The sequence below is a fragment of the Micromonospora sp. CNZ303 genome (assembly GCF_004345505.1).
In genome coordinates, this window is the sequence record NZ_SLVT01000004.1 from 338,471 (window position 1) to 396,141 (window position 57,671).

47 protein-coding genes (1 of these 47 cut by a window edge) are annotated in these 57,671 nt (G+C 72.9%); 31 read left to right on the forward strand and 16 right to left on the reverse strand.

Translation table 11 applies throughout. The features are described 5' to 3' along the window. Positions 1-250 precede the first annotated feature (250 nt). Complete coding sequence (locus EV374_RS09900) at positions 251-1,039, reverse strand: M15 family metallopeptidase (RefSeq protein WP_132233788.1); 789 nt, start codon at positions 1,037-1,039, stop codon at positions 251-253. A gap of 303 nt (positions 1,040-1,342) precedes the next feature. Between EV374_RS09900 and EV374_RS09905 the strand changes: the two genes are divergently transcribed. Together EV374_RS09905 and EV374_RS09910 are read left to right on the forward strand one after the other, a co-directional pair. Continuing rightward, positions 1,343-1,984 carry a DUF6642 family protein gene (locus EV374_RS09905; protein ID WP_132233790.1) on the forward strand — a complete coding sequence of 214 codons (642 nt, stop codon included), beginning with the start codon at positions 1,343-1,345 and terminating at the stop codon, positions 1,982-1,984. A 91-nt stretch (positions 1,985-2,075) separates the two neighbouring features. Continuing rightward, a complete protein-coding gene (locus EV374_RS09910) occupies positions 2,076-2,540 on the forward strand; it encodes a PPOX class F420-dependent oxidoreductase (RefSeq protein WP_132233792.1) in 465 nt (154 codons plus the stop codon). 37 nt (positions 2,541-2,577) lie between these two features. Here EV374_RS09910 and EV374_RS09915 read toward each other — a convergent pair whose 3' ends face one another. Both EV374_RS09915 and EV374_RS09920 read right to left on the reverse strand, forming a co-directional pair. Then, positions 2,578-3,219, reverse strand: a complete 642-nt coding sequence (locus EV374_RS09915) for an NAD(P)-dependent oxidoreductase (RefSeq protein ID WP_132233794.1) — start codon at positions 3,217-3,219, stop codon at positions 2,578-2,580. Positions 3,220-3,332: 113 nt separating this feature from the next. Beyond that, positions 3,333-4,565, reverse strand: a complete 1,233-nt coding sequence (locus tag EV374_RS09920; protein ID WP_132233796.1) for a serine hydrolase domain-containing protein — start codon at positions 4,563-4,565, stop codon at positions 3,333-3,335. A gap of 79 nt (positions 4,566-4,644) precedes the next feature. On the opposite strand from EV374_RS09920, the gene EV374_RS09925 reads away from it, so the two are divergent. From EV374_RS09925 to EV374_RS09945, 5 genes are all read left to right on the forward strand, one after another. Beyond that, a complete protein-coding gene (locus tag EV374_RS09925; RefSeq protein WP_132233798.1) occupies positions 4,645-5,238 on the forward strand; it encodes a pentapeptide repeat-containing protein in 594 nt (197 codons plus the stop codon). A gap of 200 nt (positions 5,239-5,438) precedes the next feature. Further along, positions 5,439-6,407: a hypothetical protein gene (locus tag EV374_RS09930; RefSeq protein ID WP_132233800.1), complete on the forward strand. Its 969-nt coding sequence runs from the start codon at positions 5,439-5,441 to the stop codon at positions 6,405-6,407. Between the two features lie 98 nt (positions 6,408-6,505). Then, complete coding sequence (locus tag EV374_RS09935) at positions 6,506-6,937, forward strand: nitroreductase family deazaflavin-dependent oxidoreductase (RefSeq protein WP_132233802.1); 432 nt, start codon at positions 6,506-6,508, stop codon at positions 6,935-6,937. Positions 6,938-7,056: 119 nt separating this feature from the next. Continuing rightward, positions 7,057-7,401 (forward strand): DUF1330 domain-containing protein, encoded by a 345-nt coding sequence (locus EV374_RS09940; protein ID WP_132233804.1) that lies wholly within the window; start codon positions 7,057-7,059, stop codon positions 7,399-7,401. Between the two features lie 161 nt (positions 7,402-7,562). Next, the gene (locus tag EV374_RS09945; RefSeq protein ID WP_207913974.1) at positions 7,563-7,889 is read left to right on the forward strand and encodes a hypothetical protein; all 327 of its coding nucleotides are present in this window, start codon (positions 7,563-7,565) and stop codon (positions 7,887-7,889) included. 38 nt (positions 7,890-7,927) lie between these two features. Here EV374_RS09945 and dacB read toward each other — a convergent pair whose 3' ends face one another. Further along, positions 7,928-9,511 carry a D-alanyl-D-alanine carboxypeptidase/D-alanyl-D-alanine endopeptidase gene (dacB, locus tag EV374_RS09950; RefSeq protein WP_132233806.1) on the reverse strand — a complete coding sequence of 528 codons (1,584 nt, stop codon included), beginning with the start codon at positions 9,509-9,511 and terminating at the stop codon, positions 7,928-7,930. A gap of 134 nt (positions 9,512-9,645) precedes the next feature. Between dacB and EV374_RS09955 the strand changes: the two genes are divergently transcribed. After that, positions 9,646-10,719, forward strand: a complete 1,074-nt coding sequence (locus EV374_RS09955) for a flavin-containing monooxygenase (protein WP_132233808.1) — start codon at positions 9,646-9,648, stop codon at positions 10,717-10,719. 180 nt (positions 10,720-10,899) lie between these two features. Next, complete coding sequence (locus EV374_RS09960; RefSeq protein ID WP_132233810.1) at positions 10,900-11,181, forward strand: adhesin; 282 nt, start codon at positions 10,900-10,902, stop codon at positions 11,179-11,181. Between the two features lie 43 nt (positions 11,182-11,224). Here EV374_RS09960 and EV374_RS09965 read toward each other — a convergent pair whose 3' ends face one another. From EV374_RS09965 to EV374_RS09980, 4 genes are all read right to left on the reverse strand, one after another. After that, positions 11,225-12,328, reverse strand: coding sequence for a beta family protein (locus EV374_RS09965; protein ID WP_207913976.1), 1,104 nt, complete (start codon positions 12,326-12,328; stop codon positions 11,225-11,227). 246 nt (positions 12,329-12,574) lie between these two features. Next, positions 12,575-13,117, reverse strand: coding sequence for a PepSY domain-containing protein (locus EV374_RS09970; protein ID WP_132233812.1), 543 nt, complete (start codon positions 13,115-13,117; stop codon positions 12,575-12,577). Positions 13,118-13,232: 115 nt separating this feature from the next. After that, positions 13,233-14,510, reverse strand: a complete 1,278-nt coding sequence (locus tag EV374_RS09975) for a sensor histidine kinase (protein WP_132233814.1) — start codon at positions 14,508-14,510, stop codon at positions 13,233-13,235. Then, positions 14,507-15,202: a response regulator transcription factor gene (locus EV374_RS09980; RefSeq protein ID WP_132233816.1), complete on the reverse strand. Its 696-nt coding sequence runs from the start codon at positions 15,200-15,202 to the stop codon at positions 14,507-14,509. The genes EV374_RS09975 and EV374_RS09980 overlap by 4 nt, the downstream gene beginning before the upstream one ends. A gap of 102 nt (positions 15,203-15,304) precedes the next feature. Between EV374_RS09980 and EV374_RS09985 the strand changes: the two genes are divergently transcribed. From EV374_RS09985 to EV374_RS09995, 3 genes are all read left to right on the forward strand, one after another. After that, entirely contained in the window at positions 15,305-15,790 is a 486-nt protein-coding gene (locus tag EV374_RS09985) for a septum formation initiator (RefSeq protein ID WP_132233818.1), read from the forward strand. A gap of 243 nt (positions 15,791-16,033) precedes the next feature. Then, positions 16,034-16,426 (forward strand): cupin domain-containing protein, encoded by a 393-nt coding sequence (locus EV374_RS09990; RefSeq protein ID WP_132233820.1) that lies wholly within the window; start codon positions 16,034-16,036, stop codon positions 16,424-16,426. A gap of 45 nt (positions 16,427-16,471) precedes the next feature. Further along, positions 16,472-18,268 (forward strand): glycoside hydrolase family 15 protein, encoded by a 1,797-nt coding sequence (locus tag EV374_RS09995; RefSeq protein WP_132233822.1) that lies wholly within the window; start codon positions 16,472-16,474, stop codon positions 18,266-18,268. A gap of 33 nt (positions 18,269-18,301) precedes the next feature. Here the strand turns inward: EV374_RS09995 and EV374_RS10000 are convergent, their stop codons facing one another. Both EV374_RS10000 and EV374_RS10005 read right to left on the reverse strand, forming a co-directional pair. Beyond that, entirely contained in the window at positions 18,302-19,495 is a 1,194-nt protein-coding gene (locus EV374_RS10000) for a threonine synthase (protein ID WP_132233824.1), read from the reverse strand. Between the two features lie 16 nt (positions 19,496-19,511). Beyond that, positions 19,512-20,573: a DNA polymerase ligase N-terminal domain-containing protein gene (locus EV374_RS10005; protein ID WP_132233826.1), complete on the reverse strand. Its 1,062-nt coding sequence runs from the start codon at positions 20,571-20,573 to the stop codon at positions 19,512-19,514. Positions 20,574-20,690: 117 nt separating this feature from the next. Here EV374_RS10005 and EV374_RS10010 point away from each other — a divergent pair, with 117 nt between their 5' ends. The 7 genes from EV374_RS10010 (at position 20,691) to EV374_RS10035 (ending at position 38,357) form a co-directional block, all read left to right on the forward strand. After that, on the forward strand, positions 20,691-21,479 hold the full coding sequence (locus tag EV374_RS10010; RefSeq protein ID WP_132233828.1) for an aldo/keto reductase family protein: 789 nt from the start codon (positions 20,691-20,693) through the stop codon (positions 21,477-21,479). Positions 21,480-21,655: 176 nt separating this feature from the next. Next, on the forward strand, positions 21,656-21,820 hold the full coding sequence (locus EV374_RS32465; RefSeq protein WP_165947736.1) for a hypothetical protein: 165 nt from the start codon (positions 21,656-21,658) through the stop codon (positions 21,818-21,820). Then, on the forward strand, positions 21,820-22,785 hold the full coding sequence (locus EV374_RS10015) for a golvesin C-terminal-like domain-containing protein (RefSeq protein WP_132233830.1): 966 nt from the start codon (positions 21,820-21,822) through the stop codon (positions 22,783-22,785). Before EV374_RS32465 ends, EV374_RS10015 begins: the two co-directional genes overlap by 1 nt. 1,014 nt (positions 22,786-23,799) lie before the next feature. Next, a complete protein-coding gene (locus tag EV374_RS10020) occupies positions 23,800-26,925 on the forward strand; it encodes a DNRLRE domain-containing protein (protein WP_486485663.1) in 3,126 nt (1,041 codons plus the stop codon). Between the two features lie 113 nt (positions 26,926-27,038). Further along, entirely contained in the window at positions 27,039-30,506 is a 3,468-nt protein-coding gene (locus EV374_RS10025) for a LamG domain-containing protein (RefSeq protein WP_486485683.1), read from the forward strand. An 89-nt stretch (positions 30,507-30,595) separates the two neighbouring features. Next, positions 30,596-37,387: a polymorphic toxin-type HINT domain-containing protein gene (locus EV374_RS10030; RefSeq protein WP_486485664.1), complete on the forward strand. Its 6,792-nt coding sequence runs from the start codon at positions 30,596-30,598 to the stop codon at positions 37,385-37,387. Between the two features lie 649 nt (positions 37,388-38,036). Beyond that, on the forward strand, positions 38,037-38,357 hold the full coding sequence (locus EV374_RS10035; RefSeq protein WP_132233834.1) for a hypothetical protein: 321 nt from the start codon (positions 38,037-38,039) through the stop codon (positions 38,355-38,357). A 33-nt stretch (positions 38,358-38,390) separates the two neighbouring features. Here EV374_RS10035 and EV374_RS10040 read toward each other — a convergent pair whose 3' ends face one another. Next, positions 38,391-39,533, reverse strand: coding sequence for a glycoside hydrolase family 12 protein (locus EV374_RS10040; protein ID WP_132233836.1), 1,143 nt, complete (start codon positions 39,531-39,533; stop codon positions 38,391-38,393). 302 nt (positions 39,534-39,835) lie between these two features. On the opposite strand from EV374_RS10040, the gene EV374_RS10045 reads away from it, so the two are divergent. After that, complete coding sequence (locus EV374_RS10045) at positions 39,836-40,945, forward strand: FAD-dependent monooxygenase (protein ID WP_132233838.1); 1,110 nt, start codon at positions 39,836-39,838, stop codon at positions 40,943-40,945. Positions 40,946-41,102: 157 nt separating this feature from the next. Then, entirely contained in the window at positions 41,103-42,863 is a 1,761-nt protein-coding gene (ctaD, locus tag EV374_RS10050) for an aa3-type cytochrome oxidase subunit I (RefSeq protein WP_132233840.1), read from the forward strand. 343 nt (positions 42,864-43,206) lie between these two features. On the opposite strand, the gene EV374_RS10055 is transcribed toward ctaD, so the two are convergent. From EV374_RS10055 to EV374_RS10070, 4 genes are all read right to left on the reverse strand, one after another. Continuing rightward, positions 43,207-44,424: an MFS transporter gene (locus EV374_RS10055; protein ID WP_132233842.1), complete on the reverse strand. Its 1,218-nt coding sequence runs from the start codon at positions 44,422-44,424 to the stop codon at positions 43,207-43,209. Between the two features lie 65 nt (positions 44,425-44,489). Next, positions 44,490-45,071, reverse strand: coding sequence for an isochorismatase family protein (locus EV374_RS10060; RefSeq protein ID WP_132233844.1), 582 nt, complete (start codon positions 45,069-45,071; stop codon positions 44,490-44,492). Positions 45,072-45,085: 14 nt separating this feature from the next. Beyond that, positions 45,086-46,372, reverse strand: coding sequence for a nicotinate phosphoribosyltransferase (locus EV374_RS10065; protein ID WP_132233846.1), 1,287 nt, complete (start codon positions 46,370-46,372; stop codon positions 45,086-45,088). Between the two features lie 16 nt (positions 46,373-46,388). After that, positions 46,389-49,064: a helix-turn-helix transcriptional regulator gene (locus EV374_RS10070; RefSeq protein WP_132233848.1), complete on the reverse strand. Its 2,676-nt coding sequence runs from the start codon at positions 49,062-49,064 to the stop codon at positions 46,389-46,391. A 202-nt stretch (positions 49,065-49,266) separates the two neighbouring features. On the opposite strand from EV374_RS10070, the gene EV374_RS10075 reads away from it, so the two are divergent. The 10 genes from EV374_RS10075 to EV374_RS10120 all read left to right on the forward strand — a co-directional run bounded on the left by EV374_RS10075 (position 49,267) and on the right by EV374_RS10120 (position 57,129). Beyond that, positions 49,267-50,808 (forward strand): P-loop NTPase family protein, encoded by a 1,542-nt coding sequence (locus tag EV374_RS10075; protein WP_132233850.1) that lies wholly within the window; start codon positions 49,267-49,269, stop codon positions 50,806-50,808. Between the two features lie 145 nt (positions 50,809-50,953). Next, entirely contained in the window at positions 50,954-51,244 is a 291-nt protein-coding gene (gene clpS / locus EV374_RS10080) for an ATP-dependent Clp protease adapter ClpS (RefSeq protein WP_089001780.1), read from the forward strand. A gap of 2 nt (positions 51,245-51,246) precedes the next feature. After that, complete coding sequence (locus EV374_RS10085; protein ID WP_192581321.1) at positions 51,247-51,741, forward strand: DUF2017 domain-containing protein; 495 nt, start codon at positions 51,247-51,249, stop codon at positions 51,739-51,741. A 53-nt stretch (positions 51,742-51,794) separates the two neighbouring features. Further along, on the forward strand, positions 51,795-52,283 hold the full coding sequence (locus EV374_RS10090; protein ID WP_132233852.1) for a M67 family metallopeptidase: 489 nt from the start codon (positions 51,795-51,797) through the stop codon (positions 52,281-52,283). Between the two features lie 73 nt (positions 52,284-52,356). Further along, on the forward strand, positions 52,357-52,710 hold the full coding sequence (locus EV374_RS10095) for a MoaD family protein (RefSeq protein WP_132233854.1): 354 nt from the start codon (positions 52,357-52,359) through the stop codon (positions 52,708-52,710). Positions 52,711-52,724: 14 nt separating this feature from the next. Continuing rightward, positions 52,725-53,690 carry a PLP-dependent cysteine synthase family protein gene (locus tag EV374_RS10100; RefSeq protein ID WP_132233856.1) on the forward strand — a complete coding sequence of 322 codons (966 nt, stop codon included), beginning with the start codon at positions 52,725-52,727 and terminating at the stop codon, positions 53,688-53,690. Between the two features lie 287 nt (positions 53,691-53,977). Further along, positions 53,978-54,724, forward strand: a complete 747-nt coding sequence (locus tag EV374_RS10105) for an MBL fold metallo-hydrolase (RefSeq protein ID WP_132233858.1) — start codon at positions 53,978-53,980, stop codon at positions 54,722-54,724. 66 nt (positions 54,725-54,790) lie between these two features. Continuing rightward, entirely contained in the window at positions 54,791-55,522 is a 732-nt protein-coding gene (rph, locus tag EV374_RS10110) for a ribonuclease PH (protein WP_132233860.1), read from the forward strand. A 52-nt stretch (positions 55,523-55,574) separates the two neighbouring features. Beyond that, positions 55,575-56,192, forward strand: coding sequence for an RdgB/HAM1 family non-canonical purine NTP pyrophosphatase (rdgB, locus tag EV374_RS10115; protein WP_132233862.1), 618 nt, complete (start codon positions 55,575-55,577; stop codon positions 56,190-56,192). Positions 56,193-56,214: 22 nt separating this feature from the next. Next, complete coding sequence (locus tag EV374_RS10120) at positions 56,215-57,129, forward strand: AEC family transporter (protein ID WP_132233864.1); 915 nt, start codon at positions 56,215-56,217, stop codon at positions 57,127-57,129. 51 nt (positions 57,130-57,180) lie between these two features. Here the strand turns inward: EV374_RS10120 and hutH are convergent, their stop codons facing one another. Then, positions 57,181-57,671 carry the final stretch of a histidine ammonia-lyase gene (hutH, locus tag EV374_RS10125; RefSeq protein ID WP_132233866.1) on the reverse strand. 1,045 nt of this gene lie beyond the right edge of the window, so 491 of the gene's 1,536 nt are visible here — the last part of the coding sequence; the start codon falls outside the window, past its right edge — the gene reads right to left on this strand; the stop codon is at positions 57,181-57,183.

Consider the following 57,671-nt stretch of genomic DNA (forward strand, 5'->3'; position numbering starts at 1 on the left):
CCGCTCGGCGGGACCGCCGGTCCCCGGCACGCCGGGCGGAGGTACGCCCGCTCGGCGGGACCGCCGGTCCCCGGCACGCCGGGCGGAGGTACGCCCGCTCGGCGGGACCGCCGGTCCCCGGCACGCCGGGCGGAGGTACGCCCGGTCGGCGGCACCCGGGGACACGACGCCGGCCCGGTGCGCGGGGTGGCACCCGCGCACCGGACCGGCGTCGTCGTTCGCCCGGTTCGGCGTGGCCTGTCCGCGCGGCTCAGTCGCGGCCGGCGCCGATGCCGCAGTCCGGCGCGGACCAGCTGGTGGTGTTCGGGGTGTCGTCGCTGTTGTTCTCCCGCCGCGAGTCCACGTGCACGTGGTCGTCGTGATCCGGGTAACCGGGGCCGTAGATCCCGCTGAAGCCCCGGTTGCGGGCGTCGCGGGCGATCTGGCACAGCGAGCTGGTGCGCGACACCACGTCGGCGGCGTTGCCGTAGAGGTGCTGGCTGTCGGACGCCCCGCCGACCCGGTCGTTGCAGGTGCGACTGCGGAAACCGCTGCTGACGAGGAGGGGCTTGTCGCCGAGGCTGCGCCGCAACGCCTCCAGCTTCCACATCGTGCGCAGCGCGTTCTGCCGGGTCTGCGCGGCGGAGAGCGGACCGCCGCTCCAGCCCCCGCGACCGCAGCCGTCGTCCATCTCGCTGTAGCTGAAGTGCCGCGGCGTGCAGTCGTTGTCCTGGAGGTCGTAGAGCTTGCCGTACGTCTGCGGTCCGGCGATGCCGTCGGCGCGCAGCCCGTACGCGGCCTGGAACCGCTTGACCGCGGCGGCGGTCTTCGGTCCGTAGCGGCCGTCGTTCTCCACGATGTCCCGGTTGCCGGCCCATCCGGCGACCCGGATCTGCAACTGGCGGACGTCGTCGCCGGAGCGCCCCTGGTAGAGGTTGCGCTTCCACGTGTAGCAGCCGTCGGCGTGGGCCGCTGGCGCGGCGGCCACCGTGGCGACAGCGGCTGCCGGCAACGCCAGGGCGAATGCGACAGCGGCCCGTTTCAGGGTGTTAACGCGCACAGAAGTCCTCCCGATAGGAGTGGGAATGGGGTGGCATCCGGGACATCGGCCTGCCCGTCCCGCATTTCCACCCTGGCAGGCCGACGGGTGGTTCGCGGCGATTAACAAGAATTGTCCTCACGATTCGCCGTTCCTGAGCGTTGCCTGGGCATTACGCGAATTGCGAACCGCCCATTGACCGGCAACAGGCCACAGGAAAGCGCGAACGGCGCGCAAAACCGCAGGTCGGCACGCGCCGGGTGATGCTCTCCCGTCGGACCGACCCGGTAACGTCAGCGCCGGCGGTACCGGGGAGGGGGCGGCATGGCACGCGGTGGCGTCTTCTGCATCGAGGGCCAGTGGCACCGCGACCTCAACGAGCGCGGCTCCGTCCTGCCCACCCTGGAACTGCTCGAACGGCTCGGAAAGATCCGGTTCATCCACAAGGACGCCGCCACCCGCGACGAACTCTTCTACTTCGTCGACCGCTGGCTGCTCAAGCAGTACGCCGACCACCGGGTCGGCTTCTTCGCCATGCACGGCGAGCCGAGTCGGCTCTGCCTCACCGACTGGGAATCGGTGGCGCTCGCCGACGTCGCCGAGCTGATGGCGGGCCGCTGCGAGGGCCGGCGGCTCTATTTCGGCAGCTGTTCGGTGCTGCGCGCCTCCGACGCGGTGCTGCGGGACTTCCTCGAGGCCACCGGAGCGGCCCTGATCTGCGGATACACCCGGGAGGTGGACTGGGTCGAGTCGGCCGCCTTCGAGACCGTCCTGCTCGACGTGCTGGCCAACGGGCAGCGCCACAACGCCGCCGAGCTGCGGATGGGCTCCGCGCACTGGGCGCCCCTCGCCTCGTACCTCGGCTTCCGGGTGATCTACGCCAACGGCCGCGCCTGGCGGCCCTCGGTCCGCCCCCGGGTGCCGGCCCAGCCCGCCGCCGGCCGCGCCGCCCCGCGACCCCGCTGAGGCCGCCGCGCCGCCGCACCATCCCGGTGTGCGCCGGGCCTGTTCGTCCGGTGCGGTCGCCGGGCGACGGGCGCCCTGGTAGGAACGAACGATGGCACGCAGCATCGCGACGAACACCCAGGTCGACCGGGCCGGGCTGACCGAGTTCCTCCGGCCGAGGCACCGGGTGGTGCTCATGACCACCCGCGCCGACGGTCGGCCGCAGTCGTCCCCGGTGTCCGCCGGGGTGGACGGCGAGGGCCGGTTGGTGATCTCCACCTATCCCGAGCGGGCCAAGGTCGCCAACATCCGTCGTGACCCACGGGTGTCGGCGTGCGTGCTCTCCGACGACTGGAACGGCCCGTGGGTGCAGCTCGACGGCACCGCCGAGGTGCTGGACCTGCCGGCGGCGCTGGAGCCGCTCGTGGAGTACTTCCGCTGCATCTCGGGCGAGCACCCGGACTGGGACGAGTACCGGGCGGCGATGGTCCGCCAGGGCAAGTCGCTGATCCGGGTCACCATCGACGCCTGGGGCCCGGTCGCCACCGGCGGCTTCCCCGCCCGCCTCGCCGACTGATCCAGCGCCCACGGCACCGCCGGCCGCCCCGCGCCGCTCAGTACGCGGCGGTGAAGCGGGCGTTCTCGTGGCGCGGCTGTTCGATCTCGTCCACGATCGCCACCGCCAGGTCCTCGTAGCTGAGCACCGAGCGGCCCTCGTGATCGGTCACCGGCTGGTCGCCGCCGGTGCGGTAGTGCCCGGTGCGCTCGCCCGGGTGGAACTCCAACGGCGGCGGCGAGACGTACGTCCAGGTCACCCCGTCGGCCGAGGAGCGGTAGAAGTCGAGGGCCTCGGCCTGCCCGCGCGCCGCCTCGCGGTACTCCTCGGGGAAGTCCGGCTCGTCGAGGTAGCGGGTGCCCTTCGGGGTGAGCAGGGTCGACCCGCCGCCCACGTGGATGATCCGGGGCGCGGCCGGCATGCCGCGCAGCGCGCCGACCAGGTTGCGCGCCGCGTCGAGCCAGAGGGCGTGCTCGCCGCCGCCGATCGCCACCACCATGGCGTCCGTGTCGGGCGCCAGTTCGCGTACGCTCCGCTCGCTGGTGGCGTCCCCGGTTACCACCGTGACCGCCGGCGGCAGGTACGAGGTGGCCTCCGGCCGGCGCACCGCCGCGGTGACCCGGTGCCCCCGGCCGACCGCCTCGGCGGCGATCCGCGACCCCGCGGTGCCACCCGCGCCGAACACGACGATGTTGCTCATGGCCGACCGCCTCCCGTCCTGCCCGACCTGGTCCGCCTCCAGGCTATTGACCTCCCCGACCGGCCGGTGCCGTTACCGCGATCCCGGCCGTCGCGGGCAAGCCGCGCCCGGGCTCAGTCGACCAGGGCGGAGTAGACGAGCTGCCGCAGCTGCGGTCGGATCGGGTAGGTGCTCGACGGCATGAGCTGGGTGAAGAACAGGGCCGTGACCTCCTCGGCCGGGTCGACCCAGAAGGCCGTGCTCGCCACGCCGCCCCAGTAGTACTCGCCGGGGCTGCTCGGCACCCGGCTCGGCACGGGGTCGTCGACGACGGCGAAACCGAGCCCGAAGCCGATCCCGTCGAGGGTGGTCTCGGCGAAGCCACCGGCGGAGAGGGTCTCCAGGTCCTGCCCGCCGGGCAGGTGGTTGCGGGTCATGAAGCGCACCGTGCGCGGCCCCAACAGGCGTGCCCCGTCCAGTTCGCCGCCGCGCAGCAGCATCTGGGTGAACCGGTGGTAGTCGGCGGCGCTGGAGATCAGGCCGCCGCCGCCGGAGAGCAGCAGCGGCTTCTCGTACGCCAGGGCGCCCAGCTTGTCGTAGCGGAACGCGCGGCCGGTGCGCGGGTCGGGCGCGTAGAGGGCGGCGAGCCGGTCGGCGGTGTCGCCCTCGGCCCACCAGTGCGTGTCGGTCATGCCGAGCGGGCGGAAGATCCGGTCGGCGAAGAAGGCGTCGAGGCTCTGCCCGGAGACCACCTCCACGAGCCGGCCGAGCACGTCGGTGGCGACCGAGTAGCCCCACGCCGTGCCGGGCTGGAACAGCAGCGGCAGCTCGCCGAACGCCTTACAGGCCGTCGCCAGGTCGACGTCCGCCGGCGGGTACAGGTCGTAGCCGGCGGCCCGGTAGATGCCGTCGACCACCGAGGTTTGCATGAAGCCGTACGTCAGGCCGGCGGTGTGGGTGAGCAGGTGCCACACCCGGATCGGCTCGACCGCCGGCACCGTGAAGGGCTTGAGCGCCGAGCCCTTGGAGTAGACCCGCAGGTCGGCGAACTCGGGCAGCCACCGGCTGATCTCGTCGGTCAGCTCGAAGCGGCCCTCCTCCCACAGGATCATGGCGGCGACGGAGGTGACGGGCTTGGTCATCGAGTAGATGCGCCAGAGCGTGTCCGCCTCGACGGGCCTGCCCGCCTCCGCGTCGCGCAGCCCGTACGTCGACGAGTGGGCGATCTCGCCGCGGCGGGTGACCAGCACCTGCCAGCCGGCGAGGCGACCGTCGTCGACGTACCTGCCGAAGTGCTCGTCGATGCGCGCCAACCGCGCCGGGTCGAAGCCGATCTGGTCCGGGTCGATGCTGCGTGCCACACTCACGTCGCCGAAACTACTAGCCGGTACGCCTCGGTGGGAAGGGTCGCCCGCCGTCGTCCCACCCCCTCGGTAGCCTGGTCCGATGCCCGAGCTGACCGAGGACGAGACCTTCCGCAACGAGGACTGGTACGCCGAGGAGTTGGTGGACCGGCACTTCGTCCGCTGCACGTTCTTCGACGTCGACCTGTCCGAGGCGGTGAGCCGGGGCGCGGTCTTCGACGGCTGCACCTTCGGCAACACGCGCTTCAACTCCTCCCGGCACACCGACTCGGCCTTCACCCGCTGCACCTTCCAGCGGTGCAACCTCTTCGAGGCGGAGTTCACCGGCTGCAAGCTCGTGGGCAGCACCTTCGCCCAGTGCGACCTGCGGCCGCTGACGGTCGCCGGCGGCGACTGGTCGTTCGTCGCGCTGCTCGGCGCCGACCTGCGCGGGGTCCGCATCACCGACGTGCGGATGCGCGAGGCGGACCTGACCGGGGCCAACCTGACCGGGGCCACGGTGACCGGCGTCGACCTCTCCGCCGCGCAGCTGCACCGCTGCCGGCTGACCGGGGCCGACCTGCGCGGCAGCGACCTGACCGCGCTCGACCCGACGGCGGTGGAGCGGGCCGGGGCGATCGTCGACGCCGCGCAGGCCATGGTGATCGCGCAGGCGCTGGGCTTCGAGATCCGCTGAGAGAGCGACCCCGGGCGTCCCGATCGCCTGCCGGGCCGGCGGCGCCGACCCGAGACCACCGTCCTGGTCGATGTCCGCTACCGTCCGGTGACGAACTGGACACGCCCGTCCGTCCGGCGCGAGGGACGAGGCGGTGCGGGCGCGGGCCGTCCACAACGGACGGCCGCGTCCGGCCGGGGCCGGTGGGGAGTGGAGGGCCGGTGGCGGAGGAAGACCTCACCCGACAGCACATCCGCCCGTCGGGACACGGCGACCCGGCAGCCCCGCCCGGGACACGGCATCCGCCCCTTCCGCCGGCCGGGCACACCCGCACCGGCCTGCGGCGGCTGGCCCGGGCACGGCAGCGCCGCCGGTGGGCCGTCGAGGGGATCGCGGTGGTCGCCTGCCTGATCGCCCTCGTGTCGTACCTGACCGCCGGCGACCCCGAGCCGGGCGGGGAGTCCGCCGGCGACGTACCGGCGGACGCCGGCCGGCCGAGCGGCTTCCCCGGGCTGGAGGGACGCGACCTCGACGCCGGTCTGGTCTCGCCCGGGCTGCGGCCCCGGCAGCGTCCGCCGTCCCCGTCCCCGGCGCCGCCGACGCCGCCGGTGCCACCGGCGCCGTCGACGTCGGCGCCGCCGGTGCGGGCGGTGCTCGCGGCCACCATGGCCGAGGCGCCGGGCGAGGTCGACCTGACCACGGTGGGCCGCCGCGACTGGGTCCACTGGGGCCTGCGCGGCGCGGAGTCGACGGTCCGCAAGCGCGGCGGCTCCGGCGAGATCCGCGACGAGGGCGGCACCGGCCGGCGGGGCGGCTGGGACGACAACCAGGAGAGCTTCAGCTGGCGCGACGGCAGCCCGGTGGCGTCGGCGAGCGGCTCGCCGCACGGGGTCTACCGGTGTGGCACCGGCAGCGGCTTCACGCTCGCGGTGGCCGCCGACGGCCAGGCGCGCACCGTCCGGCTGTACGGCGGGGTGTGGATGGCCCGGGGCCGGCTGGACGCCCGACTCTCCGTCGGCGGTCCGAGCCGGACCCTGCGGGTCGAGGACCGGCACACCAGCCGGTCCACCGAGTTCACCATCCGCTTCCAGGCGCCGAAGGGCAGCCGGCTGGTGCTGACCTGGACGGTGGAGCAGGCGTTCAGCGACGACTGCGGCAACGTCGGCGTCCAGGCGGTCGCGCTGCGCTGACCCCGGTGCCCGGGCGGCCCCGTTCGCCCGGCGACCGGCCGCCGCCCGGAGTAGCGTGATCGCGACGACCGGGTGCGCGAGGGCGAACGGGAGGACCGATGGGCGAGCAGGTGCTGGACAGCCCGCAGGGCTGGGTGGCCGACCACATCCGGCGGTACGTCGAGACCGGCGGCGCCGAGGGGCACGAGTGGCAGCCCGGGGTCTTCACGCTGCTGCTGACCACCAGGGGCCGGCGCAGCGGGAAGCTGCGGCGCACCGCGCTGATCTACGGCCGCGACGGCGACGCCTACCTGGTCGTCGCCTCGCAGGGCGGCGACCCGAAGCACCCGGCCTGGTACCTCAACCTGCTCGACGAGCCGCTGGTCGAGGTGCAGGTGGGCGCCGAGCGGTTCACCGCGCGGGCGCGAACCGCGACGGCGGGGGAGAAGCCGCGCATGTGGTCCACGATGGCCGCCATCTGGCCGGCGTACGACGAGTACCAGGAGAAGACCGACCGGGAGATCCCCGTCGTCGTGCTCGACCGCGTCTGAGCGGGGCGAGCCGCCGCCGTCGTTACCCCACGGGTAATCGACGCCGGGCACGCGCCGGCGGGAGACTCGGCGTACCGCCCCGGTCGTCCGGCCGGGCGGACCGGCTCCCGGGAGGCACCATGCCCGCGTTCGCGCTCGCCCACCTGTACGACACCCCGGCCCACGAGGACATCCTCACCTACATCGAGCGGATCCAGGCCACGCTGGACCCGTTCGGCGGCCGGTTCCGGGTGCACGGCGCCGAGGTGGAGGTCAGGGAGGGCGACTGGCCGGGCACCGTGGTCATCATCGAGTTCCCCGACCTGGACCGGGCCCGGGCCTGGTACGACTCGCCGGCGTACCAGGAGATCCTGCCGCTGCGCACCCGGCACATCCCGGGCGCGACGCTGATCGTCGACGGCGTCGCCGACGACTACGACCCCCGTCGGACGGCCGCCCGGCTGCGGGCGCGGGCGGCCGGCTGACCGGCGGCGCCGCCCCGGCGGCGGTCCCGCCCGGGCCGCCGTCCGGCGCCGGCGGGCGGGTCCGTGTCCACCCTGCGGGACAGTTTGTCCGTCGCGCCGTGTCGCGCCTGTCGTAACTTTCTGCTGTCCATCTCCGACCATCCCTTGTGGAGGCCACACCGATGAGCAGCGTCACCGCCCGCACCGTCCGTCCGACCGCCCCCCGGGCCGCCGGGGAGCCGTCCGGGGAGGTGCTCCGGGAGATCCCGCTGCCGCCGTACGTGACCGTCGAGGACGCCCAGTTCGCCGTGCGGGCGGTCGTGGTGCACGCGCCCCGGACCTGGTCCGGCGGGACGGTCTGCCGCAACGACGCCAGCCCGCACCCGTGCCGGCTGCACCGCTGGGGTGCCCGGGTGCTGGCGCAGCGCGGCCTGCGTCCCGCCGAGATCGCCGCGCTGATCGAGCGCGGCGACCCGGCGGCCGAGCTGCCGCACCGCCCCGGCGCCTGAGTGCCGGCGGGGCCCCCGCACCGGGCCCCGCCGGCCGGTCAGCAGGCGTTCGGCTTGACCCAGGCGCACTCCAGGCCCTCCGGGACCCGGGGGGCGTCGGGCGCCGTCGGGGCCGCGACCCGCGCGCCGGTCACGCCCCTGCCCGTGTACGAGGCCAGGGCGATCGCGATCTGGTCCTCGAGCGTCTTCACGGAGGAGGCCAGGTAGTTGTTGAGCAGGATCGAGAACGCCAGCACCCGCCCGTCGGCGTCGGTGACGTAGCCGGAGAGGCCGGAGACGCCGGTCAGGCTGCCGGTCTTGGCGTGCACGTTGCCCGCCGCCGCCGTGCCCCGCATCCGGCTGCGCAGCGTGCCGCCGACGAACCGGTCCGCCTCGCCGGCGACCGGCAGGGCCGCGTACCAGGTGTCGAACCAGGGCTCGTCGCGCACAGCGGTGAGCAGGTCCACGAACTCGTCGGCGGGGATCAGGTTGCGCCGGGAGAGCCCGGAGCCGTCGCGCTGGCGCAGCGTGCCGGTGTCCATTCCGGCGTCGGCGACGTACTCGCTGATCGCGGTCAGCCCGGCCGACCAGGTGCCGGAGCCGGAGAGCACCCGGCCGATCTCCTTGGTCAGCACCTCGGCGTGCCCGTTGTTGGACAGCTTGAGGAACGGCACCATCAGTTGGGCCAGGGGCATCGAGCGGTGCCGCGCCACCTCGGCCGCGCCCTCCGGGGTGGCCTGGCCGAGCACCGTCCGACCGAGCACCCGTACGCCGTGCCGGCGCAGCGCCGAGCGGAAGACGTCGGCGGCGTAGCCGGTGGGCTCCCAGACGCTGACCCAGTCGCTCGACGGCGCGGCGCCGAGCGCGATCTGCCCGGTCACCACGACCGTGTTGCTGCCGTGCGCGCGCTCGAAGGAGACCGACGTCTCGCCGCCGGCGACCGTTTCGGCCCGGTTGTCGATCTTCAGGTACCGGGTGGCCGGGGTGGTGGTGACGACCGGACGCGCGCCGGCGGTCGCGCCGGGGGCGGCGTGGACGATGACGGTGCCCGCGTCGTAGTCGGTGTCCGGTGCCACGGTCAGGGCGGAGACCTGCGCGGCGTAGTAGTACGGCTCGTCGTCCCAGGTCCAGTCGGGGCCGAGGCGGGTGCTGTCGTAGCGGGTGTCGTCGGCCACCAGGTTGCCGGTGACCACCCGGACGCCCGCGGCGGCGACCCGCGCGGCCAGCGCGTCGTAGTCGGCGGCGAGCATGGTCGGGTCGCCGCCGCCGCGCAGGTAGAGGTTGCCGGAGACCAGGCCCGCACGGCGGGCGCCGCTGGTCCGCACCTCGGTGCTGAAGTGGTGGCCCGGCCCGAGCAGTTCCAGCGCCGCCGCCGAGGTCAGCAGCTTGGTGTTGGAGGCGGGCACCAGGCGGCGGTCGCCGTTGCGGTGGTAGACCGTCTCTCCGGTTGTCGCGTCCTTGACCACCACCGAGGCCTGCGCCCCGGCCAGCCGGCTGTCGGCGAGGATCGCGTCGATGGTGGCGTTCAGCCGGGTCGCCGCGGGGGTCGGGGACTCGGCGGTGGCGGTGGGTGCGCCCGCCGTGGCCGCGGCGGCGACGAGTGCCACCAGCGCGAGCGTCCGGGGGAAGAGACGACGATGCATGGGGTGATGCTGCCATGCAGGTATCTGCCAGAAAAGAGCGTCGATGGAAAGAAATCTTCCGTGAGCCCGGCGGCTGTGACCGGCGAGACGCTCCCGGCGGGCAGCCGGGCGGGTCCGCCCGTGTTGTAACCGGCATGGACGAGCGCTCCGTCGACGTGCTGGTGATCGGGGCCGGGCAGGCCGGCCTCTCCGCCGGCCACCACCTGGGCCGCGCCGGGTTCGCCCCCGGGGACGGCTTCGTGATCCTCGACGGGGGCGACGGGCCGGGCGGGGCGTGGCGGCACCGCTGGCCCACGCTGCGGCTCGACCGGGTGCACGGCTTCCACGACCTGCCCGGCCTGCCCTTCCCGGTGGCCGGGCCCGACCGGCCGGCGGCCGAGGTGGTCAGCGCCTACTTCGCCGCGTACGAGCGCGAGTTCGACCTGCCGGTGCGGCGGCCCGTGCGGGTCCGGGAGGTGCGCGACCGGGCCGACGGCCGGCTCGCCGTGCACACCGACCACGGCTCCTGGACCACCCGTGCCCTGGTCAACGCCACCGGCACCTGGACCCGACCGTTCTGGCCGCACTACCCCGGCCGGTCGACCTTCCGGGGCCGGCAGGTGCACACGGCCGACTACCGGGGACCGGCGGAGTTCGCCGGCCGGCGGGTCGTGGTGGTGGGCGGCGGGACGTCGGCCGTCCAGTTGCTCGCCGAGGTCTCCACCGTGGCCGCCGGCACCACCTGGGTGACCCGGCGCCCGCCCGACTTCCGCGACGAGGAGTTCACCCCCGAACGCGGGCGCGCGGCGGTGGCCCTGGTCGACGCGGCGGTACGCGCGGGCCGCCCGCCGGACAGCGTGGTCGGCGTGACGGGGCTGCCGCTCACGCCCGAACTGCGCCGGCTGCGCGAGCGTGGCGTGCTCGACCGGTTACCCGTCTTCGACCGGATCACGCCGGACGGCGTGGCCTGGGACGACGGGCGGTTCGTGCCCGCCGACGTGATCCTGTGGTGTACCGGTTTCCGGGCCGCGCTGGACCATCTCGCGCCGCTGCGCCTGCGCGCGCCGGGCGGCGGTATCACGATGGACGGCACCCGGGTGGTCGCCGACGAGCGGATTCACCTGATCGGGTACGGCCCCTCCGCGAGCACGATCGGCGCCAACCGGGCGGGCCGCGCGGCGGTACGCGAGATCCGGGCCCGGTTCGCCCCGGCCCGTGCGGCACACTGACCCCGCTCTATTTGACGGATGCCCCGGCAGGGGGCACCGTAGGCCGTGGAGGGGCCCTGAGCTGCCCCGAAGCGCGACGGCGATGTGCGTGTCGCCCTTCCATCGCCTCCCACGTGTGCTCGCCCGCGGGCCGAGCCCGGTCCCGCACCGCGAATCCGAGAATCCACGAGGAGTTCCGCCATGCTCACCATGACCGACAACGCCGTGCTGGTCATCCGAGACCTCGCCAACCAGCAGGACGTCGCCGAGGACGGCGGAGTGCGGATCGCCGCCGACACCGACGCGGGGTCGCTCACCGTCGAACTGGTCGCCGAACCGATCGAGGGCGACCACGTGGTCGACAACCAGGGCGCCCGCATCTTCCTGGACTCCGACGCCGCCGAACTGCTCGGCGACGCGTCGGTGGACGCGAGCGTCGACGACGAGGGCATCGTGCAGTTCGGGTTCACCGAGAAGCAGTGACGGCCGGGCGCCGCCTCCGCACCGGTGTCCGGCGGGGAGGCGCTCAGCCGGCCCGGCGGGTCTCCCCGCTGCGGTGCGGTCGGGCGGGACGGCCCCGCTCCGGAGGCGCCTGACCGGATCGCCACGGCCCTGGCCGGGACTCCCGCCCCCGCTGCGGCAGCGCGGCCAGCACGTGCGCCAGGTGGTGCGAGGTGCTCCACGCCGCCCAGTTGCTGGCGGACCCGGCGCCGGCGCCCCGGCGGGCACGCCGCAGGATCTCGTGGTCACCCCAGGAGAAGGCCGCGCCCGTGGCCGGCCAGTGCGGCGACGAGACCACGGTGCGGCACAGGTCCGCGAACCGGTCGTCGCCGCGTCCGCCCCGCCGCGACCAGCGGTACACCCACCAGACGCCGTCGGCGGTGTAGCGGACCGTGGGCAGCCGGTCTCCCGCCTGGTCGGCGCCGGGCACCGCGGAGCCGACGCCGTAGTCGCCGTACCCGACGCCGAGGTCGGCCAGCCGTTGCCAGAGCTGCCAGTCCCAGCGGTCGACGCGCACCGGTTCGTCGGTGGGCAGGGCGGACACCGCCGGGGGCATCCCGCCCGCCGCCACGCTCACGGAGCACCAGGCGTGCCGGCGGGCCCACTCCGACAACCGGCGGACCCGGGGCTCGGCCACCCGTACGTCGGCCCGGCAGCACACGTCGCCCGCGTCGAGGAGCAGGTCGCACTGCTCGGGCACCAGGCCGGTGAGCCGCCAGACCCGCTCCGCCGCCGCCGTGGCCGCGTCCGGGCCGGCGCGATCGTGCCCGACCCGCAGCCGGACGACCGCCCGTTGGGCGTGGGCCCGGGCCGCGGCGCCGTGCGCCACCAGGCGCCGGTCACTGTCCGCGAGCCCGATCACCGGCACCAGCGGTACGCCCCAGCGGACCAGCTCGGCCTCCGGGGCGTCGGGCAGGCCGGTGACGTCGACGGCCGTGAGCAGCCCGTCGGGCAGCCGACGGAGCACGTCCAGCGTGAACTGGTCGAGGACGGACACCTGGAGGACCGGGGCGAGCAGGGGGGCGACGACGTCGTCGAGATGACCGAGCGCCTCCAGCTCGCCCCGCCGGTTGGCGAGGATGGGGCGGTAGACCGGTTCCGCCGCCCGGCCCTCGTGGGCGGGCACCATACCCCAATGTAGCCAGACATCGGTGTCGGTCACAGGGCCGACCGGCCCGTCCCGTCCACCGGGGCGGGCGGCATCCGGCGCCGCCGACAACTCGCCGGAGGGCGTCGGGTCGCCGGCGTCGTGTCCTGGGCCGGGCCCGCCCGCCGCACCCATGCGCCGAGTGGCCGGCGCAGGCCACCGCCGCGCAGCCAGCGACGACGACGCCGCCGCCCCGCACTGCGGGACGGCGGCGCTACCGGCGACGGGTCAGTCGTCGTCGCCGTCGTCGTCGTCCGAGTCGTCGTCATCGTCGTCGTCCCGGTCGTCGTCGTCATCGTCGTCGACCGGCTCCTGCTCGGCCTTGACCACCGAGCCGTCGCCCCGGTCGACGTCGATCTCGTGCTCGGTCTGCCCGGCCACGATCTCGACGCTCCACACGGCCCGGCCGTCCTCGTCCTCGCGCTCGACCTCGACGATCTTGCCGCCGCCCGCCCGGGCCAGCGCGATCTCGCCGGCCCGCTGCTCGCTCACCGCGTCGCCGCCGGTGGCCGGCGCGCCGCTGCCCGACGGGGAGCCGGGCGCCGCCGGGGTGCCGCTGGTGGTCGGGGCGCTGCTCGTCGCCGGGGCGCTGCTCCCGGTGCCGCTCGGGGTGCCCGGCGTGGCCGGGGTCGTCGGGGCGGTGGTGGCGGCGGCCAGGGTGGTCGCCCGGGCCGCGCCGTTGTCGGCCGCCGCGACGCCGAAGGTCGCACCGGTCACGACGAGCACGGCCGCGCCTCCGAGCGACGCCAGCATCAGGGACTTGCGCTTCATCTCGTTCACCCTTCCTCGGTTGCTGGTTCCCAGGATCGCGCCCGCCCGGATAGCGCCACGCTGTTCGGACGCTAAGGCCGGGTTAAGCCTGTCCGGGCGCGGACCGGAGGACGGGTCAGGACGGGGGCGGGCCCAGTTCGAGGCGTACCTCGGCGCCCCCGGAGGGCGCGGCGTGCAGGGTGAGGCGGCCACCGCTGGACTGGGCGGCGCGGCGGGCGATGTCCAGGCCCAGGCCGGTCGAGCCGGCCGTGCTCGCGCCCCGGCCGATCGTGCCGGGCGGCATCCCCGGACCCTCGTCCGCCACGACCAGCGCCGCCCGGCCCGCCTCCTCCGCCGTCAGCCGGACGGCGAACGCGGTGCCGTCCGGGGTGTGCGCGAAGACGTTGCCGAGCAGGGCGTCCACCGCCGCCGCCAGCTCGTCGGCGGGCACGCCCACCGGCAGCGGTCCCGGCGCCAGGTCGAGCGTCACGGCCCGCCCGGTGTCCTCGGCCAGCACCGACCAGAACGCCACCCGCTCGGCCACCACGGCCGCCGCGTCGGCGCTGGCAGCCCCGGCCGTCGGCACCCGCCACCGGGCCTGTCGGATCAGGCCCGTGACCGCCCGCTCCAGCCCGTCCACGGCCGCGGTCACCCGGGCGGCGTCCTCCGGGTCGCGCAGCGCCTCGGCCTCCAGGCGGAGCGCCGTCAGCGGGGTACGCAGGCGGTGCGAGAGGTCCGCGACCTCCTCCCGCTCCTGCACCAGCAGCACCTGGATCCGGCCGGCGAGGTGGTTGAGTGCGCCGGCCACCTCGCGCAGCTCGCGCGGCCCGGCGGGCGTGACGCGCGCGGCCAGCTCCGCGTTCGCCAGCCGGTGCGACACCGCCGAGAGCTCACCGATCGGCCGGACCAGGGTGCGGGCCAGCCGGTCGGCGACGGCCAGCCCGATCAGCACCAGCAGCACGCCGAGCAGGGCCAGGACCAGCCAGGACCGGGTCACCCCGGCGGTCAGCTCGGCGGGCGGGACGACCGTACGGATCACGCCGGTGCCGTCCGGGCGGCCCTGCACGGCGATCACCACCTCCCGCCCGCGCCCGGACTCGGCGGTGAGGCTCTGCCCCCGCTCCGCCAGCGCCACCGCGGCCGTACGGGGGGCCGGGGCGCCGAGCACCGTGCCGTCGGGCAGGAACACCGTGACCGGCCGCGCGGACTCCGTGGCCAGCTGGTCGACGGTCAGCCGGATCGTCGCGGTGTCGGCGGTGCCGACGACGGTGACGAGGCTCTGCGCGTCGGCCGTGGCCCGCACGGTGGCCCGGTCCGCCGCGACCGTACGCACCAGCAGCGCCAGCGGCACCAGGAAGGCGACCAGGGTGAGCACGCTGACCGCGGCGACCAGCAGCGCCAGGCGGGCCCTCATCCGGCGCTCCCCGGCGCTTCGAGCCGGACCCCGACGCCCCGGACGGTGTGCAGGTAGCGGGGCGCCTGCGCGCTCTCCCCGAGCTTGCGCCGCAGCCAGGACAGGTGCACGTCCACGGTCTTGTCGGCGCCGCCGTACGGGACCCGCCACACCTCGGCGAGCAGCTCCCGCTTGGTGACCACCTGGCCGGGCCGGCCCGCGAGGTGGTGCAGCAGGTCGAACTCGCGCGGGGTCAGCTCGACGGGCGCACCGTCCAGGGTGACCTGCCGCGACCGCGGGTCGACCCGCAGCCCGCCCACCACCAGTGCCGGGTCCCCCTCCGGGGCGGACCCGCTCCCGCGCCGGAGCACCGCCCGGATCCGCGCGTCGAGTTGCGCGGCCGTGAACGGCTTCACCACGTAGTCGTCCGCCCCGGCGTCCAGCACCCCGACGATCTCGGTCTCGTCGTCGCGGGCGGTGGCGACGATCACCGGTACGGCGCTGACCGCGCGGAGCATCCGCAGCAGCTCCCGGCCGTCCAGATCGGGCAGTCCCAGGTCGAGCACCACCAGGTCGGGCCGGTCGTCCAGCGCGTCGCGCAGGCCGGTCATCGCCGTCGAGGCGGCGGCCACCGCGTGCCCCCGCTCGCGCAGTGCCCGCAGCAGCGGCGTACGGATCGTCAGGTCGTCCTCGATGAGCAGCAGGCGGGCCACAGGTGGCAGGCTAGCCGCCACGCGGCGTGCCGGCCCGGACGTTAACCCTCCCTTAGCCTCGTCCGGTGCTCGTCCCAACCCCGGATCGGTCAGACTCGGGGAATGCGCCGCCGTTCGTTCCTCGCCGTCGCCGGGTGGCTGGCCACCGCCGCCCTCGCCACCCTGATCGGGGTGGCCGCGATCCGGTGGGTGGGGGAGAGCATCGCCGGCACCCCCGGCGGGGTGCTCAGCCAGGAGGAGATCGAGCGTGCCCTGGCCTCGCCCGGGCCCACGGTCCCCGGGGCCGGCGGACCGTCGTCCCCGGCGGCGGGCGGGACCGGCGGGCCGTCGTCGCCGGTAGCGCCGGGCTCGACCCCGGCGGGGGCACGTCGGGCCTTCGCCACGACGGGTGGCAGCGCGGTCGTCGAGTGCGGCCCGGGCGGGGTACGGCTGGTCTCCTGGACGCCCGCCCCGGGCTACCGGGTCTCGGACGCGGAGCCGGGGCCGGACGACGACGTGGAGGTCGCCTTCGCCGGCCCGTCCGGGGAGTTCGAGCTGAAGCTGCGCTGCGTGGGGCTGGAGCCGGTGTCGGTCGAGGACGACGACTGAGCCGGACACGAGCGCGCGGCGCCGTTCGGATCCCGGGGATCGGAACGTCGCCGCGCTCTGGCCGTCTCCCACCACCGCAGCCGTACGGCGGTACGCCGGCGGGGACCTGGCTCGACCGGCCATCGTGCGCCGGCTACTCCCTCGATCCCCGTTCATCAGGGATCGAAACCCCCGAGGAGTGGCGAATTCCACCATCTGCGAGTCCCGGCGTGGCGTCGGGCCGCAGCGGGTATGTGCGTCGGCATGGAGCATTTCACTATCGCGACCGTCGCCGAGAAGAGCCCGGACTTCCGGCGGGTGCTGTGGACCGGTGAGCACACCCAGCTGGTGATCATGACGATTCCGCCGGGTGGCGAGATCGGCGAGGAGGTCCACGAGGGCATCGACCAGATCCTGACCTTCGTCAGCGGTACGGGCGAGGCGCAGGTGGCGGGGGAGAAGCGCGAGGTCGTGCAGGGCGACCTGGTGGTGGTGCCGGCCGGCACGAAGCACAACTTCGTCAACACCGGCCCCAACCCGCTGGTGCTCTACACGGTCTACGGCCCGCCCGAGCACGCCGACCAGGCGGTGCACCGGACCAAGGAGGAGGCCGACGCGGCCGAGGCCGCCGGCGAGGACGAACCGCCCACCTCCTGACCGTCGGTGCCGCCTGAGGGGGGCGGAACGGGGTACCCGCAGCGGGTGGACCAACTGGCGATCTCCGACTACGGGTTCCTCTCCGACTGCCGTTCGGGCGCCCTGGTCGGTCGGGACGGCTCGATCGACTGGTGGTGTCCGGACCGGTTCGACTCCCCGTCGGTCTTCGGCCGCGTGCTCGACACGGAGGCCGGGCACTTCCGGCTGGCGCCCACCGCCGCCGGGCTTCCCGGGCACCGGGTGGAGCGGGCGTACGTGGCCGACACGCTGGTGCTGCGCACCGTGCACCACACGCCGGAGGGGAGCGTCGCGGTCACCGACGCGCTCGCCGCCGAGTTCGGCGCCCGTGGCCACCAGCTGGGGATGAACTCCCCGGCGGTGCTGCTACGGGTCGTGGAGGGACTGGCCGGGCGGGTGCGGATGTCGCTCGACTTCCGCCCCCGCCCGGAGTACGGCCTGCTCACCCCGTACCTGCACGGGCAGCCCGACGGCGGGGTGCTGGCCGCGGCCGGTCCGGTGGTGCTGGCGCTGCACACCGGCGGGGTGCCGCCGCACGTCGACCGGGACCGGGTCCGGCAGGAGTTCGAGGTCTCCGCCGGGCAGGTGGTCGGCTTCGACGTGGCGTACGGGCAGGCGTACGGGACGGTGCCGGCCCGGCTGGAGCCGGTGGCCGCGCTCGCCGAGACGGTGCAGGCCTGGCAGGCCTACCGCGAGTCGCACCACTACGACGGCCGCTACCGGGAGCAGGTCCGGCACAGCGCGACCGTGCTCACCGGCCTCACGTACGCCCGCAGTGGCGCGGTGGTCGCGGCCCTGACCACGTCGCTGCCGGAGCGGATCGGCGGCGACCGCAACTACGACTACCGCTACTCGTGGCTGCGCGACTTCGCCATGACGCTGCGCGCCCTCTGGGTGGCGGCCTGCCCGTCCGAGGCGTCCCGGCTCTTCGCCTGGGCGGCCCGCTCGATCGGCCGGGTCGGCCCCGACCCCGTGCCCGTGCTCTTCGGTCTGGAGGGGGAGCGCGACGTCTCCGAGCACGAGTGCGCCCACCTGCGCGGCTACGGCGGCAGCCTGCCGGTACGGGTCGGCAACGACGCCTGGCGGCAGCGCCAGCTCGACGTGCCGGGCGAGGTGCTCTCGGCGGTCTGGCAGCTGCGCGACCACCTCGGGGAGTCGTTCGACACGGAACTGCGTGAGATGGTGCTCGGCCTGGCCGAGCAGGTCGCCGCCACCTGGCACCTGCCCGACCGGGGCATCTGGGAGACCCGGGACACCGACCGGCACTACCTCACGTCGAAGGTGCTCTGCTGGGTGGCGCTGGACCGGGCGGTGCGGCTCGCGCCCCGGCTCGGCGACCGGGCCGACGCGCGGCGGTGGGCGAGGATCCGCGACGAGATCCGGACCGCCGTGCTGCGCGACGGCTGGCACGAGCGGACGGGCGCGTTCGGCGGCGCGTTCGGCTCGCCGGAGCTGGACGCCTCCGTGCTGCTGCTGCCGCTGGTGGGGTTCCTGCCGGCGACCGACCCGCGGATGCGCGCGACCATCGAGGCCGTCGAGCGGGGGCTGGGCGCCGGGGAGGGACTCGTCCGCCGCTGGGACACCGACCCGGCGGGCTTCCTGCCCTGCTCGTTCTGGCTGGTGGAGTGCCTGGTCCTGGCCGGTGAGCAGGGCCGGGCCGAGGCGCTCTTCGAGCGGCTGCTCGGGCACGCCAACGACATCGGCCTGTTCAGCGAGCAGATCGACCCGCGCTCCGGCGCGCAGGTCGGCAACACCCCGCAGGCGCTGTCGCACATCGGCCTGGTCAGCGCCGCCTGGCGGCTGACCGACCCCACCACGGACTGACGAGGGTGTAAGGAAGGGGCCCTTCCTTACACCTCAGGCGGGGAGCACCGGCACGCCGGTGACGTCCACCGTCTCCGGGTACTTCACGCCGGCCCCGGTGTTGAGCACCACCACGCGTTCGCCGGCCCGGATCCAGCCGCCGGCGCGCAGGTGCCGGGCGGCGGTCAGGCAGGCGGCCCCCTCCGGGCAGAGCAGCAGCCCTTCGCGGGCGGCGAAGTCCCGCAGGTCGGCCAGGATCTCGGCGTCGTCCACGGCGATCGCGGTGCCGGCGCTGGCGCGTAGCGCGTCGAGGATCAGCTCGTCGCCGAGCGGGGCCGGCACGGTGATGCCGAACGCCACGGTGTGCGCGTCGGCCCAGGGCCGCGCCCGCTGCTCACCAGCGGCGAAGGCGCGGACGATCGGCGCGCAGCCCGTCGACTGCACCGCGACCAGGCGGGGCAGCCTGTCCTCGATCCAGCCCAGCTCGCGCAGCTCGTGCAGCGCCTTGTGGATGCCGATCAGGCCGACCCCGCCGCCGGTGGGATAGATGATCACGTCCGGCACCTGCCAGCCGAGCTGCTCGACGATCTCGTACCCCATCGTCTTCTTGCCCTCGAGCCGGTACGGCTCCCGCAGCGTGCCGGCGTCGAAGATCGCGCCGCCGGAGCCGGCGACCAGCCCCGCGACGTGCCGCCCGGCGTCACCGATCAGCCCGTCGACCAGGCGCAGGTCGGCCCCGGCGGCCACGCACTCGCGCCGGCAGATGGCCGGCGCGTCCAGCGGCATGACGATGGTCGCGCCCAGCCCGGCCCGCGCGGCGTAGGTGGCCCAGGCCGCGCCCGCGTTGCCGTTGGTGGGCATGGCGATGCGCGTCACGCCCAGCTCGCGGGCCCGGCTGACGCCCACCGCCGCGCCGCGCGCCTTGAACGAGCCGGTCGGGGTGAGCCCCTCGTCCTTGACCAGCAGGTCCGGAATGCCGATCTCCGCGCCGTAGGCCGGGGTGCGCAGCAGCGGCGTCCAGCCCTCGCCCAGCGTGGTCTCGTGCCGGGGGTCGGCCACCGGCAGCAGCTCGCGGTAGCGCCACAGGTCGGCCGGGCGCAGGGGGAACCGTTCCGGGGTGAGCACCTTCGCCACCGCCGCCAGGTCGTAGCGGGCCAGCAGCGGGGATCCGCAGTCGCAGAGGTTGGTCAGCTTGGTGGCGTCGTGCTCCCGCCCGCAGCGCGGGCACTCCAGGTGCGTCAGGTACACGATGCTCCTCGCCGTCTCAGCTCGTGTCTCGGCTCGCGTCGATGCTCAGCCAGCGCCGGCTGCGCCCGCCCGGCTCGTAGACCGAGTCCAGGCGCTTCGCCACCACCCCGGGCAGCCCCTGCTCCCGCCCGGTCCGCAGCGCTTCCCGGCCGGCACCGGGGAACCACGGCGGAGTCTGCCAGTGCGGGCCGGCGAGCGCCAGGCCGTCGAGCAGCTCCCGGCGCTGCGCGTACGGCAGGTCGAGGCTGGTCACGCCCTCCATCCAGAGCAGATCGAAGATCAGGTACTGGGCGTCGGGGGTCCGGCGTCCGCCGCGCGCCGGCCGCACCCGGCCGGCGGCGTCGATGCGCACCAGGACGCCGTCCAGCACGGCCTCCGTGGGCGCCAGTTCCTCGGCCAGCTCCCGCAGCCAGGGGTACGTCCCGGAGACGTCCTCGTCGTCCTCCGCGAGCAGCCGCAGCCGCCCACCCGAGACGTACGCGACCGCGCGCACCCCGTCCCAGCGCAGCTCGTAGCCCCACTCGGGCTCGTCCGTCGGCAGCTTCGCCGCCCGGGTGGGGTGCATCGGGCGGATCAGCTCCGGCATGCTCGTCCAGCCCTCCGGCGGCGGGTCGGTGCGCCGGACCATCCAGTCCCGCCCGCTCCTGCCGCCGGTGGCGAAGAGGACGTACCGCCCGGAGGTGCGCTCGCCGTCCAGCACGACGATCACCTCGTCGTCGCGCCACTTCTCGCAGTGGTAGGTGCCCCGGTCGTGGACGGTCATCCGTCCGCCGCCGTACTCGCCGGCCGGGATCTCGCCGTGGAAGTCGAGGTATTCCATCGGGTGGTCCTCGGTGTGCACGGCGAGGTGGTTGCGGCCGGTGTCGCGGGGCAGCCCGCGCGGCACCGCCCAGGAGGCCAGCACCCCCTCGTGCTCCAGGCGCAGGTCCCAGTGCAGGCTCCGGGCGTGGTGCTGCTGGATCACGAACCGGGCCGTGCCGTCGGCGGACCGCTTCCTCCCCGGGGTCCGCTTCGGCACCGGCTCCGGAGTGCGCGCCGCGTCCCGTCTGCGCCGGTACTCCTCCAGCGGGTCAGCCACATCCGCATTCTCCGGCAATCCGCGCCGTCCCGCCGGCCGCCCGGATGTCCGGATGTCCGGGTGTCCGGGTGTCCGGTTCAACGGGCATGTCGTGGGTCATCACGGGTAGACCGCGGCATGGACCACGAGGACCAGCCCACCGTCGCGCTCCCGGGCGAGGTGCGGATGCCCCTGCTCGGCTTCGGCACCTGGCAGGCCACCGGCCAGGCCGGGTACGACGCGGTGCTCGCCGCGCTCGACGCCGGCTACCGCCACGTCGACACCGCCACGATGTACGGCAACGAGGAGGAGGTCGGCCGGGCGGTCCAGGAGAGCGGGCTGCGCCGCGAGGACGTCTTCGTCACCACCAAGCTGCCCCCGGACCGGGTCGGACGGGAGCGGGAGACGCTCGAGGCCAGCCTGACCGCGCTCGGCACCGACCACGTCGACCTGTGGCTGATCCACTGGCCGCCGGAGAATCCGACGGACAACATCCCCGTCTGGCGCGAGCTGCTCGCCGCCCGCGACGAGGGGCTCGCGCGCGCGGTGGGGGTGAGCAACTACGGCACCGGCCAGCTCGACGAGCTGATCCAGGCGACCGAGGAGAACCCGGCCGTCAACCAGATCCGGTGGAGCCCCTCGTTGTACGACCGGCAGCGGCACAAGGAGCACCGGGACCGGGGAGTGGTGCTGGAGGGTTACAGCCCGTTCAAGACCAGCGACCTCGCCCATCCGGTGCTGACCCGCATCGCCGCCGCGCACGACGTCTCCCCGGCCCAGGTGGTGCTCCGCTGGCACGTCGACCACGAGATCGTGGTCATTCCCAAGTCGGTGACCCCGGAGCGGATCCGCGTCAACGCCGACATCTTCCACTTCTCGCTGACCGCCGAGGAGATGCGCGACATCGACGCACTCGGCAACCCCTGACGAACCCCTTCCGGCGCCCGGAGCGGGGCCCGGTCCGGGGTCCGCCGTTGCCAAATTCCTTCAGCCTGAATAGGGGCGATGAAGGGTATCGACATAGATGCTCGTGACGATATACCGTGCGCGTCACCAGTTCATCGATGAGTCGGAACCCCTCCGCCCTTGTCTGAAGGAGCGCCATGAACGCGTCACGACCCGCCCGCCTACCCCGACGCGGGGTGCTGGGCATGTCGGCCCTGGTGGCCACCGCGGTGGCCGTAGCCGCCAAGCCCGCCACGGCGAGCGCCGCGCCGCTCGCCGCGCCGAAGGCCGAGTGCCTCGCCGACCTGCTCGGGGAGTCCTGATGGCCACCATTCCCTGGCTGGTGGACGTCCTGCGGGGAGCGGGCGTCCAGGTCGTCACCCACGGTGACTGGGTCAACCGCATGCGCGCGGGCTCGTTCGACCCGATCGGCGTGCTCTGGCACCACACCGCCGCCACCTCCAGCGCCAGCAACCCGCACCCGGCGCTCAACGTCTGCATCAACGGCCGCTCCGACCTGCCCGGCCCGCTCTGCCAGGCCCTCGTCGACTACCACGGCGTCTTCCACGTCATCTCCGCCGGCCGCTGCAACCACGCGGGCGTCAGCCGGGGCAGCGGGCCGATCCCCGCGGGCGACGGCAACACCCTGATGATCGGGTGGGAGATCGACTACAACGGCGTGAACCAGGAGATGACGGCGGCGCAGTACAACGCGTCGATCGCCGCTACCGCCGCCGTGCTCAAGCGGCTGGGCAAGGACGCCAGCTACGCCCGGGGCCACCGCGAGACGAGCACCAGCGGCAAGATCGACCCGTCCTTCATCGACCTGAACACGATGCGCGCCGACGTCGCCGCGAAGATGGCGGGCGGCGGCAACACCTGGAGCTCCGTGGTGGACAATTCCACCGCCGGCCGCTTCACCGCCAGCACCAACTGGGGCACCTCGGCGTACTCGGCCCAGCGCTACGGGACCGACTACCGCTTCGCCCAGCCCGTCGCCGCCAGCGACGCCGCCTGGTACAAGTTCAACGTTCCGGCGACCGCGAACTACCGGGTCGACGCCTGGTGGCCGGCGGTCTCCGGCTACAACACCGCGACGCCGTACATCGTGGCCACCACCACCGGCAACCGGACGGTCATCGTCAACCAGGCGGCGACCGGCGGGCAGTGGCGCTCCCTCGGCACGTTCACGCTGCCGGCCGGGGACGCCAACCGGGTCGCGGTCAGCCGGTGGAGCTCCGCCGCCGGCCTCGTCATCGCCGACGCCGTACGGCTCACCCGGGTCTGACGGGCCGACCACCCCTCGCGTACGGCGGCTCCCGGGGGACGGGAGCCGCCGTACGCACGTCTTGATCAGGGGCCGGGTGCCGAGGGGCGGTCGCCCCCCGGCCCGGGCCGCGTGCGCGTGGCCGAGGAGGGCGGCGGCGGTCACCGTAGCCGGCACGGTGACCGGCGCCGTCCGCCTCACCATGGCCCCGACCTGTCGGTACGTCGTTCTCCGGGGCGCGCGGGAATGCACCGGCCATCGTCGCGGTGCCATTCCGGGACCGTGGCGCACCTGTCGTGGGGGATTCCGGCAGCTGTTCCGGTGCGAGTGGACGGGGCGGAGAGAAGTGTCCCGAGCGACAGCCGGGATTGCGCCGGGAATCGCCTCCCGGTCGCTTCCGAAGGCTGCCTCGTCGGCCGTCCTCGGCCCCTGAGTGGGGGGCGAGCCCGTCGACGGTCAAGCTGAAGATGTTTCAGGTCGATGCGACGTCCCTGTTCCCGCGCCCGTCGTGCCGTTCCGTCCGAATGGCGACGGGCAGGCACCCGTGCGGCTCGCGCGGGGGGCCGATCGGGGGTCGATAGGGGGCCGGTCGGGGGTGGTCGACTTTCGAAGCGACGGTCACCTTCGGTTAAATAGAAGGAAATCGAAAAGGGTTGGTCGCACTGTCCGCAGTGGTGCCCGGCCATTGCGAATCCTGACTGGCCAATCAGTCGGCCATTGAGGCGCAAGCTGCTGGTTTCCGTACATTCATCGGCCCTGCGCCGGCGCAGGCGGCGCAGGGCCCGCGATGCGCGTGGGTCCGGGAAGTTCCACGCCGGACCGGCTGGCCCTGAATCGCGGTCGCTCAGCGTGGTGATGCATCGAGGAGATGTCCGCTTCGCCAGCATGCGTCCTGACAGTTTGTGACCAGGCTTGTGCTCTCTGCCATGTGGTTCATAGAGTCCCGGCTCGCACAGATGAATACACGGGGGAGGGTTCGTGGACCGTCGGATGACGGCCACCGTTCGTTCATGCCTTGCGGCAGGCGTCGCGGTCATGACAGCGGTCGCGTTGTTTGGTATCTCCGGAGAGCCGGCGGAGCTTCTCGCCGCCGGCCCGGACGGCGTGACAGGTGGCGTTCAGGACAAATCGGATGAGGCGGTGTCCCTGCGCACGGCACGCGAGAGCGGTAGGCCGGTGCAGGTCAAGAGCCTCACCTCGGAGACGGCGGAGGTCTTCGCGCTGCCGGACGGGCAGTTCCGGGCGGAGGTCGCCGCCGGGATACAGCGGTTCAAGCGGGACGGCGGATGGGTGTCCGTCGACCTCACCCTCAAGGCGGCTGCCGACGGCTCGGTCGCGCCCGTCGCGCACCCCAACGACCTGAAGATCTCGGGGCCGGCCGGAGCCGGCGAGCACGAACTGGCCGCCGTCGGGACCGGCGACGACCGGGTCGCGATGGGCTGGTCGGGGGCGTTGCCCACGCCGGTGCTGACCGGCAACCGGGCCACCTACGTGGACGCCCGGCCGGGCGTGGACCTGGTCGTCGAGGCCACCCGGCTCGGCTTCGAGCAGTTCCTCGTCGTCAAGACGCGGTCCGCCGTCGCCCAGGTCGAGCGGATCAGCTTCCCGTTCACCGGCCCCGGCGTGGCGTCGTCGGCGCGGGGTGCGGACGGCGCGGTGACCCTGACCGGCCGTTCCGGAAAGCAGACCGCCCGGATCCCGGCCCCGTTGATGTGGGACGCGAAGAAGACCATCACCGGTGCTCCGGCCCAGCGCAGGCCGGTGCGTACCGACCTCGCCCGGCGCGGTGGCGGTGTCGAACTCACGCTCACGCCGGACGCCCGCTGGCTGACCAGCAAGACCACCACCTTCCCGGTGACCATCGACCCGACGGTCAACCCGCTGACCACCACGTTCGACACGTACGTCCGGCAGACGGTGACCACCGACCAGAACCAGGAACCGGACCTGCAGATCGGGCTGCTGGCGACCACGCCGGCCACGCTGACCCGCTCGTTCCTCACCTGGGACACCACGGTCCTCGCCGGGAAGCAGATCACCGCCGCCACCGTGTCGTTCTTCAACTTCTGGTCGCACACCTGCACGCCCACGTCCTGGGAGATCTGGTCCACCGGCGCGTCGACCTACACCACGACGTTCACCAACCAGCCGTCCTGGGACCACTTCGAGGCGACGTCGACCGCCACGCACGGCTCGACCAGCTGCGCCGACGCGTGGGCGAACATCGACGGCAAGAGCTTCTTCCAGCGCGCGGCCAGCGCGAACAAGACCCGCGCCGGCATGGGTGTCCGGGCCACCGACGAGACGGTCCCCGCCGGGTTCAAGCAGTTCCGGTCCCGGGAGGGCGCCGCGGCGACTGAGGACCCGAAGGCGTCGGTCACGTACAACTCCTGGCCGACCGTCACCTCCCGGGCCACCGTCCCGGCCACCAGCTGCGCGACCGGCTCGGCCCGCCCGCAGGTCAACACCCTGACCCCACAGCTCAAGGCGACCGTCGCCGACGCCGACAACACCGCGATGACGGTCACCTTCGAGTGGTGGGCGATGAACGCCGACGTTCCGATCGGCTCCGCCACCTTCAGCAACGTCGCCACCGGTGCCACCGCCGCGACGACCGTCCCGGCGGGTGCCTTCGTCGACGGCGGCATCTACCGCTGGCGGGTCAAGGCCGCCGACGGCGTCGCCGGCAGTGACGTCTGGTCCTCGTTCTGCGAAATGCAGGTGTACACCACCGCCGCCCCCGTCACCGGCTGCACCGGCGGCACCGACAGTGACTTCAACGGCGACGGCGTCACCGACATCGCGGTCGCCGACCCGGAAGCCATGGTGGGCGGTGCCGTCCGCGCCGGCCGGATCCACGTGACGTACGGCGGCAGCGCGACCGTGCACAGCCTGCACGAGGGCGCCGCCAAGGTGCCGGGCTCGGCCGAGGCGGGCGACCGGTTCGGCATGTCCATCTCCGCCTACGACGCCAACAACGACGGGTGTACGGACCTCGCGGTCGGCGTGCCGTTCCAGAACATCAGCGGCCAGCCCTATGCCGGTGCCGTCTACGTGCTGTTGGGCTCACCGGCGGGCCTGGCGCAGGGACCGACGTCGCTGGTCTACCACCAGGACTCCACGAACGTCCCGGACGCGGCCGAGGCGAACGACTGGTTCGGCCAGGCCGTGGCCGGCAGCCGGACCGCGAAGGGCGAGCCCTACCTCGTCATCGGCGCGCCGGGTGAGTCGCTGACCGGCGGCGCGCTGGCCGGAATGGTCCATTACCTCCGCGGCAACCTCAACCTGGCCCTCAGCCAGGGCAACGGCCTGGAGGGCGTGGCGGAGATCGACGACCGCGTCGGGTATTCGGTGGCCGCCTCGAAACACCACTGGGCGGTCGGGGCGCCGGGCGAGTCGATCGGCACGGAGACCTTCGCCGGCTCGGTGAACGTCCTCAGCCACACCCTGACCAACGGGATGCCGACGGTCGCCGCCGGGCTGGTGCAGAACTCCGCGAGCATCTCCGACCAGTCCGAGGCCGACGACAACTTCGGCAAGTCGATCAGCATCGCCCCGTACCGGCCGGCCGGCACCCCCGCCACCCAGGCGGACTCGCTGGTGGTCGTCGGCGCGCCCGGCGAGGACCTCACCGTCGCGGGAACCAGCACGCCCGCGTCGGACATCGGGATGGTGCACCGCTTCCACGTCACCGCCGCGAACACGTTCAGCGAGCTGCCCGCCATCACCCTCGCCACCGAGGACGGCGACTACCTGGGGGAGAAGGTGCTGGTGGTGAACACCGCGCCGGGCAGCGAGGGCAGCAACTCGACGATGTTCATCGCGGTCGGTGCTCCCGGCGAGGACGCCGAGACCTCGACGGCCGACTCCGGCCGGGTACGGATCTTCCCCGCCCTGGCCAACCCGATCGGTACCCCGACGACCCTGGAACGCGGTGGCGGGAGCTTGCCGGGCTCCGTACGGGCGCAGGAACTCGTCGGCACCTCGCTCGGCGCGACCGCGCAGCGCCTGTACGTCGGCACGCCCTACGGCCTCGACGCGGTGTACGGCTTCACCTGGGCCGACCTCGCCGCCGGCAACCGCGTTCCGAGCATCACCCTGCAACCAGGCCAGGGTGGCCTGCCCACCGGCCAGAGCACGTTCGGGGTGGCGGTCAGCTGATGACGCACATGGATTCGCACAGCTCAACGGGGGAGGACCTGAGGGTGGCCAGTCGTAGGAGAAAGCGGGGTCGGCTCCTCACGCTCGGCCTCACGCTCGGCCTGGCCGGGCTGATGTCCGCCGGGGCGTTCGTCGGGCCGCAGCAGCCGGCACCGCCGGTGGTGCCCGCCGCCGCGCTTGAGCAGGACCCCATCCGGGACACCGAGGCCGAGGCGCTGGTCGCGGCCAAGGCGCTCAACCAACCGGTCGAGGTGCTGTCGCATCGCACGGAGTACCGCGACGTCTTCGCGCAGCCCGACGGTACGTTGATCGCCAACGACCACGCCCAAGCGGTCCGGGTCACCCAGGGCGACGCCTGGGTACCCGCCGACTCGACGCTGATGGTCCTGCCCAACGGCGCCTACGGGCCAACCGCCGCGCTGCTCGGGATGGAGCTGTCCCAGGGCGGCACCGCGCCGCTCATGGTGGCGTCGCGCGACCAGAAGAGCATGACGCTGACCTGGCCGCACGGGCCGCTGCCCGCCCCGCTGGTCGGGGGCAGCCAGGCGACCTACCCGAACGTGTTCCCGGACGTCGATCTGGTGGCGACCGTGACCGTCGAGGGCTTCTCGCACGTGCTCGTGGTCAAGACGCCCGAGGCGGCCAACCTGCCGGAACTGCAGAACCTCCAGCTCGGCGTCACCGCAGCCGGCCTGACCATTCAGGAGACCGGGGACGGCGGCGTGGTGGCGCTGGACCCGGCCACCGGCAACCCGGTCCTCGAGGCCGACGCCCCGACCATGTGGGACAGCGGGACGCCGGACGGCGAGGGCATCGCCGCCCGGTCGTCGTCCATCGACACCGATCCGGGTGCGGCTTCGGTGCAGGGCCCGGGCGACACGTCCGAGGTGGCCCAGGTCGGTCTCGACTACGCCGACAACACCCTGACGCTCACGCCGAACCGCGCCATGCTCACCGACCCGGAGGCGTCCTTCCCGCTGTACATCGACCCGGTGTGGCAGAGCAGCACCAACAGCGGCTGGGCGATGGTCGACAGCGGGTACCCCAGCGAGGAGTACTGGAAGTTCGACGGCAAGCGGCACGAGCGGATCGGGCTCTGCCCCAGCTCGTGCAACAACTCGAAGGTCAAGCGGCTGTTCTACCGGCTCGCCACGCCGTACTCCGGAAAGACGATCCTGAGCGCCGAGTTCCGGGTGACGATGCAGCACGCCTGGAACTCGACCGCCCGGGCCGCCTCGCTCTACCTCATGCCCCTCTCGTCCAGCATCGGAACCTCGACGAACTGGGGCAACCAGCCGGGGGGTTCCGGCTGGAGCGGCGCGACCCTGCTCGCGACCGCCTCCCCCTCCAGCGTCCAGTCGTCGTGCACCTCGACAAACCAGAACGCGAGCTGGAACGCGAAGAGGGCGGTGGAGATCGCCGCGGAGGAGAACAAGGGCTCCGTGGTCCTCGGCCTGCGGGCGACGAACGAGAGCGACTACACGCACAGCAAGCGGTTCTGCGACAACGGCCTCCTCTCGGTCCGCTACAACCGGTCGCCGCTCATCCCGAACCTCAACGAGCTGACCATGTCGCCCGGCGGGCAGTGTGCCTACGGGGCGAACGCGCCGTACGTGGACGTGCCGCCGAGGCTCAACGCGGTGCTGCGGGACCCGGACCACTCCTCGGCGCACACGGAGCAGGTCAAGGGCGAGTTCCGGGTCACCTGGACACCGCCCGGTGGTACGACGCAGACACGCACGTACGTGACGCCCCTGAAGGCCAGCGGATCGGTCTTCTCCTACACCGTGCCGAGCGACATCCCGCAGAACGTGCTCATCTCCTGGGACGTCCGGGGCAGCGACAACACCAAGGCCGGGCCGTGGAGCAGTGACGGCACCCGCGACGTCTGCCAGTTCTGGTACGACACGACCAGTCCCAGCGCCCCGGACGTCGACTCCGCCGTCTACCTGCCGCAGGACGCGGCGGACAACGGCACGACGGGGGCGTCGAACTGCATCGAGAGCGACGAGTGGCTGGGTTCGATCGGTGTGCCCGCCAGCTTCACCTTCGATTCCGCCGCCACGGACGTCGTGGCGTACCGCTACGGGTTCAACACCAACCCGATGCCGACGAACGTGCTGCACCCTGCCACCGACGGCGGCCCGGTCACGCTCAACAACTGGTACCCGGACAAGGAGGGTCCTCGGACGATCAACGTCCAGGCCGTCGACCGGGCCGGCCGGTCGAGCACCATCGCCTCCTGCACGTTCCGGGTGGGCAAGCGCCCGCCGACGTCGCAGTGGTCCCTGGGCGAGGTCGCGGGCCAGGACGAGGCGAACGACGGCCTCGGCGAGAACGACGCCGCCGTCGGCAGCGGCATCACCTTCGGCGCGGAGGGCCCGGGCGGCCCGTCCGACACGGCGGCCCGCTTCGACGGCACGGCGAACGCCTACCTGACCACCGCCAAGCAGGTGCTGACGGACACGTCGACGAGCTTCGCGATCACCGGTTGGTTCAAGGTCGACGACCCCACCCGGAGGCAGGTGGCGATCAGCCAGGACGGCACCGGTGAGCCGGGCCCGACGCTGGGCATCGACGAGGGCGCCTGGTACTTCCGGATGCCGGTCAACGACGTCGTCACGCTGGGCCGGTGGCAGGTGATCGGGGGCCCGGCCACGACGGGCTGGACGTACGTCGCGGCCATCTTCGACGGCACCAAGAAGGAGATGTCGCTCCAGGTGGGCACCGCCGCCCCGGTCGTCGCCCAACGTCGGTCGTTGACCAAGGCGCGTGGCCCGCTGCAGATCGGGCGCACCCTGACCAAGGGTGGCTACTTCGACAACTGGCAGGGGTCGATGGCGGACGTCTCGGTCTTCGACCGGCTGGTCCTCCCGGCCGAGGTCACCGGTCTGAAGAAGACGGCGCCGAACCGCAAGGCGTACTGGCGGTTGAACGCCGAGACCAGCAAGGTGAGCCCCGAGGAGAAGGGTGGTGCGGGCGTCACGCTGGGACCGGCGGCGACGATCTACCGCCACCCGGTGCTCTCCCTGCTCGGCGGCGGCCACCTGGCGCTCAACGGTCAGCCGGAGAGCTACGCGAGCACGCCGACGAACGCCGACATGGCGGGCAGCTTCTCGATCAGCGCCCGGGTCAAGCTGACCAGCAACTGCGCGGGTGCCCCGATGACCGTCTTCTCGCAGAAGGGCAGCCAGGGCAGCTCGGTGATCGTGCGCTGCAACGACCAGGGCTCGTGGGAGTTGGCCATGGCCGAGAGCGACGTGGCGGCCCCCGAGTGGACGACGAGGAGCGCCGGTGAGGCACCGAAGCTCATCGGCAAGGGCGATCACCTCACCCTCGTCTACAACGGCTACATCCGCGAGATGGCCCTGTACGTCAACGGAACCTTCAGCCAGGCGATCGAGCTCAAGTCGCCCTTCGCCGCCACCGGCGGGGTGCAGCTGGGCCGGGCCTTCATCGCCGGCGCCTTCGACGAGCACCTGTCCGGCGCGATCGACGACGTCCGCGTCTACGACGGGGTGACCGACCCGGTGCTGATCCAGAAGCTCAACGTCTCGGTACGCGAGCAACCGACGCTGTGACGCGGCAGGCGGTGGGTCCGTCCGTACCGATCGGGCCCACCGCCTCGCGCCGCGGTCTCCCTTTCTTCATCCCGACCCCTGGAGGGGCGATGTCCTCCCGACCTCCGGTCCGCTCCGGCGTGTTCAACCGCCGGTTCACGAGACCGATCTCCTGGGCCATGGCCGGCGTGATGGGGGCGAGCCTCATCCAGCTCGCCACCAACCCCGCCTCGGCCGAGCCGAAGTCGAACCGCCCGTCGACGTCAGACTCGTCGAAGGTGCTTCCGAAGCGGGATCCGCTGCCGGTGAAGCCCCGCAAGAGCAACCCGGTGTTGGCCGCCGCGACCGCCGAGCCGGCGAAGGTCTCCTGGCCCGCGGCCGGTGCCGCGGATGTCTCCGTACCGTCGCCCTCGACCGCCCGATCGGCCGCCTCGACCGCGACCGCCAAGATCGGCGGCCTGCCGGTCTCGGTGTCCGCCGTGCCGACCGAGGCGAAGGCGTCCCCCGGTGGGACCAGCCCAGCGGCAACCGACGACCCGGGGCCGGCCACCGACCCGGCTCCGGGCAAGGTCCGGGTCGAGGTGCTCGCACGCGAGGTCTCGCAGCGGGCGAAGGTGGACGGCCCGGTCGTGCGGCTGACCCGCAACGACGGGCGCTCCGCCGCCGGAAAGGTCCGCCTCGGCCTCGGCTACGAGGGAATCGCCAGCGCCTACGGCGGCGACTTCGGCGCCCGGCTGCGGCTGGTGCGGTTGCCCGAGTGCGCCCTGACCACCCCGCACCGGGCGGACTGTGCCGGCGTGCCGGTACCGACGACCAACGACGGCGAGTCGAAGACGGTGTCCGCCGAGGCGAGCACCGGCGCGCTGTTCGCCATGACCGCGACGGACGCCTCGTCGCAGGGCGACTACGGCGCCACCAATCTCTCCCCGTCGTCGAAGTGGTCGGTGGCCCCGTCCACGGGCGGCTTCTCCTGGAGCTACCCGCTGCGGACCCCGCCGGTGCCCGGGGGCAACGCTCCCGGCATCACCCTCGGGTACTCGTCCCAGTCGATCGACGGTCGGACCGCCGCCACGAACAACCAGGGCTCGTGGATCGGAGAGGGCTTCAACTACGAGCCGGGCCACATCGAACGCCGGTACAAGCCGTGCGCGGAGGACGGGCACGACCAGTACGCCGACCAGTGCTGGGCGTTCGACAACGCGACCATCCTGCTCAACGGCAGGTCGACGGAGCTGGTCAAGAGCGGCAGCACCTGGCGGTTCGCGACGGACGACGGCTCCAAGGTCGAGCGCCTCTCCGGTGCGGTGAACGGCGACAACGACGGTGAGTACTGGCGGGTCACCACCACCAACGGCACCGAGTACTACTTCGGCATGAACCGGCTCCCCGGCTGGACCTCCGGCAAGGAGGAGACCAAGTCGGCCTGGACCCTGCCGATCTACGGCGACGACTCGGGCGAGCCGTGCCACAACGCGACCTTCACCTCGGCGTACTGCGACCAGGCGTGGCGGTGGAGCCTCGACTACGTCAAGGACCGCTACGGCAACGTCACCTCGTACTACTACAACCAGGAGATCAACCACTACGCGCGCGGCAAGAAGACCGACGTCAACGGCGTGCCGTACGTGCGGGGCGGCTGGCTGAAGCGCGTCGACTACGGTCAGCGCCACAACGCCGTCTACACCACGAACGCCCCGGCCCGGGTCGTGTTCGCCACCAAGGAGCGGTGCCTGCCCAGCGGCAGCGTCGACTGCGACCCGCAGGACCTGACCGCCGCCACCGCCCCGCACTGGCCGGACGTGCCGTTCGACCGCAACTGCGCCGCGAACACCAAGTGCAAGCTCGACCAGCTCAGCCCGACGTTCTGGACCCGGGTACGCCTGACCGGCATCACCACCGAGATCCGCGAGGGCACCGGCTGGACGCCGGTGGACGCCTGGAAGCTCGACCACCTGTTCACCGACAACAGCGACGGCTCGCGGACCCTCTGGCTGCACAAGATCACCCACACGGGCAGCTACGGCCCGGGTGCGGACATCGCCATGCCGTCGGTCGAGCTGGGCCCCCTCCAGCTGCCCAACCGGATCGACCGCGACGGCGACTTCATCGCCCCGCTGGTCCGCGTCCGGCTCACCACGGTGTGGACCGACTCTGGCGGGCAGCTCGACGTCACCTATGCCGCGCCGGACTGCACGCAGACCACACTGCCCACGCCGGGCAACAGCACGCGCCGCTGCTTTCCGGTGAAGTGGAGTCCCCTCGGCAGCGGCGACCCGATTACCGACTGGTTCCACAAGTACGTGGTGGAAGAGGTCGTCGAGACCGACCGGACCGGTGGCGGGCCGGAGCCGGAAATGGTGACCCGGTACCAGTACCTGGGCGGGGCCGCCTGGCGGCACGCGGATCCCGACGGGATCTCCAAGCCCGAGGACCTGACCTGGAGCGACTGGCGCGGCTACGGCAACGTGGTCGTCACCGTCGGCGACGGCGAGACCCAGACGACGAAGACGACGTACCGCTATCTGCGGGGCATGCACGGCGACAAGGACCCGGACGGCGGCACCCGTACGGTCACCGTGGCCGACTCCACCGGCGGCACCCACACCGACCACCCCGAGTTCTCCGGGCACCAGCTGGAGAGCGTGGTGTACGACGGCGCCAACGCGGTCAGCAAGAGCATCGCGATCCCGTGGCGGCACAACACCGCGACCCAGACCTTCACCTGGGGCAGCAGGAAGGCCTGGTTCGTCAACACCACGACGGCGCGGAGCCTGGTCGCGCTGGCCGCCGGTGGTTGGCGCGAGACGAAGCAGACCTCGGTCTTCGAGACCAGCTTCGGCCGGGTGACCGAGACGGAGAACGAGGGCGACGTCGACGTCGCGGGCGACGAGTCGTGCAGCCGTACCACCTACGCCGACAACGCCACGGGCCACCTCTACAGCCTGGTCTCGCGGGTCGAGTCGGTGTCGGTGAAGTGCTCCGTCACCCCCGACCGCAGCAAGCAGGTCATCTCCGACACCCGGACGCTCTACGACGGCAACGCGTTCGGCGTCGCGCCGACGCTGGGCAACCCGACCCGCTCCGAGCGGCTGAAGAGCCACAACGGCACGACGGCGACGTACATCCGCGCGTCGGGAGGGACGTTCGACTCGTACGGGCGACCGCTGACGGCGGTCGACTCGCTCGGCAACCTCACGAAGACCGAGTACACCGACACGAACGGCCTGACCACCAAGGTCAAGCAGACCAGCCCGCTGCTGCACGTCACCACCACCGACTACGCCCCCGCCTGGGGCGTACCGGTGAGCCAGGTGGACCCGAACGGCCTGAAGAGCATCCTCGAGTACGACCCCCTGGGCCGGCTGTCGAAGGTCTGGCTGCCGGACCGGACCGGCGCCGCGGGGCTGGACCCGAGCATCCGCTACACCTACCTGGTCCGGACGGACAAGCCGGTAAGCATCAAGACCGAGAAGCGGCAGAACGACGGCTCCTACAGCGTCGAATACAAGCTGCACGACGGTCTGCTGCGTCCGCGGCAGGTCCAGTCGGAGGGCCCGGACGGTACCCGGACGGTCGCCGACACCTTCTACACCGCGACGGGCAACCTCGACAAGACGTACGCGACGTACACGGCAGCGGGCGCGCCCAGCGACCTGATCTACCCGGCGGTCAACGGCGACGTCAACGGCCAGACCCTCTTCGTCTACGACGGGGCGGGCCGGGTCACGGCGGAGATCTTCGCGGTCGCCGGCAACGAGAAGTGGCGTACGACGACCACCTACGGCGGTGACCGGGTGTCGGTCGACCCGCCGGCCGGCGGCACCCCCACCACGTCGATCACCAACGCCCTGGGGCAGACGACCGAGCTGCTCCAGTACAAGGGCACCGGCCCGACGGGGGCGTTCGACAAGACCGAGTACACCTACACGCACGCCGGCAAGCTGAAGACGGTCAAGGACCCGGCGGGCAACGTCTGGTCGCACGAGTACGACCAGCTCGGCCGCAGGACCAAGTCGATCGACCCGGACGCCGGCACCTCGACGACGGCGTACGACGACCTGGACCGCGTCGTCAGCACCACGAACGGCGTCAACCAGACGGTCAGCACCACGTACGACGCGATCGGCCGCAAGACCGCCGTCTACAAGGGGGCGGCCGACACCGGCACCCTCCTCAGCAGTTGGACGTACGACCTGGAGATGGTCGGCCACCTCTCGGCGACGAGCCGGTGGGTGGACGGCGCCGAGTACGCCACCTACTACTCGAACTACGACGAGTTCTACCGGCCGCACGCCACCCACATCCAGGTGCCCGACCACGCCGGTGCCGAACTCGCGGGCATGTACGCCTTCGGCGCGGAGTACAACCGGGACGGCACCGTCCAGTCGATGAGCATGTCGGACGGCGGCGGGCTGCCGTTCGAGACGATCGCCTACACCTACGACGGCCTGGAGCGGCTCACCGCGACGACGGGTGACGACGCCTACCTGACCGACATCTCATACGCCAGCACCGGCGAGGTCCTCCAGACCGAGGCGCAGGTGGGCACCGGGAAGGTGTGGTCGAACTACGAGTACGAGCAGGGCTCCAAGCGGCTCACCCGTCAGCAGTTGCGCCGCGAGTCGGCTTCGGTCAACGACATCGACGCCCGATACACCTACGACGCGTCCGGCAACATCCAGCGGATCGCGAACAACCCGTCCGGCACGCAGGACACGCAGTGCTTCACCTACGACTACCTGCGCCGCATGGACCGGGCGTGGACGTCGGCGAGCACCGCGACCGACCCCTGCGCCGGCGGCCCGTCGGTGACCGGCGTGGGCGGCGTCGCGCCGTACCACCACGCCTACACCTTCGACGTGACCGGCAACCGCAAGACCGAGGCGCAGTACGCGGCCAACGGCACCCCGCTCATCGAGCGCAGCTACACCTACCCGGCCGCCGGCCAGGCGCAGCCGCACACGCTGCGCCAGATGACGGAGACGACCCCGGCCGGCAACCGGCTGTACTCCTACGAGTACGACGCGGCCGGCAACACCACGAAGCGGACGAGGACCGGCGAGGACCAGACCCTGGTCTGGGACGCGGAGGGCAACCTCGAATCGGTCACCGACGCCGCCGGCAAGAAGACCAGCTTCACGTACGACGTCGACGGCTCCCGGATGCTGCGCAAGGAGCCGAACGCCACCACCCTCTACCTGCCGGGCATGGAGATCCGGCTGAACCACCAGACCCGGGTCACCGACGCCACCCGCTACTACGGCCTGCCGGGCGGGGCGACGCTGGTCCGCAAGACCGACGGCGTCCGCTACGTGGCGAACGACCACCACGGCACCGGCCAGGCGACGGTCGACGGAAGCGGTGCGATCACGCACCGGCGGACCACCCCGTTCGGTGAGAGCCGGGGCACGCCGCCGGCACCGGGCCAGTGGCCGACGGAGAAGGGCTTCGTCAACGGCAACATCGACTCGACAACGGGCCTGGTGAACATCGGGGCCCGCGAGTACGACACGATCGCCGGCCGGTTCATCTCGGTCGACCCGATCATCGACGTCAACGACCCGCAGCAGATGAACGGGTACGCGTACGCCAACAACAACCCGATCTCGTACTCGGACCCGGACGGTCTGAAGGCGTGCTCCGACGACGCCTGCGGCCCCGGCGCCGACTACGAGGACATGTACGGCAACTACCACAAGGTCAAGGGCCACAACGACGGCTGCGGTGGTTGCTCGGGCGCGTACGACCCGGACGAGCCGACGAAGAACGTCCACAACAACCCGCGGGCGTCGGCCGAGGAGCGGGCCGCGGCGGCCCGGGCGGCGGCGGAGAAGGAGCGGCAGCGCCGCATCGCCGAGGCCAAGGCGAGGATGCTCAACATCGCCAAGGCCCTGGGGAAGATCGCGATGGAGGAGCTGGGCATCACCGATGCCCTGGACTGCTTCCTCAAGGGCGACATGGACGGCTGCATAGCCACGGCGGTCAACGTGGTGACTTCAGCCTTCGGCGGGGCGCTCGGCAAGCTGGCCGCCAGGTACGGCGCGCCATGGAAGTGGGAGAAGGCCGCCGCGCTGGTCAGCCGCGTCAAGGGCCTGCTCGTCGATCTGGTCGACAAGGCGAAGGCATTCATCAGTTGCAAGAACAGCTTCGTGCCGGGCACGTTGGTGGTGATGGCCGACGGGTCGCGCAAGCCGATCGAGGACGTCAAGACCGGTGACGTCGTGCTGGTGACCGATCCGGTGACCGGCAGGACGACAGCCAAACCGGTGGTGGCGACCATCATCGGCCAGGGCACCAAACACCTGGTCGAGGTCACCATCGACCCCGACGGCGACGAGGGCGACGCCACAGGAACTGTCGTCGCCACTGGTAACCACCCGTTCTGGGTGCCCGAACTCCGTGAGTGGGTCGACGCCGCCGATCTGAAGACTGGTCAGTGGCTGCGCACCTCGGCCGGTACCTACGTGCAGATCAGCGCGATCCGGCAGTGGACGGAGCCGGCGCGGGTCCACAACCTCACTGTCGACGACATTCACACGTACTATGTGGTTGCCGGTGACCAGTCGGTCCTTGTGCACAACTCGACTTGTGCGGTGCACGGCGGCCCCACTGGCATTCCGAATCGTGACTTGCGTGAGCCTCAGCAGTGCACCTGTCCGGACGGGGCGCCCGGAACTGATGGGGCGCCGGGGCTTGACGAGGGCGCTCCCGAGGAGGCAAACCGGCGCATCACCTTCGCGGATGAGTTGCGCACGCAAGAAACCACCCGTACCTCGATCGCCCGCGGTATCAACGCCGAGATGAATGCGATCAAAAACGTCAAGGGTCAAACGGATCCAGTGGGCGGAGCTGTTATTCTCGTGCTCGGCGTCTGGGCCAAGTGGAAAAACAGGGGTCGCTAGGTGGCGTCGACATCGAGTACGATGACCCGGTCGTCGATCGAACGAGGATGTCATGGGTAGGTCGATCTGGCTGATGCTCGCTGTGCTCCTGTGCGGAGGGGCATTGGCGGGAGGTCTGCTACTTCTCAGACGAAGGCGCAGAGTCCGCGTCGAGGACGATCCTGAAGCTCGTAGGGAGGCTGCTCGACGTGCCATACGACAGATGTCGAGCGAGCGTCGTGGCAAAAAAGGCACCATTCGCGGCAAGGGTGGTGGCGGTAACGAGCGCACAGCACAGGATGCATCTTCGGGTACGGACTTCTCGGGAGGAATCTGATTCCGGTCCGTCGTGCGGGGCGCCCGAGTGGTGTTCCCGCCAAAGAGCTGACCGAATAGCACCTGTCTGAGTGCCTTGAATAATTAGATAAGCGGCAAGTGAAAGAGGGAGACGTGGCCGAGTCCACGTCTCCCTCTTTTTTTTCGAAAGCCCGCCGGGTTGGCCCGGACGGATAGACGCTAGAGATCACCCCACGGGTGCTGCTCGTGGGCGGGAGGGGTGGGCGTGCCGTCAGAGGGTTGGGAGTGGCTCAAGGATCAGCCTCCGAAGTGGGAGGCTCCCGACGATCTGCATGCTCCGACTGTCTCACCTGCGCTGAACCTCGGTGTCCAGGTGATCGGCAGCAACATCGCCGGTAACGACATCGTGGAGGTCACGGCGGAGTTCCTCGCGGCGGAGGCCCGGCTCGAGTTGTGGATGGGCCGCCTTGATCCGCCCCTGCCGCTACGTCGGCGGTTCGAGGTGGGGCGGGAGACCGGCGAGGCCGTCCGGACCACGTACGAGGCGTGGATCGACTTCCAGAAGGCGCACCGGGCGGCGGGCGGACGGGTGGCGATGGTCGGCCGGGAGAGATCGAGGCTGATCGCGGCCTTCCGGGAGGCGACCGCCGTGCTGAAACGTGCGGTGGACCGGGGAACGGGCGAGGGGGCGTGACCGGCGGCCGGTCACGCCCTCTCGATCACGCTGTCAGGACCGGGAGCAGGCCACGCCGTTGAGGGTGAAGCTGGTCGGCGAGGAGTACGCGCCGCTCAGCGTCCCCTGGTAGCCGAAGCTGGCCGTGCCGCCCGGGGCGAGCGAACCGTTCCAGCTGATGTTCCGCGCGGTCACCGCCGAACCGCTCTGGCTCACCGTGGCGTTCCACGAGCTGGTGATCTGCTGCCCGGCGGGCAGGTTGTAGGCCAGCGTCCAGCCGTTGATCGGGCTCGACCCGGTGTTGGTGATCTGCACGTCGGCGGTGAAGCCGTTGCTCCACGAGTTCGGCGTGTACTTCACCGCGCACCCGGCGCCGCCCGGCGGGGGAGTGCTCGGCGGGGGCGTGGTGGGCGGCGCGGTCGTGGGCGGCGGGTTGCCGCCACCGTTGACCGCCGCCGAGAACGAGGTCACCGCGAGGCCGGCGCCGCCCTGCCACGGCTCGAAGCCGGCCTGGATGCTGGTCAGGTACCAGGAGTTGGTGATCGCGCCCCGGTTGCGGGTGTCGTTGATGAACGCCAGCAGGTTGAGGTTCGCGCTGCTGATCGCCGACGGGGCCAGGTAGGAGATGACGTTGTTGGAGCCGTTGCTGCCGCGCCACACCTCCCAGCTCCGCCCGTCGATGGTGGCGGTGCCGACCGGCGAGCCGATGGGCTGGATCGGCCCCTGCCGGTTGAGCCAGATCATGATCTCCATCTGGTTCACCCCGTCGCGCTTCGGCGACGGGTCCAGCCAGATGTCGTACGAGGCGTTGTAGATCGCGTTGCTGACGTACCGGTAGGAGATGTTGCTGGTGGCGCTGCTGATCTGGCTGACCTGGATCGGCAGGTTGGTGCCGGGGGAGCAGTTGGTGTAGTGGCAGCCGAGGAAGATCGACGGGTACGCGGTCGGCGCGCCGTTGGTCGGGTTGCTGCCGTTCTGGGTGGTGATCTCGAAGCCGCTGCTGGTGACGTTGATGCACTGCTGGGCGGTGGTGCCCCAGCGGTTGTTCTGCACCACGTAGCGGCCCTGGATGGTGGTGGAGCCGTACTGCTCGCAGATCTGCGTGTCGGCGCTGGCGGTGCCGCCGAGGGCCACGGCGACGATCGAGCCGGCGGCGAGCAGCGCGGCTGCCGCGAGGGCCCGGAGTGGACGTTTCATGATGCTCCTTCGGCTTCGGCGCGGAACGCCGGACGGAGTCGGTCGGCGGGCGCGGGAGCGCTCCCACAACCCTTCGACACATTTACATCTCTGAAACCGCAGCGCAACGGGCCTGGGGTATTGGAGAGGTAAGTGAGGTTTGTCACGCCCGAGTCGCGCGGCGGCAGGTCGTCCTCCGAAGCGGGCGCGGCGGGCGCCGAGGAGTGTTTCGCCTGGGACGATTGACTCTGGTGTGTGCCGATTGCGCCGAGTAGTGTCTTGCCTCCAACGCGTGCCGAACCCCTCCGGAGGCGTACACCACCATGGGTGGCTCTCCCCTGCGCATCCTCGTCGTCGGCGCGGGCATCGCCGGTCTGGCCGTGGCCCGGGCGCTGCGGCTGGCGGGCTTCCGCCCCGACGTCACCGAGAGGCTGCCCCCGGGCGAGAACGCCGAGACCGGTCTCTACCTACCCGGCAACGCGGCCCGGGCGCTGTGCCGCCTCGACCTCGACGGGCCCGTACGCCCGCTCGGGCACGTCATCCACCGGCAGCGGTTCCTCGACGCGGCCGGGGCGCCGCTCTGCGAGGTGGACCTCGACGCGCTCTGGTCCGGGGTCGGCGAGTGCCGGGCGCTGCCCCGGACGGAACTGCACCGGGTGCTGCTCACCGGCGCGGGGGGCGCCGTGCGGCACGGCGCCGAGGTGCGCGCCGTCGACCTGCTGCCGCACTCCGTCGGCGTCACCTTCGTCGACGGCACCGCCGCCGAGTACGACCTCGTCGTCGGCGCCGACGGGCCGCGCTCCTCGATCCGGGCCCTGGCCGCGCTCGGCGGTCCGCCCCGACCTGCCGGCCAGGTCGTCTACCGCAGCGTGGTGCGCGACGGGCCCTCGGTCGCGGAGTGGACCGCCCTGCTCGGCCAGCGCGCCGGCTTCCTGGTCGTGCCGATCGGCGCCGGGCGGCTGCACTGCTACGCCGACGAGGCCGGCACCGTCGCGCCGGCCGACCCGACGGCCCGGCTGCGCGAGCTCTTCGGCGACTACGGCGGACCGGTGCCCGCCGTGCTGGAGGCGCTGGACCGGGTGCACGTCGCGGTCACCGAGGAGGTGGAGCTGGGCTGCTGGTCCCGGGGGCGGGTGCTGCTCGTCGGGGACGCCGCGCACGCCACCGCACCGACGCTGTCCCAGGGCGCGGCGATGGCGCTGGAGGACGCCGTGGTGCTCGCCGACTCCCTCCGCGCGGCCGGAGGCGACGTCGAGGCGGCCCTGGCGGCGTACGAGAGTCGTCGTCGCCCGCGTACGCGATGGGTGCGGGACCGGACCCGGGACCGCAACCGGACCCGGGACGTGCCGCCGGCGCTGCGCGACCCGCTGCTGCGCGGGCGCGGCGACCGGATCTTCGGCGAGCACTACCGGCTGCTGCTCGGCCCGCTGTAGCGGCCGGTGGCCGAGGGCCCGGTGCGCCGGGGTCGTGCAGGCTACCCGACCACCCCACGCGGCGTAGCCACCTGCCGGGGACTATCCTCCTTGCGGATGACGGCCCGCAGATAACCAGCGCGTGCCGAGCGGGACAACCCAGAACCGGAGGCCACTCGTGACCACCGTCGCACCCAAGCCGGTCGTGACCCGGCCCTGGCCGGTCCGAGCGCCGGTCAAGGGGTCGGCCATCGCGCGGCTGCTGCGTACCACGGACGCGAAGCAGATCGGGATCATGTACATGGTCACCGCGTTCGCGTTCTTCATGATCGGTGGCCTGATGGCCCTGATCATGCGGGCCGAGCTGGCCCGGCCCGGGCTGCAGTTCCTGTCGCCCGAGCAGTACAACCAGCTGTTCACCATGCACGGCACGATCATGCTGCTGTTCTTCGCGACGCCGATCGTGTTCGCCTTCGCGAACTACGTGGTGCCGCTGCAGATCGGCGCGCCCGACGTGGCATTCCCCCGGCTGAACAGCTTCGCCTACTGGCTGTTCCTCTTCGGCGGCACGATGACCATGGTCGGCTTCCTCACCCCGGGTGGCGCGGCCGACTTCGGCTGGACCGCCTACGCGCCGCTGAGCTCCGTCGAGCACTCGCCCGGCGTGGGCGCGAACCTGTGGGTCGTCGGCCTGGTCATCTCGGGTCTTGGCTCGATCCTCGGTGCGGTCAACGTGATCACCACGATCCTGACCCTGCGCGCGCCCGGCATGACGATGTTCCGGATGCCGATCTTCACCTGGAACATCCTGGTCACCGGCCTCCTGGTGATCCTGGTCTTCCCGCTGCTGGCCGCCGCGCTGATGGCGCTCGCCGCCGACCGGCTCCTGGGCGCCCACGTCTACGACCCCGCGACCGGCGGGCCGATGCTCTACCAGCACCTCTTCTGGTTCTTCGGCCACCCCGAGGTGTACATCATCGCGCTGCCGTTCTTCGGCATCATCTCGGAGATCATCCCGGTCTTCTCCCGTAAGCCGATCTTCGGCTACAAGGGCCTGGTCGCCGCGACCATCGCCATCGCCGGCCTCTCGATGAGCGTCTGGGCGCACCACATGTTCTCCACCGGCCAGGTGCTGCTGCCGTTCTTCAGCTTCCTGAGCTACCTGATCGCCGTGCCGACCGGTATGAAGTTCTTCAACTGGATCGGCACCATGTGGCGCGGCCAGATCAGCTTCGAGACGCCGATGCTCTTCTCGATCGGCTTCCTGGTCACCTTCCTCTTCGGTGGTCTCACCGGCGTGCTGCTGGCCAGCCCGCCGATCGACTTCCACCTGCACGACTCGTACTTCGTGGTGGCGCACTTCCACTACGTGCTCTTCGGCACGATCGTGTTCGCCGTCTTCGCCGGCATCTACTTCTGGTTCCCGAAGATGTTCGGCCGGATGCTCGACGAGCGGCTGGGCAAGGTGCACTTCTGGCTGACCATGATCGGCTTCCACACCACGTTCCTGGTGCAGCACTGGCTGGGCAACGAGGGCATGCCGCGCCGGTACGCCGACTACCTGCCCGGCGACGGCTTCACCACGCTGAACATGGTCTCCACCATCGGCGCGTTCATCACCGGCATCTCGACCCTGCCGTTCATCTGGAACTGCTGGAAGTCGTACAAGGCCGGCCCGGTGGTCGAGGTCGACGACCCGTGGGGTCACGGCAACTCGCTGGAGTGGGCGACCAGCTCCCCGCCCCCGCTGCGGAACTTCGACCGGATGCCGCGGATCCGCTCCGAGCGGCCGGCGTTCGACCTCAAGTTCCCGGAGCTGGCGGCCGGCGGCCAGAGCCTGGCCGGCCCGCCGGAGGGCGGCGCCAAGCCGCTGACCAGCGAGTCCGACGGCGGCGCCAGCTACCGCGAGGACACCGCGAGCGACGCCGACCGGCGCTGACGCTCCGCACCGCGCACGACGGGCGCCACCCCACCCGGGGTGGCGCCCGTCGGCGTTGCGAGGGGTACGCCTCGTGGCGGGGGCGGCGCTGACGATCCGGGGCCGGGCCGCCCTGACCACACTGCCGCCCACCCCGGCGCCCCATGCCCAGCCCTGCCCCGCACGGGCCCAGCCCCGTGCGGCCCAGCCCCGCAGCCTGAGCGCGGGCCTCCTGATCAGTTGATGGAAAACCGGGCCACCCGGCGCATGGACACCGGCTGGGCATCAACCGATCCTGTCGCCTGCCCGTTGCCCCGCCAGACCAGGGCCGCTCAGCCAGGACCGTCGGGCCGGGGGCGCCGGGTCAGGCGGCGGGGGTCGGGACGAGTTCCGGGGTGGGCGCGAGGGTGGCGGCGGTGCGGCGGCGGCGCAGCTCGATCGGGAGCACGGCCAGCGCCACCAGCGCCCCGACCGTCCCGGTGACCGCGAAGCCCCAGGCCGGTGCGGAGGCGTCGATGACGGCGCCCGCGAGGGGCGCGCCGACCGCCATGCCGATCGTGACCGCCGAGCCGTGCAGGCCCATCGCCTCGCCGCGTACGGAGGCGGGGACCAGCCGGCTGACCGCGTCCGAGGTGGCCGCGATGGTCGGCGCGCAGAGCGCCCCGGCGGGGATCAGCGCCAGGCAGAGCAGCCACCAGTGCGCCCCGCCCAGCCCGACCGGGATGGTGCAGAGGCTGAGCGCGGCCATCAGGATCAGCGGCGGGAAGGAGCGGGTGACCGCCCCGTACGCGAAGCCGCCGACCAGCGACGCGACCGCCCAGACGGCGAGGACGGCGCCCGTCCACCCGACGTCGCCGTTCTCCCGCAGCACGGCGACCACCGCCACGTCGGTGCCGCCGAGCACCAGCATGCCGGCGGCGCTGACCGCCAGCACGGCGAGCAGGCGCGGGGTGAGCCACGAGCGGCGGGGCACCCGGGGCTGCGGCCCGGCCGGCTCGCCGCCGCCCCGGACGGGCGGGTTCAGCACCCAGAACGCGACGCCGGCGGCGACGATGCCGGCGCCCACCAGGTAGAGCGTGGTGCGCGGGGAGATCGCGGTGGCCGCCGCCACGGCCAGCGCGGGGCCGACCATGAACGACAGCTCCACCGACATCGAGTCCAGCGCGTACGCGGGGCGGCGCCGCTCCGGCGGCACCATCGCGGCGATGGACTGCCGGATCACCGAGAAGATCGGCAGGGCGAGCGAGCCAGCCAGGAACGCGGCGGGCAGCAGCACCGGGTACGGCAGCATCGGCGCGGTGGACCAGAAGGCGGCCTCGGCGATCCCGGTCAGCACGAGCACCGGCCGCAGGCCACGCCGGTCGACCAGGCGGCCGAGCAGCGGGCCGCCGATCGCGGCTCCCACGGTGATCGCCGCGCCGACGAGCCCGGCCGCTCCATAGCCGCGCCCGAGGTCGAGCACGACGTAGAACGTCAGGGTCACCCCGGTGGCGGTGAGCGGGACGCGGGCGAGCACCGACACCAGCAGCAACGACCGGAGACCGGGCAGGGCGAGCGCCTCCCGGTAAGGCTTCAGGTTCATGTCGGTGCGTACCTCCGCCGGACATCCTCGGCCGGAGGTACGACACCCGCCAACGAATTACGGCCTCATGCGGCCCTGATCACAGGCTCCCCGCGCAGGGTCACCCCGGCGCCGTCCATCGCCCGCAGCGCGACGTCCGTGGTGGGCGGGGCGACGGCGGCGGTGAGGTCCAGCAGGACGGTGGTGGCGAAGCCCTCCCGGGCGGCGTCCAGGGCGGTCGCCCGTACGCAGTGGTCGGTGGCGATCCCCACCACGTCGACCCGGTCCACGCCGCGCTGGCGCAGCCAGTCGGCCAGGCTCTCGCCGCCCTCGGCGTGCCCCTCGAAGCCGGAGTACGCGGCCGCGTACGCGCCCTTGTGGAAGATCGCCTCGATCCGGTCGGTGGCCAGGTCGGGGTGGAACTCCGCGCCCGGGGTGCCCACCACGCAGTGCCGCGGCCAGCACTCCACGAAGTCCGGCGGGTCGCCGAAGTGGGCGCCCGGGTCGACGTGGTGGTCCTTCGTCGCGACGACGTGGTCCCAGCGGTCCGGCTCGGCGGCCAGGAGCCGGGTGATCCCGGCCGCCACGCCGGCCCCGCCGCCCACGGCCAGCGAGCCGCCCTCGCAGAAGTCGTTCTGCACGTCCACGATGATCAGCGCGTTGCTCACCTGCTGCTCCTTCGTCAGTCGGCCGGGACGACCGTGACCGGGATGGCCGGGTCGCCGGCGGAGAGCTTGAGGCCCTCCCAGGGGATGGAGATCAGGCACTGTCGCAGGTGCTCCCGCGACTCGTCCAGGGTCGGCCGGTCGACCGGCTCGCCGCCGGCCAGGAACGAGTGCTGGAGCAGCCGGTCGTTGGGCCGGGGGTCCGGCACGCCCTGCGGTACGACGATCTCCTCGGTGGCGGTGCCGGTCGGCTTGTGCCGGCGTACGGCCGCCTTCCGGCCGCCGATGGTGGCCTTGTGCTCGGAGCGCTTGACCACCGGGCGGCCCTCGACCTCGACGAGCTTGTAGACCAGCCCGGCGGTGGGCGCGCCGGAGCCGGTGACCACGGCGGTGCCCGCGCCGTACATGTCGACCGGCTCGGCGGCGAGCGAGGCGATGGCGTGCTCGTCGAGGTCGCCGGAGACGATGATCTTGGTTTCGGTGGCGCCCAGCGAGTCGAGCAGCTCGCGGGACTGCTGCGCGATCACCGCCAGGTCGCCCGAGTCGATCCGCACCGCCCGCAGATCGGGCCCGGCCACCGCGATCGCGTTGCGGATGCCCTGGCTGATGTCGTACGTGTCGACCAGCAGCGTGGTGTCCTTGCCCAGCGTGGCGACCTGCGAGGCGAACGCGGCCCGCTCGTCGGAGTGCAGCAGGGTGAACGCGTGCGCGGCCGTGCCGGCGGTCGGGATGCCGTAGCGCAGCCCGGCGGCGAGGTTCGAGGTGAACCGGAAACCGGCCAGGTAGGCGGCCCGCGCCGCGGCCACCGCCGCCTCCTCGTGCGCGCGCCGGGAGCCCATCTCGATGAGGGTCCGCCCGCGCGCCGCGGTGACCATCCGCGCGGCGGCGGCGGCCACGGCGCTGTCGTGGTTGAGCACGGAGAGGATGAGCGTCTCCAGCACCACGCACTCGGCGAAGCCGCCGGAGACGGTGAGGATCGGCGAGCTGGGGAAGAACAGCTCGCCCTCGGCGTAGCCCTCGATGTCGCCCGTGAATCGGTAGTCGCGTAGCCAAGCGGCGGCCTGCTCGTCGACCACCCCGGTACGCCGCAGGAAGTCGACCTCGTCGGCGTCGAAGCGGAAGTCGCGGATCAGCTCGATCAGCCGGCCCGTGCCGGCCACCACCCCGTAGCGACGGCCGGCGGGCAGCCGGCGGCTGAACACCTCGAAGACGCAGCGGCGGTCGGCGGAGCCGTCGCGGAGGGCGGCACTGACCATGGTCAGCTCGTAGTGGTCGGTCAGCAGCGCGGGGCGAAGGGTGCTCACCGCCCCAGCCTAGGGTTCACCCGCCATCGCCGCCCTCGTGGCCCGGGATCGCCCGTAGGGCGGCCCGCAGCTCGGCCCGGCCGGCGACGCCGAGCTTGCCGTAGATCCGCTGGAGGTGGTTCTCCACGGTGCGGGCGGAGAGATAGAGCCGCTCGGCGATGACCCGGCTGGTCACCCCGTCGGCGGCGAGCCGGGCCACCTGCCACTCGCGGTCGCTCAGCGCCGGGGAGCCGGCCTGCAACGCCGGGGTACGGACCAGGTCGCAGCGGCCCAGCAGGGCGGCGAGGCGTTCCCGGGCCGCAGCCGCCGCCGGGGACCGTCGCCGGCGCAGCCGGTCCAGGGCGGTGGCGGTGGCCTCCGCCGCGTAGACGGCCAGGTCGAGCGCGTCGAAGCCGTCGGCCACCGCCAGCAGCTCGTCGGGGGAGCCGCCCGCGGCGGCCCGGGCGTGCCGGGCGAGCAGCGGGGGCAGCAGCCCGTCGACCCGCTCGGAAAGCTCGGCGAGCCGCTGCGCGACGGTGCGTTGGCCGCCGTCGGAGCAGGTCGGGCCGAGCGGCGCGCTCGCCTGGCCCAGCCGGACCAGGTCGTGCAGCACGTGCACCTCGTGGCCGGCGAAGCCGTCCGCGCGCAGCCGGTCGGCCAGCCCGCTCAGGTGCTTGACGGCGCCGGACACGTCGCCACCGGCCGCGAGCACCGCGCCCCGGGCCTGCTCCAGCCACGGGTACAGCACGATCATGCCCGGGGCGTGGGTGCGGTCGGCCTCCGCCATCGCCTCGGCCGCCTGCGCGGCGTCGCCCCGCAGCGCCGCCGCCTGGGCCCGTTCGGCCTGGGCCAGTCCCGCGTAGACCCGGCTGGTGGCGAGCACCGCGCAGGCGCCGAGGCTGGTCCGCAGCGCCGCGTCGCTCTGGCCGCGCAGCCGGGCCGCGTACGCCTGGAGGATGGCCAGGTAGCCGGTGCCGAGCCGGAAGTCGCCGGCCCCGGCCAGGTCGGCGAACTCGTCGGCCACGATCGCGTCGATGCCGGCCAGGTCGCCCGCGAGCGCCAGCCGGGTGCCCCGGGCCAGCTCCAGGGCCAGTTGCAGGTACGGCATGTCCGCCCGCCACCGGGCCGCCTCGGCCTGCACCCGGTTGATCGCGGTGGCGCTGCGGTGCAGCTGCCCCTGCGCGGCCTGGAGGTGGGCGATCGTGCTGCGCGCCAGCTCCCGGGCGGCGACGCTCGCGGCCGGCCGGTCCAGCACCGTCTGCCCGAGCCGCAGCGCGATGCCCGTGTCCAGCCGGTGCAGCCGCATGATGCCCTCGAAGGCCAGCACCCGGGCCTGGTCGGCGGAGTCGGTCAGGGTCGACCGGCGGGCGGCGATCTCCTCCACCGTGGACTCCCGACTCAGCCCCCAGTAGCTGACCATGCCCCGCACGGTCAGCCAGCGGCTCAGCCGCCGGTCGCCCTCGATGTCGGCGGCGACCGCGTCCAGCACTCCGATCGCCTCGTCCGGCCGGTCGGCGAACATCAGGATGGTGGCCAGCAGCTCCGCCGCGTCGAAGCCGCCGCCCGCGTCGAGCGCCGCGCGGGCCAGCCGGGTCGCCAGCGGTACGTCGTAGCGGGCGAACGCCTGCCGGGCCGCGTCGAGCAGCAGGGCCGGATCCTGCGCGGTGCCCGAGTCGAGCCGCCACACGGCCACCCGGAGCAGGTCGTCGCGGCGTCGCTTGCCGACCAGCTCCAGCAGCTCGGCGAGGCGGGCCTGCAACCGTCGCGTCCGGCTGACGGGGCAGCGGCGGCGCATCACCTCGCCGTAGAGCGGGTGGGCCAGCCGCACGTTCGCCCGGCGGTCGTCGTGTTCCACGGCGATCAGCCCGCGTTCCTCGGCGGTCTCCACGTCGACCGGGTCGGCGGCCTGGTTGAGCAGGTGCAGGCCGAGCGGTTCACCGAAGGCGACCAGCTCCACCACCCCGCGTACGCCCGGGGTGAGCTGGCCGATCCGCACGTCGATGAGGTCGCTCAGGTTGGGCGCCAGCTCCAGCCGGCCGGTCCACTTCCAGATCCCGTACGTGCGGGTCAGCTCCCCGCGGTCGGCGGCGAAGACCAGCTCGCGCAGCAGCAGCGGGTTGCCCTCGGAGAGCCTGCCGAGCCGGTCGGCGGAGGTGGCGTCGACCGGTCCCTCCAGGATCGCGGAGAGCAGCCGCGTGGTCTCGGCCGGCGGCAGCGGCCTCAGCTCGACGTGGTCGACCAGGCCGTCGGTCCACAGGGCGCGGATCGGCAGCGGGAGCTGCTCGCCGTCGCGTGACGTGCCGACGACCGTGGCGTTGTCGGAGCGGGCCACCAGGTGCACCAGCGCCGCCGACGGCGGGTCGAGCAGGTGCGCGTCGTCGACCGCGAGCACGATCCGGCGGCCGGCCGCCTGCTGTTGCAGCACGTCCACCGCCCAGCGCAGGATGCCGGCGGGGGACAGGCCCTGCGGCTGCTCCGTCGGGAGCACCTGGACGAGACCGCCGAAGGGGAGCGCGGCCGTGGTGGCGCTGGCCGCGATCGTCCAGACGGCGTACCCGTCGCGGGGGAGGGCCGCCATCCCCTCGCGCAGCAGGCGGCTCTTGCCGATGCCCGCGTTGCCGCTGAAGAAGATGCCCCGCCGCTCCGTGCCGGTCACCGCCGACAGCAGACGGTTGAGCTCATCCGTTCGGCCGACGAACCCCCACCGACTCATCGGGGCAGCATATCGACCGGAATCCGTCCGCGTGCACATCGTCACGCACCGAAGTTGAGTAGCGTCGTGATTACCTCTGAGTATTCGAAGTGTTCGGTTCGGGGCCCTGGCCGCCCGTACTCTTCCGGCATCCGGGTGCCGTCACCGGACGATTCCATGCGGCCGGCCGCTGCCGGTCGCCTGCCACGGGAGGCCGCTTTCGATGAAGCCCGGTCCTCTCCCCGCCGTCGACAGCCCCGACGACATGGGCGAATCCGCCGAGCTGCCCCGTCGGGACCGGCTGCCCGTCCGGCTGGGGGTGACCGAGCCCCGCCCGGAGGAGCCGCTGGCCGTGATCGGCGTCGGCCCGGCCGCCGCGGGGCGGCGCGAGGTGCTCGCCCGCCTGCTCCAGCTCGATCCCGCCATGCTCGCCGTGCCCGCCGGCAGCTGGCTCGTGGTGCGCCACTCCCAGGTGCCGACGCGGGCCGCCTACGTGCCCGGCTACCGCCAGCCCCACTCCTACGGTGCCGACCGGCTGGCCGCCGGGCCGGCGCTCGCGCGCCCGCCGCGTCGGGTCGAGCTGAGCCTGCCTGAGCCCCTGCTGCGGCACTTCAGCCTCGTCGACACGCCGGACACGGGTGCCCTCGGGGCGGCCGGCGGCCGGCTGCTGCTCGACGCGGCGGGCCGGTCCGGGGCGGTGCTCTTCGTGATCGCCGCCGACCAGGCCTTCACCGCAGTCGAGCTCCACCTGCTCGCCGACCTGGCCCGTGCCGGCGTCGGGGTCGTCTTCGCGGTCACCCCGGGCGCGGGCGGCTGGGCCCCGGTGCCGGAGGGCGCGGCCACGACGGAGGGCACGGGGGCGTCCGTCGGGTCGGCTCCCGCACCGGTGGACCCGGTCGCGGTCACCGTCGAGGCGCACCGGGCGGCCCTGCTGGCCGCCGTGCCCGGGCTCGCCGACGCCCGCTGGTTCCCGATCGACGCCGGGGGTGACGGGGCGGACCTGCGCCGGGCGCTGGTCGGCTGGGCCGCCGACGAGGGGCTGCGACGGGCGAGCGCCGAGCCGCCGGAGCTGCCGGGATCGCACGGCCGGGTGCCGGTGGTGGCCGACCCGGGTGGCTGGTCGGAGCAGCTCGACCGGCAGGCCCGGTCCTCCGCCCGGCGCATCCGCCAGCACCTCGCCCTGGAGGTGGCGAACATCCACCTCCGCGTGGTGCAGGAGATCGTCTTCGGGGTCGGCTGCGCCGGCCTGCCGCAGTTGCTCGACCGCGAGATGGAGGCGCTGTCGCTGCTGGCCACCGCCCAGTGCGACGAGGCGGTGCGCGGGCTCGTCGAGGAGGTCGCCGGCCGGGTCTTCGGCGCGCCGCTGCCGGCGGGCGTCCGGCGGCGCCTCGACGTCCCGGTGCGCTGGGGCCTGACGGAGCACCGGCGCGAGCACGAGCTGGACCGCGTGCTGCTCGTCACCAGCACCGGCGGCGTGGCGGGGCTGACCGGGACCGGCGCGACCGACACGCTGGCGAGCTATCCGGGCGTGGCGCGCGGGGAGGTGCTCCCGCCGGTCGCCGTGGCCCTCTCGGGCGGCTGCTGGCAGCACTGGCGCAGCCCCGGCAACCACGACCCCAACGCCGCCCGTGCCTGGGCGCAGCGCGCGCTGCGGGAGATCGAACTGGAACTGTGCCGGGAGGTGTCCCGGCGGTTCGAGGTGGTCCGCCTCTCGCTGGACGGGGTGCTCTCCGATGCTGTCGACCACGGCATCCTGCTCGCCTGAGGGCGCTCCGGTCGCCTGCGGCGTCGGCACCGGGCGGCCGCCGCCCGCTGCCGCCGACGCCCTTGACCAGGCAGGACGCGGCGATCCACGCCCGCCCGGCGTTCCGGTTCCTCGGTTCGCCGAGTCCGGTGGCACGATGGGGGGCATGGCGGCTCCGCAGGTTGCACCTGTCGAGACGCCGGACACCGATGAGGTGCCGGCGTCCGACCGGCCGTGGGTGACGATCGTGTGGGACGACCCGGTCAACCTCATGACGTACGTGACCTGGGTCTTTCAGAAGCTCTTCGGCTACAGCCGGGAGAAGGCGGAACAGCTCATGCTCGACGTGCACCACAAGGGCCGCGCCGTGGTCTCCAGCGGCGCCCGGGAGCGGATGGAGCACGACGCGTCGCAGCTGCACGCGTACGGGCTGTGGGCGACGGTGGACCGGTCGTGAGCATGTTCCGTCGCCAGGGCGACCGCTACGTCGTCACCTTCGCCGTCGACGAGGTGCGGGTGCTGCGGAAGGTGGCATCCGAGGTGGTCGGGCTGCTCACCGACGGCTTCGACCACACCGACCCGGTGGTGGGCCGGCTCTTTCCCGAGGTCTACCCGGAGGACCCGTCCGGCACGGCCGAGTTCCGCCGCTACACCGAGGGCGACCTCAAGACCGCCAAGATCGACCAGGCCGGCGCGATCCTCGCGTCGCTGCCCGACGAGGCCGGCGGCGAGGTGCGTCTCGACGCGGAGGCGGCCGAGGCGTGGCTGCGGGCGCTCAACGACGCCCGGCTGGCGATGGGCGTCCGGCTGGAGATCAAGGACGGCACCGACCTCGGCGAGGAGCTCGACGACGCGGTCGCCGAGGACCCGACCTCCAGCCGGGTGTTCCAACTGTCGGTCTACGCGTACCTCGGCTACCTTCAGGAATCCCTGCTCAACGCCTTGATCGACTAGGCGTGACCGGCACCACCTTAAGGTCGCGGCAGGTACGCGTTAGGCTGGACCACGTGCTGAGCATCGACCGGTCGATCATCGACGCGATCGTCGCCCACGCCCGGCGGGACCATCCCGACGAGGCGTGCGGCGTGGTCGCCGGTCCCGCCGGCAGCGACACCCCCACCCGGCACATTCCGATGGACAACGCGGCCCGTTCCATGACGTTCTACGAGTTCGACTCGATGGAGCAGCTGCGGGTGTGGCGCGAGATGGACGACCGGGACGAGGAGCCCGTCGTCATCTACCACTCGCACACCGCCACGGAGGCCTACCCGTCCCGCACGGACATCTCGTTCGCCGGTGAGCCCGGCGCGCACTACCTGCTGGTCTCCACCCGCGACGCCGACACGGAGGAGATCCGCTCCTTCCGGATCGTCGACGGCGTGGTGACCGAGGAGCCGGTCCGGATCGTGGACGCGGGGGTGGACCCGCACGCCGTGCAGTCCTACATGTTCGGGCAGAGCCCGGCGACGGTCGACTACGAGTGTTCCGGCCGCTGATCCAGCGCCGTCACACCCGTTCACGTCCCGTCACCCTTCGGCACGCCCGACCATCATCGAGGAGCACGACACCATGGCCATCGAGGTTCGCATTCCCACCATCCTGCGCAGCTACACCGGCGGCGCGAAGGTCGTCGAGGGCGCCGGCGACACGCTGGGCGACCTGCTCGCCGACCTGGACTCCCGGCACGCCGGCCTGAAGGCCCGGCTGGTCACCGACGCCGGTGCGCTGCACCGCTTCGTCAACGTCTACGTCAACGACGAGGACGTCCGTTTCCTGGGTGCGCTGGACGCCAAGCTCAACGACGGCGACAGCGTGACCATCCTGCCGGCCGTCGCCGGTGGCGCTTTCGGCTTCGCTGCGGCTGCCGCGATCGCCCAGCACGGCGCCGCGGTCGCCGCGCGGTCGGCCGCCGCCGCCCGCTGACGGGGGCGGTCGCCATGGCGCGGTACGACAGCCTTCTCGACGCCTGCGGGGGAACGCCCCTGGTCGGGCTGCCCCGGCTCTCGCCGACGGTGCCCGACGGGGCGCCGCCGGTGCGGCTCTGGGCGAAGCTGGAGGACCGGAACCCGACCGGCAGCATCAAGGACCGGGCGGCCACGTTCATGGTCCGGGCGGCCGAGGAGGCCGGCCGGCTCCGGCCGGGCGACACGATCCTCGAACCGACCAGCGGCAACACCGGCATCTCGCTGGCGATGGTGGCCAAGCTGCGCGGCTACCGGCTGGTCTGCGTGATGCCGGAGAACGTCTCGACCGAGCGGGTGCAGCTGCTCCGGATGTACGGCGCGGAGATCATCTTCTCGCCTGCGGCGGGCGGCTCCAACCAGGCGGTCGCCACCGCCAAGCAGATCTCGGCCGAGCACCCCGACTGGGTCATGCTCTACCAGTACGGCAACGAGGGGAACGCCCGGGCGCACTACGAGACCACCGGCCCGGAGCTGCTGCACGACCTGCCCACGATCACGCACTTCGTGGCGGGCCTCGGCACCACCGGGACGCTGATGGGCACCGGGCGCTACCTGCGCGAGAAGGTCGACGGCATCCAGGTCGTCGCGGCCGAGCCGCGCTACGGCGAGCTGGTCTACGGGCTGCGCAACATCGACGAGGGCTACGTCCCCGAGCTCTACGACGCGTCGGTGCTGTCCCGGCGCTTCTCCGTCGGCACCCGCGACGCGGTGCTGCGGACCCGGCAGCTCGTCGAGGTGGAGGGCATCTTCGCCGGTTTCTCCACGGGCGCGATCCTGCACGCCGCCCTGGCGGTGGCGCACGAGGCCGTCCGCGCCGGCCAGCGGGCCGACGTGGCCTTCGTGGTCTGCGACGGCGGCTGGAAGTACCTCTCCACCGGGGCGTACGGCGGCACCCTCGCCGACGCCGAGGAGGCCCTGGAGGGCCAGCTCTGGGCGTGACGTCGAGTGGCCGGGCCGCCGACCCACGTCGGTGGCCCGGGCCGCCCGTCACGGCCCCCGCGACGTGGCCGGCCCGCTCACCCAGCGCTACCGACGGACGCCGTCTCGTCACCGGATCCGGGTGGGCGGCCCGGGCGGGTGTCACGTTGGTGACAACTTCCTGTGGATGACTCTTGTCGTCGCGCGGGCGCGCGTAGGCTGCCCTGCGTGGTGTACGCGCCGGTAAAGATCATCCACAACGGGACCGTCGACGCGAAAACTACGCATAGTTACAGTGAGAAGACTCGATGCGACTGACCGTCCTGGGCTGCGCGGGCAGTTTCCCCGGTCCCGAGTCCCCCTGCTCGGCCTACCTCGTCGAGGCGGACGGCTTCCGGCTGCTGGTCGACTTCGGCTCCGGGTCGCTGTCCAACCTCCAGCGCTACGCGGGGCTGCACGCCCCCGACGCCATCATCCTCACCCACCTGCACTGCGACCACATCCTCGACGCGGTGACGTACGTGGTGGTCCGCCGCTACGCCCCCGACGGCCCCTACCCGTCGCTGCCCGTCTACGCCCCCGCCGGCGCACCGGACCGGCTGGCCGCCGCGTACGGGCAGGAGGACGGCACGGTCGAGGACGTCTACCAGTTCTACGCCCTGGAACCCGGCACCTTCCCGATCGGCCCGTTCGCGGTCACCGTCGACCGGGTGAACCACCCCGTCGAGACGTACGGCGTCCGGCTGGAGCACGGCGGCCGGGTGCTCTGCTACTCCTCGGACACCGCGCCCTGCGACGCGCTGCTGCGGCTGGCCCAGGACGCCGACACGTTCCTCTGCGAGGCGAGCTACCTCGACGGCGTGGAGAACCCGCCGGACCTGCACCTGACCGGCGGGGAAGCCGGCGAGGTGGCGACCAAGGCGGGGGTGGGCCGGCTGCTGCTCACCCACCTCGTGCCCGCCTGGGGCAGCGAGGCGCACACCGTGGCGTCGGCCGGCGCCGCCTTCGACGGGCCGCTCGAGGTGGTCCGGCCCGGCGCCAGCTACGAGATCTGACCGGCCGCCGTGCCGGGGCGGGACTCCCCGGGGCGCACCACTCGGGGCACCGCATAGGGTGCAGGGATGGCGCGACCTGACGGGCGGCGACCCGACGAACTCCGACCTGTGACGTTGACCCGGGGCTGGAGCACCCATCCGGAGGGCTCGGTGCTCGTGGAGTTCGGCGGCACCCGGGTGCTCTGCACCGCCAGCGTCACCGAGGGCGTGCCCCGCTGGCGCAAGGGCTCCGGGCTCGGCTGGGTCACCGCCGAGTACGCGATGCTGCCGCGGGCCACCAACACCCGCTCCGACCGGGAGAGCGTGAAGGGCCGCGTCGGTGGGCGTACGCACGAGATCTCCCGGCTGATCGGGCGGAGCCTGCGGGCGTCCATCGACCTGAAGGCCCTCGGCGAGAACTCGATCGTGCTCGACTGTGACGTGCTCCAGGCCGACGGCGGCACCCGCACCGCCGCGATCACCGGCGCGTACGTGGCGCTGCACGACGCGGTGACCTGGCTGGCCGGGCGCAAGTCGCTGGCCGGCAAGCCGGAGAAGGTGATGCACCGCTCGGTGGCCGCGATCAGCGTCGGGATCATCGACGGCGAGCCCCGGCTGGACCTCGACTACACCGAGGACGTCGCCGCCGAGGTCGACATGAACGTGGTGTGCACCGGCACCGGCGAGTTCGTCGAGGTGCAGGGCACCGGGGAGGCGGGCGTGTTCGCCCGCGAGCAGCTCGACGCCCTGCTCGACCTGGCCGTCGCCGGCTGCGTGGAACTGGCCGAAGCCCAGCGGAAGGCGCTCTCCCTCCCGTGAGCGCGAGGAGTGAGCTTGCGGGCCCCACAGTCGCGAACAAAGGTGGATTCTGATGAACAAGGTGCTGCTCGCCACCCGTAACCGCAAGAAGCTCGTCGAGCTCCAGCGGATCCTCGACGGCGCGCTCGGCGCGCACCGCGTCGCCCTGATCGGGCTGGACGACGTCGAGGAATATCCGGAGCTGCCCGAGACCGGCCTGACGTTCGGCGAGAACGCGCTGATCAAGGCGCGGGAGGGCTGCCGGCGCACCGGCCTGCCGACGATCGCCGACGACTCCGGGATCGCCGTCGAGGCCCTCAACGGCATGCCCGGGGTGTTCAGCGCCCGCTGGGCCGGCCGGCACGGCAACGACCAGGCCAACCTCCAGCTCGTGCTGGACCAGATCGCGGACCTGCCCGACGAGCACAGGGCCGCGTCCTTCGTCTGCACGGTGGCCCTGGTCCTGCCGGGCGGCAAGGAGCACCTGGTCGACGGCCGGCAGAGCGGCCGGCTGCTCCGGGCGCCGCGCGGCGACGGCGGGTTCGGCTACGACCCGATCTTCCTCGGCGACGGGCAGGACCGCACCAACGCGGAGCTGACGCCGCAGGAGAAGGACGCGGTCAGCCACCGGGGCAAGGCGCTGCGGGAGCTGGCCAAGCTGGTCGCCAAGGTGCTGCCGCCCGCGAGCTGACGGACCCGCCCCGGTGGGAGGGGTGCTGACGGGGTTCGCCGTCATCGTCACCGTCATCGCCGTCGGCTACGCCCTCGGCCGTGGCGGGGTGCTGGGGCCGGACGCGGCCACCGTCCTCTCCCGCGTCGCGTTCTTCGTCGCGACCCCGGCGCTGCTGTTCGAGACGGTGGCCCGGGCGGACGTGCCCGCGGTCGTCTCGTCCGCCCTCGTCGTCACGGTGGCGAGCACCACCGCCGTGGCGTCGGTGTTCGTCGCCGTCGCGCGGCTCTGCTGGCGCCGCTCCGTGGCGGACGCGACGATCGGCGCGCTGGCCTCGTCGTACGTCAACGCGGCGAACATCGGCATCCCCGTCGCGGTCTACGTCCTCGGGGACGCCTCGTTCGTCGCGCCCGTGCTGATGTTCCAACTGGTCGTCATGACGCCCGTCGCGTTCGCCTTCCTCGAGGCGGCCACGGCGGGAAGCAGGCCGTCGCTCGGCACGGTGGTGCTCCAGCCGCTGACCAACCCGGTCACCATCGCGTGCGCGCTGGGCGTCGCGGCCAGCCTGACCGGCTGGCTGCCGCCGGAGCCGGTCCTGCGGCCGATCGAACTCGTCGCGGCGATGGCGGTGCCCGCGACGCTGATCGCGTACGGCCTCTCCCTGCACGGCGCGCCGCGGCCCGGCTCCGGCGACACCGGACGCGACGTCCGGCTCGCGGTCGTCCTCAAGACCGTGGTCCAGCCGGCCGTCGCCTACCTCGTCGCCCGCTTCGCGATGGGGCTGCCGCCCGGCCTCGTGCTGGCCTGCACGGTCACCGCCGCCCTGCCGACGGCGCAGAACGTCTTCGTCTACGCGATCCGCTACGGCCGGGGCACGGTCCTGGCGCGCGACTCGATCCTGCTGTCGACGGTGACCGCCGTGCCCGTGCTGATCGGGGTGGCGGTGCTGGCGGGCTGACACCCGCGGGCTCCTGGGCCGCCGTGTCGTGACGGCGGCCCGGGGTGGCCGTCAGTCGAGGGGGCCGATCTCGCGCTCGATGGCGGCGCGCAGCTCGGGCCCGGCCAGCACGACCCGGGCGGCCTCCATCAGCGGGGCCAGGAAGACGTCCGGTCCGGGTTCCCCGGCGATCCCGCCGAGCGCCGCGACGGCCGCCCGGCCGGCCGGCGACGGGATGAGCGGGGCGCGCAGCTGGAGCCCGCGTACCCCGGCGAGCAGCTCGACGGCGAGCAGGCTGGTCAGGTTGTCCAGCACGGTGCGCAGCTTCTTGGCCGCCGCCCAGCCCATCGAGACGTGGTCCTCCTGCATGCCGCTGGTGGGCAGCGAGTCCACCGACGCCGGCGCGGCGAGCCGCCGGTTCTCCGCGACGATCCCGGCCGCCGTGTACTGGGCGATCATCAGCCCGGAGTTGACCCCCGCGTCGGGGGAGAGGAACGCCGGCAGCTCCCGGGACCGGGTGACGTCGAGCAGCCGGTCCACCCGGCGCTCGGCGATCGCGCCCA

Excerpts from the sequence above, each read along its gene's own strand:
- EV374_RS09975 (WP_132233814.1), bottom strand. The coding sequence starts at position 14,510 with ATGAGGGCCCGCCTGGCGCTGCTGGTCGCCGCGGTCAGCGTGCTCACC.
- EV374_RS10095 (WP_132233854.1), top strand. The coding sequence starts at position 52,357 with ATGGCCATCGAGGTTCGCATTCCCACCATCCTGCGCAGCTACACCGGC.
- EV374_RS09915 (WP_132233794.1), bottom strand. The coding sequence starts at position 3,219 with ATGAGCAACATCGTCGTGTTCGGCGCGGGTGGCACCGCGGGGTCGCGG.
- EV374_RS10010 (WP_132233828.1), top strand. The coding sequence starts at position 20,691 with ATGGACCACGAGGACCAGCCCACCGTCGCGCTCCCGGGCGAGGTGCGG.
- rdgB (WP_132233862.1), top strand. The coding sequence starts at position 55,575 with ATGAACAAGGTGCTGCTCGCCACCCGTAACCGCAAGAAGCTCGTCGAG.
- EV374_RS09910 (WP_132233792.1), top strand. The coding sequence starts at position 2,076 with ATGGCACGCAGCATCGCGACGAACACCCAGGTCGACCGGGCCGGGCTG.
- EV374_RS10045 (WP_132233838.1), top strand. The coding sequence starts at position 39,836 with ATGGGTGGCTCTCCCCTGCGCATCCTCGTCGTCGGCGCGGGCATCGCC.
- EV374_RS09955 (WP_132233808.1), top strand. The coding sequence starts at position 9,646 with ATGGACGAGCGCTCCGTCGACGTGCTGGTGATCGGGGCCGGGCAGGCC.
- rph (WP_132233860.1), top strand. The coding sequence starts at position 54,791 with ATGGCGCGACCTGACGGGCGGCGACCCGACGAACTCCGACCTGTGACG.
- EV374_RS09905 (WP_132233790.1), top strand. The coding sequence starts at position 1,343 with ATGGCACGCGGTGGCGTCTTCTGCATCGAGGGCCAGTGGCACCGCGAC.
- EV374_RS32465 (WP_165947736.1), top strand. The coding sequence starts at position 21,656 with ATGAACGCGTCACGACCCGCCCGCCTACCCCGACGCGGGGTGCTGGGC.
- EV374_RS10025 (WP_486485683.1), top strand. The coding sequence starts at position 27,039 with ATGTCCGCCGGGGCGTTCGTCGGGCCGCAGCAGCCGGCACCGCCGGTG.
- clpS (WP_089001780.1), top strand. The coding sequence starts at position 50,954 with ATGGCGGCTCCGCAGGTTGCACCTGTCGAGACGCCGGACACCGATGAG.
- EV374_RS10055 (WP_132233842.1), bottom strand. The coding sequence starts at position 44,424 with ATGAACCTGAAGCCTTACCGGGAGGCGCTCGCCCTGCCCGGTCTCCGG.
- EV374_RS10070 (WP_132233848.1), bottom strand. The coding sequence starts at position 49,064 with ATGAGTCGGTGGGGGTTCGTCGGCCGAACGGATGAGCTCAACCGTCTG.
- EV374_RS09965 (WP_207913976.1), bottom strand. The coding sequence starts at position 12,328 with ATGGTGCCCGCCCACGAGGGCCGGGCGGCGGAACCGGTCTACCGCCCC.
- EV374_RS09960 (WP_132233810.1), top strand. The coding sequence starts at position 10,900 with ATGCTCACCATGACCGACAACGCCGTGCTGGTCATCCGAGACCTCGCC.
- EV374_RS10100 (WP_132233856.1), top strand. The coding sequence starts at position 52,725 with ATGGCGCGGTACGACAGCCTTCTCGACGCCTGCGGGGGAACGCCCCTG.
- EV374_RS09925 (WP_132233798.1), top strand. The coding sequence starts at position 4,645 with ATGCCCGAGCTGACCGAGGACGAGACCTTCCGCAACGAGGACTGGTAC.
- EV374_RS10040 (WP_132233836.1), bottom strand. The coding sequence starts at position 39,533 with ATGAAACGTCCACTCCGGGCCCTCGCGGCAGCCGCGCTGCTCGCCGCC.
- EV374_RS10015 (WP_132233830.1), top strand. The coding sequence starts at position 21,820 with ATGGCCACCATTCCCTGGCTGGTGGACGTCCTGCGGGGAGCGGGCGTC.
- EV374_RS10020 (WP_486485663.1), top strand. The coding sequence starts at position 23,800 with ATGACAGCGGTCGCGTTGTTTGGTATCTCCGGAGAGCCGGCGGAGCTT.
- EV374_RS09945 (WP_207913974.1), top strand. The coding sequence starts at position 7,563 with ATGAGCAGCGTCACCGCCCGCACCGTCCGTCCGACCGCCCCCCGGGCC.
- EV374_RS09990 (WP_132233820.1), top strand. The coding sequence starts at position 16,034 with ATGGAGCATTTCACTATCGCGACCGTCGCCGAGAAGAGCCCGGACTTC.
- EV374_RS10085 (WP_192581321.1), top strand. The coding sequence starts at position 51,247 with ATGTTCCGTCGCCAGGGCGACCGCTACGTCGTCACCTTCGCCGTCGAC.
- EV374_RS09935 (WP_132233802.1), top strand. The coding sequence starts at position 6,506 with ATGGGCGAGCAGGTGCTGGACAGCCCGCAGGGCTGGGTGGCCGACCAC.
- EV374_RS10030 (WP_486485664.1), top strand. The coding sequence starts at position 30,596 with ATGTCCTCCCGACCTCCGGTCCGCTCCGGCGTGTTCAACCGCCGGTTC.
- EV374_RS09940 (WP_132233804.1), top strand. The coding sequence starts at position 7,057 with ATGCCCGCGTTCGCGCTCGCCCACCTGTACGACACCCCGGCCCACGAG.
- EV374_RS09970 (WP_132233812.1), bottom strand. The coding sequence starts at position 13,117 with ATGAAGCGCAAGTCCCTGATGCTGGCGTCGCTCGGAGGCGCGGCCGTG.
- EV374_RS10075 (WP_132233850.1), top strand. The coding sequence starts at position 49,267 with ATGAAGCCCGGTCCTCTCCCCGCCGTCGACAGCCCCGACGACATGGGC.
- dacB (WP_132233806.1), bottom strand. The coding sequence starts at position 9,511 with ATGCATCGTCGTCTCTTCCCCCGGACGCTCGCGCTGGTGGCACTCGTC.
- EV374_RS10105 (WP_132233858.1), top strand. The coding sequence starts at position 53,978 with ATGCGACTGACCGTCCTGGGCTGCGCGGGCAGTTTCCCCGGTCCCGAG.
- EV374_RS09985 (WP_132233818.1), top strand. The coding sequence starts at position 15,305 with ATGCGCCGCCGTTCGTTCCTCGCCGTCGCCGGGTGGCTGGCCACCGCC.